This window comes from Campylobacter armoricus, assembly GCF_013372105.1.
GTDB lineage: Bacteria > Campylobacterota > Campylobacteria > Campylobacterales > Campylobacteraceae > Campylobacter_D > Campylobacter_D armoricus.
In genome coordinates, this window is record NZ_CP053825.1 from 460,675 (window position 1) to 518,345 (window position 57,671).

A 57,671-nucleotide genomic window follows, 5' to 3' on the forward strand; every position below is an offset into this window, starting at 1 on the left:
TGCTGCTGAACTTAGTGGAAGGTATAAAAAAGAAAGAAAAGCATTAGCTGCTGTGGCATTAACCACTGATACTTCAGCACTCAGTGCTATAGGAAATGATTATGGTTTTGAATTTGTATTTTCAAGACAGGTTGAGGCATTATTTAATAAAAATGATGTCTTGATCGGAATTTCAACTAGTGGTAAGAGTAAAAATGTTTTAAATGCTTTTGAAAAAGCAAAAGAACTTGGTGGGCTTTGTATAGGACTTAGTGGAAAAAATGGTGGCGATATGAATAAAATTTGTGATATAAATTTAGTAGTTCCATCTAATGATACGGCTAGAATTCAGGAAATGCATATTTTAATTATTCATTGTTTATGTGATTTAATAGATCAAAGATATTGAGCTTGATTATTTATTCAAGCTCAAATAATATTCAATTTGTTCTTTTTGTAAGATTCTAATAAGATTTGTACTACCTGCAACTCCTACTGGAAAACCAGCAGTAAGTGTATATACTCCGTCTTTGCTCATTAGCCCTTTTTCTATTCCAAGTTTTACTGAATTGCTTAAAAGCTTTGTTAAATTTTCATGTTTTTCTATTAATATAGTTGGTTGAACTCCCCATACTATACTCAAAAAGTTTAATGTTTTTTTAGAATGAGTTATAGCTATAATATCCATTTTTGGTCGATATCTTGCAGTTTTAATAGCTGATGCGCCACTACTTGTAAGTGTAAAAATAGCATCTGCATTTAAATTTGTTGCAAGTTGTGTGCTTGATTTGGTTATTATGTCTGTTTCGCTGAAGCATTTAAAATTTTCAAATTTATTATAAGGATAATTTTTTTCAGCTTCTATAATAGTTTGGGTCATTATATCTACAGCATTAGCTGGATCAATCCCTACAGCACTTTCCTCGCTAAGCATTACTGCGTCTGTTCCATCTAATACCGCATTTGCAACATCTGAAATTTCAGCTCTTGTAGCGGTTTTGGATTTTGCTAAAGAAAAAAGCATTTGTGTGGCTGTGATAACTGGCTTGTTAGCTTCATTAGCTTTTTTGATGATTAGCTTTTGTATATTTGGAACTTTATAATATGGAACCTCTATACCCAAATCCCCTCTTGCTACCATGATGCCATCACTGCAGTTTATAATCTCATCTATATTTTCCACAGCATCAAATTTTTCTATTTTTGCAAAAATAGCTATTTTAGCATTGTTTTCATCTAAAATTTTTCTTACTTCATCAATATCATGTGCATTTTGTACAAAAGATATAGCTAGAAAATCAACATCATTTTTAATACCCCAAGTTAAATCATTTTTATCTTTTTGTGTGATAATATCTATATTGATTTTTGTATTTGGGAAGTTAATTCCTTTATTAGAGCTTAGTATCCCATTATTTTCTACTTGGGTTTGAATGAAATTATTTTCAACTTGTATAACTTTTGTTTTAATAGAGCCATCACAAAGATAGATATATTCTCCGACCTTTAACATAGAAAGAATTTCAGGATGATTAATGCAAACCTTGTAATGTTCATTGGAAAGCTTTTCACCATCAAATGTATCCTTGTAAAAGTCTAATCTATCGCCATTTTTTAACTCAAATGGTTCAGGAATTTTTAATGTTCTGATTTTTGGACCGCTAATATCTTGCAAAATACCAACCCTAGCGTTTAATTCTGAGGCAATTTTTCTGATTGTTTCTAAATTTTTACTATGATATTCATGGGTTCCATGGGAAAAATTTAAACGAAATACATTTACTCCATTAATTATCATTTGTCTAATGATTGCTTCATTTTCACTAGCTGGGCCAATGGTTGCGACTATTTTTGTTTTTTTTAGCATTTTTAGTCCTTTTATAGTAATTCTTTGGTAAATAAATCCTCATTAAAACTTGCGCCCAAATACTGGCAAATAAGTTTAGCATCTTTATAACCATTTCCAAGACAGCTTGTAGCTCCAGGGCTAGGGGTCATATTAAATACAATTCCTGGTATTTCGGTTATGCTAGCTTCTCCAAGCATTAGTTCTCCTGATTTTTTATCAAGAACTTGCGGTCTTACTCCACCAAAATTTTTAGCATAGTAAATATCATTTGTTGTTAAACTAGGAACAATTTTTTTTGCATCTTTTACAAATAATCTTTTGTTTATGTATGGAATTTCAAATAAATAATTATAAAGTATGTAATTTCTAATGGTTGGATCTTTAAAAAGATTAAAGCAAATTTTTACTACATTCATATCAAGATTAAGTGTTTTAAAAAATTCAGGTAAAGATTTAAATCCATGATATCGCTCTAGCATAGGAATAACCAAAGCTGTTGGACCAAAACGAGTATTCATATTAGCTAGCAAATCAGGATCACCATGTAGTGCCGCAAAAGGAAGTTTAGGATTTTGAACCATATATACTTTACCATTCAAAATTTTTTCCTTAGCCATATAAAAGCTTCCTGCGACAGGAAAACATGATTTGTCTAGTCCTATTCCCATTTTATGTGCTAAAAATAGCGAATGGGCTCCAGCATTAACTATAATAGATTTTGCACTATATTCTTTAAAATCTCTCGTTTTTATATAAAAAATACCATCTCTTTTTTCTATAAATATTACTTCTTGGTTATATGCAACATAAGTATTTTTTCCTTGTAAACAAGCTTGTTCTATTAAATTTTGACTCATTAAACCAAAATCTACCGTAGTGAAGATTTCCCCTTCTTCTACACCCATAGCCACAATTTCATCTGTTCTATCTGCTGTTTTATTTTCGTTTAGTACTACATTAGGCTCAATTTTTTTTATATCTTTTTTTGTAAAGAATTTGATGTAAGGATATAATTGTTTAAATTCTTCATACCTATTTTTCATATATTCACACTCATTATTTCCAACAGCAAGAGCCATTTTTTGATGCGAATACATAAATTTGTTTTGAGCATTTTGTAAAAGTCCATATTTAACTATCATATCTGCTGTTTTTTTTACTTTTTTTGCTTTTTCTAAGGTGTAGTTTGTTTCTATATCACCACAATGGATAGTTTGAGAATTACTTGTGCTATGACTATTAAGTGTTGCAGCACTACTATATTTTTCCAAAAGAGCTATGTTTTTAATATTTGTATATCTAGCAAGTTCATAAAAAACAGCAGCACCAGATATGCCACCACCAATTACTATAGTATCAAAATGTTTTTGATCCATTATTTTTATTCCTTTTTGCAAAGTATTTAGTTTGTTTAATAATATCAAAATATAATTGCTCTATGTTTAAATAAAGCTTATAATGTGATTAAAGTAGAAAAGGAAAATAATTAAAGTTTAAAATTTTCACAAACAGCTTTTTTCATACCTCTAAAAATCAAAAATTTATCGTAGATTGCATAATCAAAAAAATTAGCAAGAAATTGTCCATCTCCACCTGTAAAATATAATTTTTTATTATAGGCACTATCTTTTATAAGCAAATAAATACTTTTAAATACTCCATAACTTAAAGCGTCTGCTGTTTTTTGTGGAAAAGCATCAAAGCTGATTTGTGTGTTAAATTCACATTTTAATCGAGATGAGATGTTTATAAATGATTTTTTATAGTTTTCAATTCCTGGTAATATAAACCCACCTAGATGAATAGAATTTGATACTATATCTACAGTGATAGCCGATCCTGCATCTACAACTACTCCATCTTCTATAGTATAGCAAGCTGCAATCCTATCAATACCTAAATTTTTATAAATTGTATCAAAATTAAAATAAGGAGCTAGATTTATATATAAAGAATTTTGTCTTAGTTTTTCTTCTAGATTAGGATTGACATTTATATAATATACTTTTTCTGTTGGTTCATATTGTAAAAAATGTTCAATATTCATAGATTGAAATTTTTGATCATTCAAGAAGCTTGCTGTAGTATTACCAATATCACATAATAACATAAACACTTCCTTATTGATCAAAAATGCTTTTAATTAAATTCTAACATTTTATTTTGATAGAAAAATTTACCATTAGCCATAAAGCTTTTTTTATCTACAGCATCATTTAATTTATAAACAATAAAATTTTTCAAATCTGTATTTATTTTTATTAAATAACCTGTTTTTTCAAATACATATAAAGAGTTGTTATATAAAGTGCTTTTTGAAAATAAAGCAAATTGGAATTTTATCTCATCTATTTTTCTAAGATTATAATCATTTTTAATAATTCTACCATCTTTTGTTAGTATAAAAATTTCATTGTCGTTGGCATTAACTTCTTTAATGTTTTCATTAAGATACAATGTTCTATTTGGTGTTACGACAATTACTTTTTCAGCTGTTGATGCTATCATTGTATCATTTTTGATATGAAGGTAGATTATATTATTAAAAAACTCTTCGCTGCTTACTATAATCTCTCTACTTATTTTTAATGTACTTTTATTTACTATGGCTAATTTTCCATTAAGCATAGGATATATAATAATAGTATTTAAAAAATATGGGCTAGCGTAGCGACTATCTTGAGCATAAGCCGTTCCTAGGTTTTGTAAAAGCTTGATTCCTAGATTTTTATTGGCATAAACTAAAGTATTGCTGGCTAAGACTAAGGCTATATCATCACCATCTAAACTAGCACTAATCACACTTTCATTAAATTTATAAGAATATAACTCCTCACCTTTGAGATTAATGATTTTAAAATTTCCATTATCGTCAGCAATTAAAATTTCATCTTGATAGGTATTAATTATATTGTAGTTTTTATCTAATTTGAATTTAACAATGTCTCCAAGATTGTTTATAAAAGCATTATTGTCTAGTTGAGCTACATTATTGTTAAAATTAACAATTTTACCGCTAATATTCTTTGGTGTATTTGAAAGTGAATTTACTTGAGATGGTTGATAATACTCTCTTTTTGTGCCACACGCATTAAATATAAATAATATTACAGCAAATAACAAAAAATGTCTCATTTGATTCCTTGGTAATGTTTTAAACTTGTGATAATTTGCCACAAAGGAGAATTTATAGGAATTTTATTAAATTCAATATCTGCATTTTTAAAATCATTGTTTTTTAAAAAATCAAAACCTTTTAATAAGGTATTATAGTCTTTTAAAAAGTCTGATTTTTGATTATTTTGTGCTAAGATAATTTGCTTTAACAAAGGATCTATGTTGAGATTTGCAGTTCCGTTTAAATCATAACCCGTATGGTTCATTATAAAAATTGCATATAAATTAGCATTGCTTTGCTTTAAGTCTTCAAGTAGTTTATTATCATTGGGGTTTTTTAATAAATTTATAAAAATTTCATTACTTGCTTTTATATTTTTTTCTTGATTGATTGTGTAGATATAATTACCACCAAAATAAGCCACTAAAAGCACCATTATGGCTATAATGTAATATTTGTATTTTTTTATAAAGCGTTCTGATTTTATAAAACTTTCTATCATTTGTTCTTGAGAATTTAATTCTTGCTGTGCAGCTTTTAAATTTTCTTTTAATGCCATAAATTTCCTTTATATAATTAAATAAAAATCATTTAATTTTTATAAAGGCATAATTGTATCATATAATAATAAAAAAATAAATTATTTTATGTTATAATTTTTTTAATAATAAAATTAAAATATTTTTAAATTCAAAAAAGGTGTGTAATGCAAATTGATGATAAATTACTTACTAAACTTGAGAAATTAAGTGCTTTGAAAATAGCTGATGAAAAAAGAAAAGAACTAGAAGAGCAATTAAGTCAAATTGTTAATTTTGTTGAAAAATTAGATGAGCTTAAACTTGATAGTATTGAAGCTATGACAAGTACTACAAATGGCGGTACTCCTTTTAGAAACGATGAAGTTAAAAAATCTGAAGTGATTGATATGGTTAGCAAATATGCTCCAAATTCACAAGATGGTTTTTTTATTGTTCCTAAAATTATAGAGTGATAAATAACATATTTTGGAGTATAAAATAAATGGAAAATTTTTCTTGGTTTGATGTTTTTGTTATAGGATTGACTTTAGTTTTGGGTTTAAAAGGTTTGGTTAGTGGATTATTTAAAGAAATTTTCGGACTTATAGGTATAGTTGGAGGTGTTTTATTTGCCTCAAGATATGCTAAAGAGATATCTGAAATTATCAATAATAATTTTTATCAAATTCAAAATGAAAATCTTGCCATTTTTGCAGGATTTTTAGTTTTGTTGATTATTATTTGGATTGTGTGTATGGTTTTAGGAAATGTATTATCAAAAATGTTTAGTATGAGTGGTCTTGGTTTTATAGATCGCATAGGTGGATTTTTATTTGGTAGTGCTAAAATATTTTTAGTTTTTGCTATTTTAGTAGCTTGTGTAAATAATATTGATTTTTTAAATTCAAGTCTAAAAAAATATGCGGAAAATAGTTTTACTTTAGAAATACTTAGAAAAACTGGTGAGTATATAATGAATACTGACTTTACTCAAAATAGTATAGATAAAATTCAAGGACAAATCAATGATGCTAATTTGAGTTTAAATTCGGAGGAAAATTATGCAAATTGAAAATATAGAGTATGATGTTTTGCTTGAGCGTTTTAAAAAAACATTAAAAGATAATGGTTTAAAATATACAAAACAAAGAGAAATTCTCTTGAAAACTTTATATAATAGTGATGAGCATTATACTCCAGAAAGTTTATATGTAGAGATCAAGCAAAAAAATCCTGATTTAAATGTAGGTATAGCCACGGTTTATAGAACTTTAAATTTATTAGAAGATTCTGGTATGGCTACTTCTATATCTTTTGGTGCTTCTGGAAAAAAATTTGAACTTGCAAACAAACCACATCATGATCATCTAATTTGTAAAAGCTGTGGAGAAATTGTAGAATTTGAAAATTCTATTATTGAACAGCAGCAAATGTTAATAGCAAAAGAATATAATTTTAAATTAACAGGACATTTAATGCAGCTTTATGGTCTATGTCCAAAATGTAGTAAAAATAAAGGTAATATTAATGTTTGATAATATTTTAGAGCAGCAAAAAATTCAAAAAGCACAAGAATTAAAAGAATTAGGGATTAATCCATACCCTCATTTTTTAAAAAAAGAAATGAGTATAGCTGAATATAAAGAGAAATTTGCTTACATTAAAGATAATCAAAACCAAAGAGATGAAAGTGTATATGGGGTTTTGGCAGGAAGATTAAAGCTTCTTAGATTAGCTGGTAAATCAGTGTTTGCTAATATAGAAGATGAGCAAGATAATTTACAAATTTATTTTAATCAAAATATTTTAGGAGAGCAATATTTTACTATTTTAAAAAAATATCTTGAAGTAGGAGATATTGTTTTAGTAAAAGGTTTTCCGTTTATGACTAAAACAGGAGAATTTAGCCTTCATGTAGAACAAATTCAAATAGCAACAAAATCTATAATTCCTTTACCAGAAAAATATCACGGACTAACCGATATTGAGCAAAGATATAGAAAAAGATACCTTGATATGATTATGAATAGTGAAGTAAGAAAAGACTTTATTGTACGCTCTAAAATCGTTTCTTATATACGCTCTTTTTTTGATAATAAGGGATTTTTGGAAGTTGAAACCCCTATGATGCATCCTATTGCAGGTGGAGCAAATGCGAAACCTTTTGTAACCTATCACAATGCTTTAGGTGTAGAAAGATTTTTAAGAATTGCCCCGGAGTTGTATTTAAAGCGTTTGATTGTAGGTGGATTTGAAGCAGTTTATGAGATTAATAGGTGTTTTAGAAATGAAGGGATGGATTTAACGCATAATCCCGAATTTACAACAATTGAATTTTATTGGGCCTACCATAATTATTATGATCTAATGGATTTAACAGAAGAGCTTTTTGCAATGCTCTTGGATAAGCTAAATTTAGATAAAAAACTTGAATTTGATGAAAAAATCATTGACTTTTCTAAACCATTTGAAAGAATTAGCTATAAAGATGCTTTGAAAAAATATGGTGGTTTAGATGATGAGCTTATTAATAACAAAGAGTTGATTTTAAAAAAATTAAAAAAAGATGGTTTTGAAGCTAATGAAAAATTAGAATTAGGTCATTTGCAAGCTGAACTTTTTGATAATTATGTAGAGGATAAACTTATAAATCCTACTTTCGTAATAGATTTTCCTATTTCTATAAGTCCTTTATCTAGAAGAAGTGATAAGGATGCAAGTATTGCTGAAAGATTTGAATTATTCATTGCAGGTAGAGAAATAGCAAATGGTTTTAATGAGTTAAATGATCCACTTGATCAGTATGAGAGATTTTTAAAACAAATTGAAGCAAAAAATGCAGGTGATGAAGAGGCTTGCGAAATGGATGAAGATTTTGTCAATGCATTAGGTTATGCTATGGCACCAACTGCAGGTCAAGGTATAGGAATAGATAGATTAGTAATGCTTTTAATTAATAAAAAATCAATTCGTGATGTAGTGCTTTTTCCAGCAATGAGACCGCTAAAAAATGAGACAAAAGGAGAGTAGATGCTAGAAAATTTTGATAAAGAGATTTTTGATTTAACTCAAAAAGAGTTAGCAAGACAATGTGATGGTCTTGAAATGATTGCAAGTGAAAACTTTACTATTCCAGAGGTTATGGAAGTAATGGGAAGTATTTTAACAAATAAATATGCAGAAGGCTATCCTGGCAAAAGATATTATGGTGGGTGTGAATTTGTAGATGAGATTGAGACAATTGCTATAGAAAGATGCAAAAAACTTTTTAATTGCAATTTTGCAAATGTGCAGCCAAATTCGGGATCTCAAGCCAATCAAGGTGTGTATATGGCTTTGTTAAATCCAGGCGATAAAATCTTAGGTATGGATTTAAGCCATGGAGGACACTTAACCCATGGAGCTAAAGTAAGTTCTTCTGGAAAAGTTTATGAAAGTTTTTTTTATGGAGTGGAGCTTGATGGAAGAATTAATTATGACAAGGTTAGAGAGATTGCAAAAGAAGTTAAACCAAAGCTTATTGTTTGTGGTGCAAGTGCATATCCTAGAGTGATTGATTTTGCTAAATTTAGAGAGATTGCAGATGAAGTTGGTGCTTATTTATTTGCTGATATTGCACATATTGCAGGTTTGGTTGTAGCAGGGGAACACCCTAGTCCTTTCCCTTATGCTCATGTAGTAAGCTCGACTACACATAAAACTTTAAGAGGGCCAAGAGGTGGAATTATCATGTGTAATGATGAAGAAATTGCTAAAAAAATTAATTCAGCAATTTTTCCTGGAATTCAAGGCGGTCCTTTAATGCATGTAATTGCTGCGAAAGCTGTTGGTTTTAAATATAATTTGAGCGAAGAATGGAAAAAATATGCTAAACAAATCATTAAAAATACTGCTATTTTAGCAAAAGTGTTAATAGATAGAAATTATGATTTAGTAAGTGGTGGTACTGATAATCATTTGATTTTGTTGAGTTTTTTAAATAAAGAATTTAGCGGTAAAGATGCGGATTTAGCTTTAGAAAGAGCAGGTATTACAGCAAACAAAAATACCGTTCCAGGTGAAACAAGAAGTCCATTTGTAACAAGTGGTTTGAGACTTGGAACTGCAGCTTTAACGGCAAGAGGTTTTAAAGAAGAACAAATAAGTATTGTTGCAAATTATATTGCAGATATTTTAGATGAAATACAAAATATAAAATTACAAGAAGAAATTAAGGTTAAGCTGAAGGATTTAGCAAGTAATTTTATTATTTATGAAAGGGCTTTGTTTTGATTACAACAATGGATTTAGCTTTAATTAAAATGGTAACAAGCCATTATTATATTAAGCGCGATACTATAGTTAATAAATATGAATATAAAGGTAGAGTTTTTTTTGATAAATTCGAAAAAATAAATGCTCCATTAACTGCTAATATTATTCAAGAGCATATGGAAAAAAAGATTATTGTTGCACATTCTTTGATTAATAGTTTTGATAAAGTGGAAAATATCGTATTTGACTATAATGGTTTTAATGCAGAGCGTTTTTGGCATAGAGCACAACTTGTTTTAAGAGAAGAAGGATTTATTAACTTTACTGCATACAAAACTAGAACTAATAATCATTTGCATTTGTATATTCATAAAGGACATACAACTTTTAATGAGGCTTGCTCTTTGGGTTCGAAATTATCTTTATTATTTTCCCAAAAAATGCCAGTAGAGTGGAAAGTGTTTCCAAGTATGGATATACCAAGAGAATTTAATATTTTAACTTTACCTTATGAGGTGTATCAAAAAGAACGCGGTGCATCTTGGTCTAAACATATGTAAAAAGAAAGGATTAAAAATGGAAGAAAACAAAAAAAATGAATTTGATGATATTATTTTGCAAAAAAATAATAAAAGTGAAAAGCTTAAAAAAATTCTTTTAAGATCTATTATTTTAGTTATAGTATTTTTAGTTGTAATGATAGTTATGAAGCTAATTAATGACCCAAGTGAAGATAAGACATTGCAAATGCCTACTGAACCTCAAAATCAGGCAAGTTATAATGATAACTTCAATTCTTTACCTATTACTGATAGTAATAAAGAAGAAGATGAATTTGAAGCTTTAGCGAGAAAATTAAAAGAAGAAAGTGCTTTGATTGATACTAATGCTACCATAGAAGAAAAAAAAGAAATTCCAACTGCAAACAATAGTGTATTAGATCAAATTTCTACAATAGAACCAAAAGAAGAAATTGTTCAAAATGAAGCAAAACAAGAAGAAAACAAAAAAGAGGAAAAATCTTTAGATAAAGTTACTTCAAAATCTGTAGAAAAGCCTAAAACAAAAACTACTGAAGGACAAAAAAAATCAGAGCAAGCCAATGCAAATGAGTTGTTTGAAAATGTAACAACGATTAATTCACAAACTCAATTACAACCAGGTGCTTATATACAAGTATTTTCACTTAATTCTTTAGACCCTAAATCTAAAGAATTAAATATTCTTAAATCAAACGGGTATGAGTATAAAATTTATAAAACAAGTGTTAATGGTAAAGAACTTACTAAAGTTTTAGTTGGTCCATATAAAGAAAGTGAATTAAAAACAGAATTAGAAAAAGTTCGTTCTAAAATCGCAAAAGGCGCATTTACTTTTAGAATAAAATGAAATTTTTTGCTGTTATAGGTGATCCTATTGTGCATTCTAAATCACCAAGAATGCACAATAATGCTTTGCAAATTCTTCGGCAAAATGCTGTATATGTAAAATATCATTTAAAAGATAAAACAAAACTCAGAGATATTGTAAAATTATTCGATGGCGTTAATATTACAATCCCTTTTAAAGAAGAAGCTTTTAAAATTGCTGATTTTAAAGATGATAGTGTTACATGTATTGGTTCTGCAAATACTTTATTGTATAAACATAATCAAATTTATGCTTACAATACTGATTATATTGGCTTTTTAAAAGCTATAGATGATTTTTATAATGTAAAAAAAGTTTTGATTTTAGGTGCAGGTGGCACAGCTAAAGCCATAGCTTATGCCTTAAAAACAAAAAACATTCAAATATTAATTGCAAATCGTTCTAAAGCTAGGTTAGAATTATTATCTGATTATCAATGTTGTTTGTATGATGATTTAAATCCAAATGAGCATTTTGATTTGATTGTTAATACAACTAGTGCTGGATTAAATAATATGGATTTACCCTGTAGTAAAGATTTATTAAAAAATCTTTTTTTGAATGCTAGTTATGCTTTTGATGTAATTTATGGAAAACAAACTCCTTTTATGAAATTAGCAAAACAATATAATTTACAAATTAAAGATGGTTTGCAAATGCTTTTGTGGCAAGGAGTGTTTGCCTATGAGCTTTTTTTGGATTGTAAAAATACAGAAGAAATTTTTAAAGCTATGGAGTTAGCTTTAAAACTTCCTTAGTGATTAAACCAAGATTTGATTTTATCTAGCAATCCTTCTTGTTCTGTAGTAGATTCTTCCTCAGTTATACCAAAACTTTTTTCTAGCTGTAGCAATAAGTTTTTTTGTTCTTCGTTAAGATTTTTAGGAAATTTAATATCAATTTGAACTATATGTGAGCCAAGTTTTCCATTGTGTATGTTTTTGACACCCTCATTAGGTAATTCAAATTTTTGCTTATCTTTTGCTCCTACTGGAAGTTTGAGATTAGTTTCGCCTCTAATGGTAGATATTTTAATGGTTTTTCCAAGTGCAGCTTGAGTGAAAAATACTGGCACTATAGTATAAATATCATCTTCATGTCTAATAAATTTATCATCATCTTCTACTATTATTTTAATATACAAATCACCTCTTTGAGAATAATTTGGAAGTTCATTGGCTTTGTTTTGTACTCTAAGGCTCATACCACTATCTACACCTTCTGGTATATCAAGTTCGACACTATCTTTAATTTCTTCATAACCATTGCCATTGCATGTTTTACACTTATCTTTTATAATTTGACCACTACCTTTACAATGATCACAAGTTTGTACAAAGGTCATAAAGCCTTGTCTAACACCAACTTGACCTTTCCCATCACAATGAGGACAACTATCTAATTTTTCATTTTCTGAGCCACTTCCTTTGCAGGATTTGCAAAAGCTTTTGTAGGTAAAATCAATTTTTTTCTTGCAGCCAAATACAGCTTCTTTAAAACTAATTTTTGTTGCTATTTTTAAATCATGAGGATATTTATTTCCTTTTTCTTTTTTACGAGTTGAACCCCCAAAACCAAATCCTTCTCCAAAAAAACTTGAAAATATATCACCAAGATCAACATCACCAAATCCCCCAAATCCCCCGCTTTGTCCTTTTAAACCTTCTTTTCCATATCTATCATAAATACTTCTTTTTTCATCATTACCAAGAACTTCATAAGCTTCATTTATAAGTTTAAATTTTTCTTCTGCTTCTTTATCGCCTTGATTTCTATCTGGATGATATTTTAAAGCCATTTTTCTATATGCTTTTTTTATTGTATCTTTGTCTGAATTTTGAGAAATTTCTAATATTTCATAGTAATTTAATTCCACTTTTTTCCTCTCTTAATATTTTTAATAATGCAATTTTAGCAAAAAAATAAATGAGAATAATTAAATTATGTGTTATAATACAATCTTTTGATATATTTAATTTTATAGAAAAGGGGTAAAGATGATTAATGTATTAATGATTGAAGATGATCCAGATTTTGCAGAATTTTTAGCAGAGTATTTAGCCCAATTTAATATTAAAGTTACCAATTATGAAGATCCTTATTTAGGAATGAGTGCTGGTATTAAGAATTATGATTGTTTAATTCTTGATTTAACTTTACCAGGTCTTGATGGTTTGGAAGTATGTCGTGAAATAAGAGAAAAATACAGCATACCTATTATTATTTCTTCGGCAAGAAGTGATTTGAGTGATAAAATTGTAGGACTTCAAATTGGAGCTGATGATTATTTACCAAAACCTTATGATCCTAAAGAAATGCACGCAAGAATTATGAGCCTAATTCGTCGTTCAAAGCGTGTTAATGAAACTCCAGAAAAAATTATCAATTCAGCTTTTAAAATTGATGAAAAAAGACATGAGATAAGTTATAATGATGAAGTTTTAGTATTAACACCTGCAGAATATGAAATTTTAAGCTATATGATAAGACAACATGGTTTTTCAGTAAGTAGAGAGCAACTTGTGTATCATTGTAAAAGCTTAAAAGATAAAGACTCTAAGAGTTTAGATGTAATTATAGGCAGACTTAGAACTAAAATTGGTGATAGTTCAAAAGCACCAAAACATATTTTTTCAGTTAGAGGAATAGGCTATAAATTAATAGGATGAAAGTAACTATCAACCTTAAAATTACTATTCTTTTTGTAACGACATTTTTATTTGTTTGTGCTTTGTTTGTTTTACTTGGAAAAGTTCAAATTGATTCGCACTTAACCAATGAACAAAATAGACAAAAAGAGCTTATTGAGAAAATTATTTATAATCTAGAGAAGAAAGAGGATTTTTCTATACACGATTATCTTCTTTCTCAATCATTTATAATGGTTGAAAATGAGCAAAATAAAAAATATATCACCACAAAGGGTGAAAAAGTTTTTAGTGTTAATTCTATATATGGTAGTTTTTCTTCTATTATCTATCATAATCAAATCTTTTTTTATGTCGAACAAGCAGATGTTAAACAATTATATGAATTGAATGCATCGGCTAGATTAGAGTATTTATTTTTACTTAGTTTCTTTTTTAGCTTGATTTTGATTTTATTTTTGTATTTTTCTGTACTCCGCTCTTTAGTTCCGCTAAAAATTTTAAAGAAAAAAATTAAAAATATTAGTATTGGTAAAATTGAACCTTTATCTGAGTATTCGCAAATTAATGACGAAATTTCAGAAATTTCTTTTGAATTTGATTATGCTATAAATAAAATTCAAGAGCTTATAAAATCTAGACAATTTTTTTTAAGAATGATAATGCATGAACTTAAAACTCCTATAGGTAAAGGGAGAATTGTATGTGAAATGCTTGATGATAAAAAACAAAAAGAGCGTTTGGTGTCTATTTTTGAAAGATTAGAATTGTTGATTGATGAATTTGGAAAAATAGAGAAAGTATTATCAAGAAATTGCCAACTTAATTTGCAAACTTATCATTTAAGTCTAATTTTAGAACAAGCAGAAGATTATCTAATGAGTGATGATTTTTATCAAAAAGTTAAAATAACTTATGAAGAAGATGCTATGATAGTAGCAGATTTGGAATTATTTTCATTAATGGTTAAAAATTTAATTGATAATGCTATTAAGTATTCAGATAATAAAAGTTGTGAAATTATATGTTCTGCTGATTATATTATCGTAAAAAATATAGGCAAGCAATTTAAAAAAACTTTTGATTATTATTTAAAACCTTTTGTAAGAGAGTATAATACTCAAGTAGAAGGAATGGGATTAGGGCTTTATATTATAAATAATATATGTAATCTTCATGGATATAATTTAACTTATAGTTATGAAGATGGTTATCATACTTTTAAAATTATATTTTCAAGATTAAAATAAATTATGAAAGGGATAGAAAAATTTAATGAGCTAGTAAAGGCTTTTTCTTCTCTTCCAACTATAGGAAAAAAAACAGCATTAAGACTTGCCTATCATGTATGCGTAAAAGATCCTTTACTTGGTTCAAAACTTTCATATAATATAGAAGATGCAATTAGAAATATAAAAAAATGCACGCAATGTGGAGCATTGAGCGAAAATGAACTTTGTGAAATTTGTTCAAATGAAGATAGAAATAATTCTATAATTTGCCTAGTGCAAGATCCAAAAGATATACTTGTATTAGAAGAAAGTGGAAGTTTTGATGGTTTTTATTTTGTTCTTGATGATACAAATGAGGAGAATATTATTAAATTAAAAACTATGATTAGCAATAAAAACATAAAAGAAATATTTTTTGCTTTTACGCAAGGAATACATTCAGATGCTATTGTTTTTTTTATAGAAGAAAAACTAAAAGATTTAAATTTAAATTTTTCTCAAATAGCACAAGGTATTCCAAGTGGTGTTAGTCTTGAAAATGTTGATTTTATTTCTTTGCACAAAGCGGTTAATCATAGAACTAAGCTTGATTAATATGTTTTTTTAGTAGTAAAATCCATTCATTTTTATTTATATCATTTAAAATTTCATCAGCAAACTCACAGCCTTTAACCCTATCTTTTGAAAAGAGCAAAATACTAGCATGAGGATTTTTAATTTTATAATTTTCTAGAATAGTTTTTACAAGCTTAATATCATATTTTATAACTTCATAATCTAATAAAATTAGTTTATAATTTTTTTCTAAGCTATTTTTGAAATCATGTAGATATTGAACAGCATTGTTATGTGAAAAATATTGATTGGTGATATTTAAAAATAAATCATTCTCAAAAACACTAGATTTAAAAATTAAAACATTAAAATCTCTTTCCTTGGTAATGCAAAGATGGCTAAAATTTTCTTGTAAAAACGACAACAATGCTTTTATATCTATATGTGTAAATGTATAACATAAGATATTTCCTTTTTCTATGTTATTTTTTGATATGATTAAAGAAAAGTCATCTGGTATATCTTGTATATTATTAAAAATTTCACTATAAATATTAAATTCTAAAAGTATGTTTTGTAATAAGAAATTTTCAAGTTCATCGTTATTGATAATAGCTATTTTAAGATTATTAAAAGCGATATTATTCTCTTTTAAAAATATAAGATCTTTATATTGGGTTTGAAGTTTTTGGATAAAAGAAATATTATTTTCATTTTTTAGATATTTCAAGCTTTTAAGTATGCAGTTTATTTTATTTACTAAAATAAAATTTTGTTTTTCCTTATCTTTTAAAGAGATTTCTAAAACATCTAATTTGTTTTTTAACATTTGTTTTAAATCGCCTAAGTTACAAGATGATGAAAAATTGCAAAGGTTATTAATCTCTTCTAAAATAACTTTATTTTGTTTATTCTTTTTGTTTTTAATGATTATATAGCAAATAGTGATAATCAAAATTAAAAGGCTAATGCTGCTATACATAAAAAATAGGTATTTATCTATAGGTAAGATATAATAATAATTTAAAACACATATAAATAAAGCTAAAATAGTAACTATTAATATCATAAATTTCCCTTAATTAATTTTGCAGTTTTTACATTTGAAAGTAATTTTAATTCTTCAAAATCAGCCTTGAAAATTTTATCAAAACTACCATAATAATCTAGAAATTTTTTAATATAAGCTTGAGAAATTCCAAGTTGTATTAACTTCGAGCTTTGTAAATCTTGCTTTCTTTTTGTATTTTGATGAAAATTAATAGCAAAACGATGCGCTTCATCGCGTAATTTTTGTATAAATTGTAACTTCTTATCTTCAGGCAAAAGTTGGATTTTACCTTCTAATGTATAAAGCTTATCTTTTGCGCTTCCTTTTGCTCTATAAGCTTTTGCATCTATTTTTTCTTTAGATATAGCTAATATATCTACATTTGCACCAGAGCTTTTTATAATATCATTTGCCAGTTTTAGCAAGGTGCTACCACCATCAATCACCCATAAATCAGGTGGTGGATTTTTATCAAAAGATAAAGCTCTTTTAGTAAGAATTTCAAGCATTTGTTCATAGTCATTTTTATGTGTTAAATGGTAATGTCTATAAGAATTTTTATCAAAATTTCCATCTTTAAATACCACAAAAGCACCAACATTTGCAATTCCTTGCATATGAGAATTATCAAAAATTTCTATATGGTTAGGATAATTTTGCAGTTTAAAATACTCTTTAATTTCTTTTAAAATTAAATAGTATTCATTTTTTAAATGTTTTTGTATATTGATTTTTGCATTTTCTAAAGCTAGGTTACATAAATCCTTTTTTTCTCCTAATTTTGGTGTTTTGATATAAAATTTTTTAGAAAATCTTTCACTAAGTAAATCTTGTAAAAGTTCCATATCTTCAAAGTCTTCATATATATAAATATGATTTGAATTTAATGGTGTTTCTTTGGTAAAATTTTCTAAAATGTATTGTTTGTAAATTGCATTTTTATCAAATTCATTTTGATTTTTTAATACTAAAATTTTATGATTTGAACTAATTATTTTTCCATTATTTATAACAAAACGAACCATGGAAAGTATATTTTCTTCACAATATATTGCAAAAACATCAAAATCTTCTAATTTAGCAAGATCAATTTGGATTTTAATGCTTAAATCTTGAATTGTTTTAATCTGATCTCTAGTTTGAGCTGCTTCTTCGTAATTTTCGTTTTTAGCATATTCAAGCATTTTATTTTCTAAATTTTTCACCAAAGACAAAGGATTTAAAAGAGCGTATGTTGCTTTTTGTATGATTTCTTCATAATCTTGCTTAGAAATTTTTTTCTCACAAGGACCCTTGCAGCGTTTTATTTGGTAAAACAAGCAAAGTTCTTTACATGTTTTCTTTTGCCTTATTGGAAAAGTTAGGTATAGAGCATTTATTAGCTCTTTTGCTCCTTTAAAAAAAGGTCCAAAATATTTTATTTTACTTTTTTTTATAATTTTTCTTGTGATTTCAAATCTTGGAAATTCTTCATTTAAATCTAAATAAATATAAGGATATGTTTTATCATCTCTTAACAATATATTATATTTTGGATGGAGTTGTTTTATGAAAGAATTTTCTAAGATTAGTGCATCAGCTTCGCTGTTTGTTGTAATAAATTCTAAATGATGAGTCTCACTAATCATTTTTTGAATTCTTAAGCTATTGTTTGGATTAGGGCAAAGTTTTGGAGTAAAATTGAAATAACTCTTGATTCTATTTTTTAAATTTTTTGCCTTGCCAACATATAAAAGTTTTCCGTGAATATCAAAATATTGATAGACACCCGATGAATTTGGTAGTGTTTTAAGTTCGGCTTCTAGCATTTTTTATAATTTCTCTTAATTCTTCAAATTTGTTATATAAAAAAGGATTTTCTATATCGTTTTTAAATTTTGCCTCCGATAGTTCTATAAAATTTTTATTTTTTTTAGAAACATTTTTTTGTATTATGTAGTTTCTATCACTTAATATCCTTATATTTTTTACTTTGATAAAATTACTCATTGGTTTAGCTAAAACATAGGTTTTTATGAGACTTTTAATCATTTTTTTGGTATTATCATGATTTAGCTCAATGTATCCAATATGGTGTTTGGCTAAAATAATTAAAGTATCATTTTTAATGAAGAGTTTGCTTATCATTTGTTGATGGTTTTTGGGAAAATAACTTAAAAACTCTTTATAATAAAAAAGTGCTTTTAAAGGTTTATAATGGCTAAAATTAGAAAGTTCGTTGATAATATGATTACTTGTTTTAATTTTCATCTTTTTCATTTGCTTATTTTATCACTTTTTTTATTAATATTTTTAAATGCGTGTGGCTATAAAGATACACCTTTTTACGAGATAAAAGATAACAATGGTAGTGTTGTCGAAGTTAAGAAATTTCAATCTTTGGAGAATGAAATATGATAAAAATATTTTTATCGCTTTGTTTGGGAGTTAATTTTTTATTAGCACAAAATCATGAATTAAATTTGGCTTTTAGTGGTTTAGGTGTTGGAATTTTAATAATTTTTATATTAGGTTATTATTTCATAGCTGCAGAAGAAAAATATCATATTAATAAAACAAAACCAGCATTATTTATAGGAACTTTTTCTTTTATAATAATTGGTATATATATGGTAATAAATGATTTAGATACACAAATACTCGAAGAAAGTGTAAATCATCTTATTTTAGAAATTGCACAAATTGTATTTTTCTTAGTAGCTGCAATGACTTTTATAGAAGCTTTAATAGAAAGATCGGTATTTGAAACATTGAAATATAAATTAGTCAGCAAAGGCTATACTTATAGAAAATTATTTTGGCTTACTGGATTTTTAGCTTTTTTTATTTCTCCTATAGCAGATAATCTTACTACGGCTTTGATTTTATCAACCGTGCTTTTAACTATAGATAAGAACAATAAAGAATTTTTAATCCCTGGTGCAATTAATATAGTAGTAGCAGCAAATGCAGGTGGAGCTTGGTCCCCATTTGGAGATATAACTACATTAATGGTATGGACGGCTAAAAAAGCTACTTTTTTTGAATTTTTCGCTCTTTTTCCCGCATCTTTTATAGGTTGGTTATTTACTGCTTATTTATTATCTTGTTATGTCCCTAATGTACAGCCAAATTTTCATCAAGATAATTTAGAAAAAGTTGAAATTAAACCAGGAGGCAAGGCTTTTATTGTTTTAGGTTTTTTAACTATAGCATTGGCAGTGTTTATACATAGTATTTGTGATTTACCTGCTATGTGGGGTATGATTTTTGGCCTTTCTTTGCTTAGTTTATATATATATATATTCAATAGAAAACAAGGCAAAAAAGACTTGAATGTCTTTTATTATATGACGCGTATAGAAATGGATACTTTGTTGTTTTTCTTTGGAATTTTATCTGCTGTTGGTGCTTTGCATTTTGTTGGATGGCTTGCTTATGCTTCAGAGCTTTATACCAAATTTGGTGCCACAAGTATCAATATAGGTGTAGGATTTTTATCAGCTATTGTAGATAATGTTCCAGTTATGAGTGCAGTATTAAAAGCAAATCCTAGCATGGATGATACACAATGGCTCTTAGTAACCCTTACAGCAGGAATTGGTGGATCTTTAATCAGCTTTGGTTCTGCGGCTGGTGTAGGTGTTATGGGTAAGATGAAAGGAATTTACACTTTCAACGCACATTTAAAATACGCTTGGACAATTTTAGTAGGTTATATAGTATCTATTTTAATTTGGTATGTACAATTTCAATTATTAAAACTATAAAGGAGTTAGATGAAAAAAGCAGATATTTTAGTTTTGGATTTTGGTTCTCAATACACACAATTAATCGCTAGAAGGTTAAGAGAACAAGGTGTATATGCAGAAATTTTACCTTTTAATGTAAGTTTAGATGATATTAAAGCTAAAGAGCCTAAAGGTATTATTTTAAGTGGTGGACCAGCTAGTGTATATGCAAATGATGCATATTTTTGTGATAAAGATGTTTTTGGGCTTGGTATTCCTATTTTAGGAATTTGTTATGGTATGCAACTTATGGCGCATCATTTTGGAGCAAATGTTGCCCCAGCAGGGCATAAAGAGTATGGCAAAGCAACAATAGATATTCAAAATGATAGTGATTTGTTTAAAAATTTACCAAAAAAACAAATAGTATGGATGAGTCATTCTGATAAAGTAGAAAATTTACCACAAGGTTTTGAGGTTCTAGCAACTAGTGAAAATAGTCCATTTTGTGTGTTTGGAGATGAAAAGCGTAAATTTTTTGCTTTACAATTTCATCCAGAAGTTCAACATAGTGAGTTTGGAAAAAGTATCTTGAAAAATTTTGCTAAATATGCGTGTAATTGTGATAGCGTATGGAATATGGGATCTTTTGCAAAAATACAAGCACAAAAAATCAAAGAGGAAGTGAAAAATGATAAAGTGCTATGTGCGGTAAGTGGTGGTGTTGATAGTAGTGTAGTAGCTGCTTTACTTGCAAGTGCAATAAAAGATCAAGTGGTGGTAGTTTTTGTTGATAATGGACTTTTAAGAAGTGGTGAGAAAGAACAAGTTGAGTATATGTTTAAGCATACCTTAGGAATCGATTTAATCAGTATTGATGCAAGAAAAATCTTTTTAAGCCGTTTAGCGGGTATAAAAGATCCTGAACAAAAAAGAAAAATTATAGGAAATACCTTTATAGAAGTATTTGAAGAAGAAGCAAAAAAACACAAAGATGTAAAATATCTTGCACAAGGAACTTTATACACAGATATTATTGAAAGTTCAGTTATTGGAGCTAGTAAAACTATAAAATCTCATCATAATGTAGGCGGTTTGCCTGAAAAGATGAATTTAAAACTCATTGAACCATTAAAAGAAATTTTTAAAGACGAGGTAAGAGCTTTGGGGATTGAATTAGGGCTTAGTAAAGATGTAGTATATCGCCATCCTTTCCCAGGACCAGGTCTTGCTATACGCATTATGGGTGAAGTTAATGAACCTAGTTTGGAGCTTTTGAGAAAAGCAGATGTGATTTTGATTGAAGAATTGAAAAGTAGTGGTTGGTATGATAAAACATGGCAGGCATTTTGTGTGCTTTTAAATGTTAAAAGTGTTGGAGTAATGGGTGATAATAGAACCTATGATAATGCAGTTTGTGTGCGTGTGGTAAATGCAAGTGATGGTATGACAGCCACTTTTTCTCATTTACCTTATGAGCTATTGGAAAATATTTCTCGTCGTATTATTAATGAAGTTGATGGTATTAATCGTGTGGTATATGATATTTCTAGTAAACCACCAGCAACTATTGAATGGGAATGATTATTTAGTGCAAAAATATACAAAAGCAGGTGGAAAATTTTGCCAAATAATAGGCGAAATTTCTACCTTGCTAAAAGTAGCAAAAAGCTTTTTTTTAAAAGTTTTTCCTTTTAGAGTGGGTAAAATATATGCAAAGGTCGCAAAACAACCATCTTTCTCTAGCGAACTATGAATAGAATTTAGTAAAATATTTTGTTCTTTTTCTTTTAACATTGCCCAAGGGATTCCTGATATTATTAAGTCTGCTTTGCCTATAGAGCGTTTTTCTAGCATACTTGATAAAAATTCAGCCGATTGTATTTCTATATCAATATTTTTTATATTCTGTTTTAGCTTTTTAGCCATTTGAGGATTAATTTCTATAGCAAAAAAATTAGCATTATGATTTTTTTGTTTAAGTATATATCGGGTAAAACTTCCAGTGCCAGGTCCTATTTCGACAATGTTTTTAGCATTATAAACATGGGAAGTTATAAGTTTGCTAAGTTTTTTTGAACTAGCGCAAAAAGCACCTATTTGTTTTGGATTTTTGAAATATTGATATAAAAACATTGTAATCCTATATAATTTAAGAAATTATTTATAAAATTATTGCAATTTTATAAAAACAAAGTTACAATAATGGTCTAATTTTTCTTTAAATTGAGGATTTGGATATGCACGGAAAAATAATGGTTTATGTAGATGCTACTGGTAGAGGAACAGTAATTAATCTTGCAAAAACTTTTTTTGAGTTTAACAAACATGCATGGCATGATAAAAGAAGTATGCCAACTGTTGGTATGTTTGTTGAATTTAGATCTGATGGTAAGCATATAACAGATTTACGCCCTTCAAAATTTCAAGAATTTGGAGAAAATGATTTTATTAAAGAAAGAGACTTTTGGAAAACAGATAGTGATGATGAATTAGAAGATTTGAGATTAGCAAGACGCGATGCTTATGTGCAAGAACTTTATAGAGAAACAAATTATGATGAGCTTGATAGAATTACTTTAAACTTAACAATACCACAAGCTATTCAAAGATATTTTTACAATGAAACTTTATCTATAAATGCTGTAAAAGATATAAACACTGATGAAGTTCCTTATATTATTGATTTCTTTGCTATGAAACGCTTTTTGTATAAAGCTTTAGATACTTTGCTTTTTTCTGATAATACTATCAATCAAGCAGATTTTTCTGCCATGAAAAATATCATTGTGCATTTGGAAATGGCTTTTAAAGATATGAAAGATAAACAAAAGCATATAGATATGAATCGTTTATATGATGAGGTATTTTTATCTCATCAGTGTCATTATCAAGCGCTTTTAGCATCTTTGGATAATCGTAAAAATAGAAAATTAGCATTAGAGCGTCAAATGAGTACTCTAATAAGTGATATTAAATCAAAACAAGCAAGATTGGAAGTTGAATCAGGAAAAAAACATCAAGAGTTAGAAGAACTGATAAATACAAAAAAACAAAAGTTATTGGAGATTAAAAACGAATTAGAATATTTTGCAAAGAGTATAGAAAAACTTGAAAATTTAAAAAAATCATTTTATGAAAAAAACTTTACAATTTTTGCAAATAGTTTTAATATGGCTAGAGAGAAGTTATTTGAAAAAATAAAACAAGGATTGAATGTTTGTGCAACTAAACTAGATATAGAAATTTGGAAAAAATCATTAAAATCCACTAGTATTAAAAATTCTTATTTTAAAACAGCAAGTGAAATTTCTTTTTGTACTTTATCTTTTGCTGAGCTTTATTTAAATAGACTTAATTTGCATTCATTAAATCCTAATGATCAACTTTTGCTTTCTTATGTGAAAAAGGTTAAAAAAGAATGTGAAAAAAATTTTTTAGTGGTAACCTCTAATCCAGAATTATATATTAATATGAAAATTCAAATTTTTACAATGAATCCATATTATGTTGTTAAACATGCACCTAAAAAAGTAAATTATCAAGGATTGATGAAAAATACTGAATTTGATGTGGTATATGTTGATGAAAAAACTATTTGGGCGCCTGTTGCTGATGTGATTTTAGAAGGGAAATACTTTTTAAAGAAAGATTCTAAAACAAAATTTAAAATTTTATAAAAGGCTTTTTAAACCTTATATTTATTTTTTTTAGATATAATTTTTATGCCTAAATGGTTCGATAATGGTATTAAAGAGGATCCAACACATTAATTATAAGCTGTGATGTGTGATTTACCGTGTTCTGTGACTTCGTTTGAGTTTTAAAAAACGAGAAGCTGCAGCCTTTAAAAATTACCTAATGGCAAACTTTGACTTTTTGAGGGTCAGACACTTATACTCCGGCCATTTGGGTGTTGTAAAGCTTTAAGGAAATAAATGAAAATTTTAATTTTAGGAAGTGGTGCAAGAGAATACTCAATCGCTTTAGCTCTCCAAAATACGAATGAAAATATAGAATTTTATTTTGCTCCAGGTAATGGTGCAACTGCTACAATAGGAACTAACCTTAATATGAAAGATCCAAAAGTAATCACAGCTTATGCAAAAGCCTCTGAAATAGATCTTTGCATAGTAGGGAGTGAAAACTTTTTAGCAGAGGGCATAGTAGATCTTTTTAAAGAAAATAATATTGCTATTTTTGGGCCTACTAAAGCTGCTGCTATGCTTGAAGCTTCAAAATCTTATATGAAGAGTTTTTTAAAAAAATACAAAATAAAAACAGCTAAATTTTTAAATACAACTGATTATGAAAAAGCTAAAAAATTTATTATGAGTTTAACTCCTCCTATAGTTGTAAAGGCAGATGGTTTGTGTGCTGGAAAAGGTGTGATTATAGCACAAACTTATGAAGAAGCTTTAGAGGCTACTAAAAATATGCTTAGCGGTGAAAGCTTCGGAGAAGCTGGAAAAATAGTAGTTATAGAAGAATATCTTGATGGGTTTGAATTAAGCATATTTGCAGTATGTGATGGCAAAGATTTTATTTTACTTCCTGCTGCACAAGATCATAAAAGATTATTAGATGGTGATAAAGGGCCAAATACTGGAGGAATGGGAGCTTATGCTCCAAGTATTTTAGCTAGTAATGGTTTATTAGAACAGGTAAAAAAAGATATTATAGCACCAACTCTTAGAGGTATGCAACAAGAAGATAGTGAATTTGTAGGTGTTTTGTTTATAGGGTTAATGGTGGTAAATAATAAACCTTATGTATTAGAATATAATGTTAGATTTGGTGATCCTGAATGTGAAGTTTTAATGCCATTGATTGATAATCCTTTGGATTTATTTTTGGCTTGTGTCAATAAAAATCTTGCTAATACAAAAATCCATATTAAAAATGAATTTGCAGTAGGTGTGGTTTGTGCAAGTAAAAATTATCCTTATAAAGATTCTCCTAAAGCATTAATTGACATAGGAGAAATTCCGCAAAATTCTCATATCTCTTACGCTGGGGTAAGTTTAGAAAATAACAAGCTATATGCTAGCGGTGGTCGTGTATTAGTTTGTGTAGGAACTGGAAAAAGCATCGAAGAAGCACAAAAAAATGCTTATATGCTTTGTGAAAATGTTCATTTTAAAGGAAAACAATATAGAAAAGACATCGCTTTTCAGGTTCTTAAATGAACAATCAAGAATTGTTTGATAAGCTAGAAAAAGAAGAGATAAAACTAGCAAGTTTTAGAAAAAGACTTTTAGCTTATGTTATCGATAGTTTTATAATACTATGTATAGTGAGTATTATATTATTTGATAAATTTACTTCTATGCAAACTTATGATGAAATTCATAATCTCTTAGTGCGTTTTGCTGGCGGGATTTTGATTTTGCAATTTAGTTATCATATGATATTTACTTATTTATATGGCGCTACACTGGGAAAAATAGTATTTAAAATTATGGTTATAGATCAAAATATTTTGGATAAACCAAATTTTTCACAGAGTGCTTTAAGAGCAGGCGTGAGGCAAATAAGTGATATGTTTTATGGTTTAGGTTTTGCTTGGGCTTTGAGCAATATAGTTTTAAAAACTTGGCACGATTATGCTGCTAAAACCGTGGTGATTGATCTTGCGTAAGATATTTTTATCATTAGCTTGTATTGGAAGCTTGTATGCTTCAAAGGTTGATATTTATGCTTTAGATGTGATTAAAAACAAAAATATAATAAATGCCAAAAATAATGTTGTTGTTATATCGGATTTATATTTAATTACAGCAAGTGAAGCCAAATTCAATGAAACAACCAAAGATTTGGAGCTTTTTGGTGATGTGAATATTTTAAGAGGACAAAAAGAAAGAACACATTCTTCTTATACTAAAATTAATCTTAAAGATAATTCTACAAGTTTTAAAAATTTATTCTTTTCAAATAACGATCTTGAAGTGTGGATGCAGTGTCATCAGGCTAATTTAGATGATAAATTTATCATTACAGAAAAGTCTATTGTATCAAGTTGCAATGTGGAAAATCCAGATTGGGAAATTCGTTTTAATGAAGGAAAATTAAATAAAGAAAGTAATTTTTTACATCTTTATAATGCAAGATTGTATGTCAAAAATACACCGATAATGTATCTGCCTTATTTTGGTTTTAGTGTTGATACCAAAAGGAAGAGCGGATTGTTAATCCCAGAGATTGTTTTAAAACAAAGTGAGGGTTTGTATTACAATCAACCTATTTATTATGTTATTGATGATAATGCAGATATTCAATTTGAACCTCAAATTAGAACTAAAAGGGGTTATGGTTTATACTCTACATTAAGATTTATTGATTCTCCAAATTCTCAAGGTGAGATTAGTGGAGGTATTTTTGGTGAAAAATCAAGCTACAAAAGAGATGAAAATTTAAAAAACAAAGAACACTATGGTATTGAAATAAAATACTCAAGTGAAGCTCTTTTTAAAAGCCTTTTGAGTGATGAATTTCAAGAGGGGCTTTGGGTAGATGCTACTTACTTAAACGATGTAGATTATATGAATTTAAGTTCAAGAGCTAATACAGAAGCTTCGTTAGTAACTTCAAAGATTAATTATTTTTTATCAGATAATGATAATTATTATGGAGCCTATGCAAAATATTACATAGATACTTCCAAAATAAGCAATAAAGATACCATGCAAGAGTATCCGTCTTTTCAATATCATAGGTATTTAAACGGGTTTTTTGATAATTATATACAATATAGTTTAGATACTTCATTTCATAGATATTATAGACACACAGGTATTTATGCTAAGACACTAGATTTTGATTTACCTATAATGTATCACACTAGCTTTTTGAATGATTTTTTAAATTTTACATTTACAGAAAGAATTTATGCAAATTTTGTGGATTATTCCAATACTAATATAAAAAATCAAGAACATTTATTTAGAAATTCACATAATTTTTCACTATATACAGATCTTTCTAAACCTTATGATAATTTTTATCATACTATTTATTTAGGAACTAATTATTTTTTACCAGGCGCAAAATCGGGTAAAATAACTGAAAATTTTGTTGAAATTAAAAATGAGCCTGAGCAGCTGAATTTTTCAATGTTTCAGTATTTTTATAGTGCTTTGGGTAGAAAAAAACTATATCATAGTTTAACGGCAAAATATTATATTAAAGATGGAAATTTTGGTGGTTTTGATAATACTATAGAATATTTTTATAATGATATTATTAGTTTTAGAAATGAAGCTGAATATTCTGGTATTGATAGTCGTTTTGATAAGATTTTTAGTGAAGCTTTATTTGATTATGGGGAATGGAAAGTAAGTTTAAATCATGCATATAGAATATATGAAGATGAAAAATATAACTTTTTGGGAACTAAAGCCCAATATGATATAAATGCTAATTATCAAATTTTTGGTGGTTTGTGGTTTGATCTTGGTAAAGATCCACAAAAATGGGAAGTAGGTTATACTTATCAAAGAAAATGCTGGAATTATTCTTTAATGTATAGAAAAGATGTTTCACCTAAATTAACTAGTGGTGGTATTAGCGCTAAAGATCAAAGCGGGGTGTATTTTATGTTTAATTTTTATCCGCTAGGTGGCGTTGCTTATGATTTTTCATTGGAAGAAAGTGAAAAGGCTATATAAATGATATATTTTGAAGATGAAAAAGATGCACTAGAAAGATTATGTGAGCAATTACCAATTAACAGGTTGAAAGATTATATTATCATTACACCTTCGTTAAAATCAATTGTTTTTGTAGATATGTTTGCAAAAAGATTGGAATTGTCTTATGATTTTTTATTTACAGAGCAAATAAAAGCTCCAAATAATGATGAATGTCAGATTGCTATGATTAGTGAAACCAAAGAATTGGTTTATAACGAAGCTTTGGTTAAAGCTTTTGATATAAGTTTGGATTATATCTATGGAGAAGCAAATAGAACATATGAAGAAAAAATTTTAAAAAATGTTTATCGCTATAGAAAAGGTAATCTTTTAAAAGATTTAAAAGGCAAAAATATTTTAATACTTCATGAAGGTTGTGAAAGTGGTATAACTGCTTCTTCTTGTATTAAAAGTTTGTTAAAAGAAGAGGTTAATAGTATTATATATGCTACAGCTTTAATGCCTACTGATGTGTATGATTATATTAGTGCTTTTGTAGATGAGGTTTATTGTGCTGAAAAAATCGATCATTTTGTAGATATTGAGTTTTATTTTAAAAATAAAACTATTCTACAAACTCATGAAATTTTAGAAATTTTAGAAGAAAGTCAATACTATCTTCCTTTAAAAAAGTAAATTTACATCTAAGCAACTTTATATTGCTTAGATGTAAATTTATAGACAAATAAAAAACAGGCTTTTTAAGTTTTAGCTATAAAATTTAAAAAGCTTATTTTGTTTTTGTCTATAAACAAAATACAAGGAAAAATTATGCGACATGAGATAAATATTAACAATCATCTTGAAATTTTTGATACAGATAAGGTTGCTAAACAAGCAGCTGGTGCGGTTTTAATGCAGGAAAAAAATGCTGTTGTTTTAGCCACTGTGGCTAGAGAAGATAAAATGGTAGAGGAAGATTTTTTACCACTTACGGTTCAATATATAGAAAAAGCCTATGCAGCTGGAAAAATTCCAGGTGGCTATGTTAAAAGAGAAACTAAACCTGGTGATAATGAAACTTTAAGTGCTAGAATCATAGATAGAAGTTTAAGACCGCTTTTTCCAAAAGGCTACGCTTATCCTACACAAATTGTAGTTATGGTGCTTTCAGCAGATCCTGAAGTAGATTTACAAGTGATGAGTTTAAATGCAGCAAGTGTTGCTTTGTATTTGAGTGATATTCCTATCAAGGCACCAGTTTGTGGTGTGAGAATAGGGCGTATTAATAATGAGTTTATTTTAAATCCTAGTAATAGTGAATTAAAAAATAGCTCGCTAGATCTGTATGTAGCAGGCGTTAAAGATGAGCTTTTGATGATAGAAATGAGAGCTTTGGCCAATAAACAAAATAATATCCATCATATAAATGAATTAAGCGAAGATGATACCTTAAAGGCTTTGGAATTTGCAAGTAATGCGATATTAAGAGGTTCGAATGAATACGAAAAAGCATTTGCAGCTTATAGAAAAAATTCTAATCTTGAATTTAAAACAGAGTCAGATAATGCTGAAATAATTGAATATATAAAAAATTCTTATATGGCAAAACTTAAAATTGCTATAAATCAAATGGCAAAAAGTGAAAGAGCTAGTGAAATTTTACAAATCGCAAGAGAAATAGAAAAAGAAACCACAGCTATTCAAAATGAATGGTCTTTTGAGAATATAGAAAAAGCTTTACTTGAGTGTAAAAGAGAGTTAATTAGAAGTCAGATTATCAACGAAAATAAAAGGGCTGATGGTAGAGGCTTGAAAGATGTTAGAAAAATTGACATTGAGACCAATATCCTACCAAATGCACATGGCTCTTGTCTTTTTACTAGAGGACAAACTCAAGCTTTGGTTGTTGCTACTTTGGGTGGAGATAGTGATGCTCAAATGTCAGATTTGCTAACAGAAAAAAATCCAATATGTGAAAAATTTATGGTAAATTACAATTTTCCAGGTTTTTCTGTAGGGGAGGCTAGCCCTATTAAAGCTCCAGGTAGAAGGGAATTAGGGCATGGAAATTTAGCAAAAAGAGCTTTGCATCCTAGCGTGGATGGTGAGTATGCTCACACCATACGCTTAGTTTCTGAAATTTTAGAAAGTAATGGTTCAAGTTCTATGGCTACTGTGTGTGGTGGTGCATTAGCACTAAGAGCTGCTGGGGTTCCTAGTGAAAAATTAATAGCAGGTGTGGCAATGGGGCTTATTTTTGAGAATGAAAAATATGCTATTTTAACTGATATTATGGGACTTGAAGATCATGATGGGGATATGGATTTTAAAGTTGCTGGAAGTTTAGAAGGAATTACAGCTTTGCAAATGGATATTAAACTTGGTGGTATAGAACAACATATCTTAAAACAAGCATTATATCAAGCTAAAGAAGCAAGAGAATATATTCTATCTTTAATGGAAGAGGCAAATAATAAGATTATTGTTAATACTTCCATTTTACCAAAGATTGAGGTATTTTATATTGATGCTAACAAAATTCCTGATATTATAGGTCAAGGTGGCAAGACTATAAAAGAAATTATAGAAAAATTTGAGGTTAATATAGACTTAGATAGAGAAAAAGGTGAAGTAAAAATATCTGGTTTAAATCAAGACTTAATTAGTCAAAGTAAAGAATATATCTTAAATTTAATACAATCAAAACCAACAAAAACAAAACGCGATAAAAAAGAAATGCCTAAATTTGAAATAGGTGAAGAATTTGTAGGGAAAGTTCAAAAAGTTATGGATTTTGGAGTATTTGTTGAGCTTAAAGAGGGTGTAGATGGTTTATTACATAATTCTAAAATAAAAGAAAAGTTAGAATTAGGCAGTGAGGTAAAAGTTAAAGTTTTAGAAATAAAAAATGGAAAAGTTTCGTTAGATTTAGCATAAGAAATTAAGCATATTAAAAAATATGCTTAATTTTAATTTTAAACCTTGACAAAAATATATTCTTTTGGCATAATTTCATTTTTTTGGTTGTCTCGTTAGCTCAGCCGGTAGAGCATCTCCCTTTTAAGGAGGGGGCCGTTGGTTCGAATCCAACACGGGACACCACAGAAATCTTTACATATGGTCGCTTAGCTCAGTTGGTAGAGCGCCACCCTTACAAGGTGGATGTCATAAGTTCGAGTCTTATAGCGACCACCATTCTTTATGTTTATATAGTGCGGCGGTAGTTCAGCTGGTTAGAATATCGGCCTGTCACGCCGGAGGTCGCGGGTTCGAGCCCCGTCCGCCGCGCCATTGTCTCGTTAGCTCAGCCGGTAGAGCATCTCCCTTTTAAGGAGGGGGCCGTTGGTTCGAATCCAACACGGGACACCACAGAAATCTTTACATATGGTCGCTTAGCTCAGTTGGTAGAGCGCCACCCTTACAAGGTGGATGTCATAAGTTCGAGTCTTATAGCGACCACCATTCTTTATGTTTATATAGTGCGGCGGTAGTTCAGCTGGTTAGAATATCGGCCTGTCACGCCGGAGGTCGCGGGTTCGAGCCCCGTCCGCCGCGCCATTGTCTCGTTAGCTCAGCCGGTAGAGCATCTCCCTTTTAAGGAGGGGGCCGTTGGTTCGAATCCAACACGGGACACCACTAATTGACCCTTTCGTCTAGTGGCTCAGGACATCACTCTCTCTGTGTGGTAACAGAGGTTCAAATCCTCTAGGGGTCGCCATAAAGCATTTTGTTGTTCTTGTATTAATTTTGTTATATGGTTTATTTTTATCTTGAAAATATTTAAAATTTATTATATAATCTCATCGTTTTTTTATGTTTTACGCTATATTTATTGCTTTAGTTAAATTGTTGTAAAAAAAGGATTTTTTATGATTAAATGGGCAAATGAGTATAGTGTTCATAATAAAATTATAGACGATCAGCACAAAGCTTTATTTGAGATTGCAAAAAAAGCTTATCTTATAGCTGAAAACCACGCGAGTATAAGTGAAATAAAATCTGTCTTGAGTGAGCTTTTTGATTATATAAAAACGCATTTTAAAGACGAAGAAGCTTATATGGAAAAAATTGCTTATCCAGATTTAGCACACCACAAAAAAATTCATCAAGAAATCACTAACTCTTTAATCACTTTGGTAAAAAATATCAAAACAATAAATGGATTTAAAGAACAACTAAATGTTATTACTGAAAAATGGCTTTTGGAGCATATTTTAAAAGAAGATATGAAATATTATAAATACGAAAAACAAAAATTAAAAGAAAAACAAGGATATAGTTTTGAAGAAGATACTTTAACCATAGAGACAAGTACTAACCCCCCCCCTCCTAAATATGTCATTTATATTTGTGGTTGCATAAATGAAAAGCATAAAATCCCACATAGTTTGCATCTTCAGATTTTAAATGGTGCAAAATATAATTGTAAAATATGTAAAAAAATCATCCGACCACAATAAGAGTTTTAAATGGAAGCTTTTCCTGTTTGGAGTGATAAATATAGTGTAAAAAATGCTGAAATAGATTTACAGCATAAGACTCTTTTTATTTTGGCTGAAAAAACTGCTAAACTTTTAAATAGGCATATATATAAAGCAGAAATAAAAGAATTATTGGGTGAATTTTTTGATTATATGAAAACTCACTTTAAAGACGAAGAAGCTTATATGCATTCTATTAACTATCCTTATATTATAGAACATAAAGCTATGCATAAAAAGATTATTAAAGATATGAGTGCATTATTAGGCGATTGTTCTAGTACAAATGATTTAAAAGAAAAACTTTATAAAATAGTATCTGTTTGGCTTTTAGAACATATAGTAGAGCATGATATGAGAATTAATAAATTTAAACAAAGTCAAGAAAAACAGATTGTAGAAGAAAAAGAAAAAGAAGAGACATTCGAATATATATGCGGTTGCAAAGATATGATACATAAACTTGATTATGGTTTACATATAAAAATTAAATATTTAAATATAGCATATAAATGTAAAAAATGTTTTAAAGAATTAACTTTTAATCATATAGAAGAAAAAACAGACTGAAAAAACTTCAGTCTATTGACTTCTCTCCTTAAATATCCATAATTTGTTTATCAAATTTATAATAAAATTATTTTTAATTTATTAAGCTTAAATTTATAAACATAATATTAACATTCTAAGTATATTTATAAATTATTAGTAGTTACATTACTAATTTACTTAAAAAAGCAATAAAAGCAATAAAAAACAAAAAAAACATTAACAAATTTATAAAAGGATTTTTTATGTGTAAAACTAACTTACACCCTATGGGGGGGGGGAATGGTAATTTTTGTTTTAACCTACATTCTTTAAGTAATAACTCTTTTAAGTCTTTTAAAAACTCTAAAATTTTAAAACTTTCTTTACTAACCATTCTTTCACTAAGCTCTTTGCAAGCAGCCACACAAGCAAATTATGATAATGCTTTAAAAGCTTATGTAATTAAAAAGCATAGTTTTAATGATGAAAGTGTATATGATAGTATTAATAATACTTATAAATACTTAAATGGTATAAACTTTTATGGTCAAATGGCTACTAATAAAAATCTTTCTAATATCACTTTAATTTATGATAATCCCAAATCTAAAGCTATGAATTATAGTGATATGAAATTAAAACAAGAAATCCTTACTCCAAGTATTAAAGAAGATATCTTTGTAGTAAATGGCTTTCATGGGGCATATTCAATAAATGAAACCATTAATCAAGTAAGCTATATACCTTTTTTAGCTTCTGCTTATGTATTTAATGCTAAAGCAAACAATAACACCTTAACCTTAAAAGCAGGAGAGCTTTCTTCAGTATATTATTTAAAACCTAGCAATAAAGAAGTAATGAATCCTAAAGCTACAGGTTTAGATAATAAATATAATTTTTTAATCACTCCAGCTATAGCAAGAAAAGGTGAAGCTAGCAATAATACTTTAAATTTTTTAAAAGATGCTTATGTGAATATGGGTGTTGAAAACACCTATACCTTACCTTTAAATGGAGCTCCTTATGTAGTGGGTGCTTTTGGTATAGATGCAAATACTAATAATAATAGTGTTATTTTAAATAAGGGAGTAAAGATAGACTTTCATACTACCCCTTATAGACAAAGCTTAATGGGTAAGAGTGTATTTGATGAAAGAATGACTCATATATTAGGTGCTATTACTTATAATGGGAATGCTAAAAGAAATAAACTTATTATAGATGGAGCTTCTTTAGTAGTTCATGGACCAAGTGGAGCATATTCAACTTCAGCTGCTACACATTTGGGTGGAGCCTTTGTAGATGTTAATAATAATCAAAACTATGAAGTTAGTGAAAACTCTATTTTAATCAATGATTTAAAACTTGATTTAAGAGTAGATACTAAAAATACCCCATTAGCTTATAATGCTATATTAAATGGAGAAATCTATGGTGGTAAAATCATACAAGGTAGTGCTAATAAAAACACTATAGAGATTAAAGACTTACAAACCTTATTAGCTTTAAATACTAATATAGAAGTAAAAGCACTCCTAGACTTTTATGCAGGATTTGCAAATAATGGTTATGCTAATGATAATACTATTAATGTTCATCTTAAAAAGCCTTTTGAGATTAATGCTAATTATACAGGTAAGAATGAATTTAATCTTTATGGAGCTTATGCTAGTAAGGGTGCTAATAGAAATAGTGTGAATATAAAAGGGGATTTAACCCAAGAAAGTGTAGTAGAAAACTATCAAGATCAAATCCAAATTACAGCTGCTAAAGTATCAAGTGGTAAAGCAGATAATAATAAAATTAATCTAAGCTCATCTAATGTATCTATACCTTTATATATTTATGGGGTTAGTAAAACTACTTTAGATGATAAAGATTATTATGCTAAAACAGCAAGTAATAATTCAATCAATCTAAAAGAAGTAAAATCAGGTAAAAACCTAACCACTATTATAGAAGCTGATAATTTAGAAAAAAATACTATCAATTATGATTTAGTGCAATCTTTATCTAATGCTTCTAATATAGATAAAGGCTCTAAAATCATTTTAAGAGCTAATGAAAATGCTAATGAAAATACTTTAAATATTAAAGATTATTCAAGTGCAGCTCATGATAATATATATATTATTAGAGCTTATAACGAAAGTGCTAATAATAATATGTCTTTTATAAACCTTGCTTTAGGAACAGCTTCTGATACAAGAGAAGGAACAGCTGTTATTAGTGCAGGTATTGCTAAAAACACTCATGATAATTATACTCATATAGCTAATTTAAATATAGATGAGTATAAAAACAATGATGCTATTTTTATAGGTGCTTCAGCTATTTATCATCAAGATGATAAAAGCTATGATAATACTTTATATTTAAGTGGTAATACTAATATATTTAATAATACTTATATAGATGTATTAGCAGGAAGCTTTATACATACTCAAGATGATAATAATAAATTTTACTCAAAAGCTCTTACTCATAAAAGTGGCACTAATAATCATCTTTATTTAAATACTAATATAAAAGCTAAATTAGTTAATTACTTTGATCATTATAGCTTTATATTAAAAGATAATACTAAAAATTATCTAAATACTAAAGAAGCTATTCATCTAAGTGAAAAAACTTCTATTAATGTTTATACCAGCAATACTTTAAAAAATAAAAGCTTTATTCTAATGCAAAGTGAAAAAGGCTTTGTAGATGAAAACAATAAACACTTAAATCAAAAAGATTTACAAAGCTTATTAGACATTATCACTAAAAACCATCAAAGCTTACATAAAAACATTAAAACAAAAGTTCAAAAGGCTAAATACACTCTAAGTGTAAGTAAAGATGCAAAAAGCATAGTAGTGAATTTAAATTAAACAACAAAGATAAAAACTAGAAAGGATTAATTATGAAAAAGTTAGCAAATCATATCATACTTTCAGGTGTAACTGTATCAATGCTTTTTTCTCCACTAATGGCTCTACCTAGTGGAGGTAAATTTACTCATGGAACAACAGGAACTATAAACAAACCAAACAACAATACTTTAAATATACATGGTAATGGAACAAACTCTGTTATTCAATGGGGGGGGGGATTTAGTATAGGTAAAGGTGAAAGTGTAAATTTTAATGGAAACAATAAAAACTACCTAAACATTGCTCATGGAACAAGTAAATCTACTATAGATGGATTATTAAATGCAAATGGTAATAATGTATTTTTAATCAATCCTAATGGAGTAATCATTACTAAAAATGGAACTATCAATGCTAATCGCTTTGTAGCTTCTACTTCATCGATGAGTAATGAAGATATGAATAAATTTGCAAAGTTAAGCTTTAATGATGGCTTAAGCTTTTCACCAGTATTTAAACCACAAAAAGCTGGTAATGTAGTCAATATGGGTAATATTAATGCAGATAGTCTTTTATTTCAAGGAAATAAAATACTTTTAGATGCTGATACTAATTGGGATAAAGAACATAATGGCGTTAAATTTGGAATAATCAAAGCAAGAAACATAACTTTAGAAGGTGATGAAGTTCATGTTAATGTTGCTAGTATAGATGGAAGCGTAGAAAATCCTGAATTTTATTTAGAAAAAATAAAAGTTATAGGAAAAGGACAAGCTTATTTAGATGCTACTGGATATTACTATAATACGAGTTCTGGAAGATCGTTAAGTCTTTTGAGAATTGATAATAGTAATAATAAATCTTTTAAAGTGCACAATTATATCGGTATAAGTTCTGTACGAGATTGGTGGCATTTTGCTAAAGGGTGGAATGAAGATAAAGCAGGATTTAGAACTAGTGCTAGTGAATATAGACTAACTAAGGATATAGATTTTGGTGGTAATTGTAATAGTCGTGGCGAATGCACCGGTCAAAACTATGCTAATTATTGGATAGACTTAAATGGTGATGGGCAAAAACAAGATAATGAATACACTAGCATGATAATTGGTTATGGTGATGAAAATTATTTTAATAAAAAATTTGATGGACAAGGTTTTACCTTAAGTAGTATGTATATTGACACAACAGCATTGGAAAACAAGCCTCAATATGTAGGTATTTTTGGAAAAATTTATGGTGATTTTAGTGTGCATAATTTAAATGTAGACTATAATCAAGGCTATATTAAAACAAATAATGCACAATATGTTGGAGGGCTTGTTGGTGCTGCAATAAGAAAAGAGCATAGTAATAGTTTTTCAGAATTTAAAAATATAAATATAAAAAATATTAGCTTTATTGATGCTAAAAGTAATTCTGATTTGTATGTTGGTGGCTTTACTGGTATATTAAATAATGCTAGAGTAGATAATATAGAGCTTTATGGGATAAAAACCATAGTCGCTACAGGGGTTGGAGGAGTTAATCTTGTAAGAGCTGGCGGTTTTGTTGGTAGGTTAGAATATGTAAATCGAGATAATCCTATAGAAATTGCATATGATACTATAAAAATTAAAGATATAGATTCCATCAAATCGACTTTTGATTGTGATAGGTATTGTGGAGAAGCTTATGCTGGCGGTTTTGCTGGGGATATTCTTGTAAATGATTCTTATTTTAAAATGAAAAATATCACACTAGAAGATATAGGTAATATTGAAGCAAATACAAAAGGATATCTATCTACAGCTGGTGGTTTTTTTGGAAATGGAGAATTTAATATTTTTAATTTCGATGATCAGTACAACATGGATAATGTTCTTATTGAAAATATAACCATGAAGAATATTGGAAATATTAAATCTATAGCTTCAAATCAAGCATATAGTGGAGGATTTTTTGGAGATTATCGAAATTCTTATGACTTTAAAACATCTTTTGAGAATATTTTTATTTATTTTAAACCAGATTCTAGTATTGTAGCAAATGGTAGTGTTGCAGTAAAAGATATTTTTGGTAATAAAATAAACAGTAAAAATCAAAATATTTTCATATATCATAAAAATTTAGATGGCACCAATAACAATGGAGTAACAGAAAGAAAATATACCAATGATGAACTAATGAGTGAATTTAATGAAAAAATTCAAAGCATAAAAACTCCAAATATTGAAAAACCTAGTGAAATTTTTAAGCCAGATTTATCAGACATAGGAAATATACAAAATGAAAAAGTTGAGTTTCAAAAAGAATGGTACAATAAAGAAGTAGTTCAAGCTATATTAGATGATATCTTAAATGGAAAATATAGAGTAAGTATCAATAAATTTGGTGAGATTGTATTTTATGTGAGTACTGTAGATGGAGTTGAGATTACGCTAGATTCTATTAAGCAAAGTTTGGATTTTCTTGATACACTCAAAGATAAAAATTCAGGATTTGAATCAAGTGAAAAATTAAAAGATATTTATGCAAAATACAACAAAGCTTTAAAAATAAAAGATGAGTATGTGGCAGCTCAAGAACATCTTTTTAAAGATGGTAAAAATTCTTTTTATGAAACTTATGCAAAATATCAAAAAGAATTAGAAATTTATAATTCTTATGTTAAAGAAATAGAAGCAGGTAAAAGAAAAATAAACGATCCTGAATATCTAGCTAGTTTTGATAAAATCAACTCTTTAGCAACAATATTGAAAAATCAAAGAGATGTAGTAAATAATATAGCAACTAAGCTTAATGATGAAAATATAGCAAAAAATGAATATGGTTATACTAATTTTAAATTTTTGGGTGATTTTGCATTAGATTTTGTACATAACCCGCAAAGCCCTGATGTGGATAATCCAAACAAACCTGAACTTCCTGAAACTGATATGAATTTTGAACAAACAGCCTCACTTAATCTAATAGGTGATGAAGCTTTAGAAGAAGAAGATGAAAAGCAAGAAGTAGAAGAAGCTTCTATGAAACAAAGATCAAGAACTTGCATAGTAAGTGATAATTATAAAACTATGAATCCTTGTGTGGTAGGGGAATGTAGTCTAATAAACATATAAAACAAACACTAGGATTTATCCTAGTGTTTATAATAAATATAAGCATAATTGTGTTTATCAACTAATAATAAAAACAATAATTTTAATTTAAAGAATATAAAATTAAGGAAAACCATGAAAAAACTTTTACTTAGCACCATAGCAATTAGCTCTTTAATCTATGCTAATGAAGGAAGTATTAGCATAGCTAAAAATGATATAGAAAAAGTTATAGAATTATCCCCTGATAGAAACCTCCCTCAAAATAAAGCCATCAAAGAAAATCTAAAAACCAAACAAGACTATATAAAAGGGCAAGAAGCTAAAAAAGACTTTGAAGAAAAAAAAGAAGAATTAAAAGAAAAGCTAAAACAAGAAGATGAAGCTAATGAAGAAACTAATAACCAAAGCACTAATACTACTAATAAAAACTCAACTAACCAAAGCACTAAAACAAACAATAATAAAACTAACACCAACTCTAGTATAAAAGATAAAACAAATAATAATTCTAACTCAACTAATAATAGCTTTAATACCAATCATAATTCTAACAACAACCCAACTAGCCAAACTAATACCAATACTACTACTAATAAAATAGCTATAACCAAATATAAGTTTGTTCTTACTAATAAAGATACTAGCTTTGAAAAGCTAGGTATTAAAGAAGAAGATTTACAAAACTTAGTAAGTGAATTTAGTGCTAGAAAATTTAGCCTACAAGATTTACAAGATATATCTAATATCATTGCTTATTATTTCCAAGTAAATGGTTATCCTGCAGCAACAGCTTATGTTCCTCAACAAGAATTTGATGAAGAAAGTATTCAAATAAATATTTCTTTAGGAGTATTAGGCAAATATATTATTAAAAATAAAACTACTATCAAAGATCATTTTTTAGAAAGTAAGCTAAATCAAAGAATCAAAGGTAAAATCATTTCTACTAAACTCATAGAAGATAGTGTATATAAAGTCAATGAAATGTATGGAGTTCAAACCCTAGCAGGCTTACAAGCAGGAGAGAATGTAGGAGAAACTGATATAGTTATAGAAGTAGAACCTGATAGCAAGGCTAATGTATTATTATATGCTGATAATTATGGTATTAAGAGTGCAGGAGAATATAGAGCTGGTATTAGTATGGGATTTAATTCTATACTTAATATGGGAGATTATTATAATTTTTACTTACAAACTAGTGATGAAAGACAAATCAATTATGGAGCAAGTTATACTTTCTTTATAGGAAATTTAAAAGTTACTCCAAGCATATCTCAAGGTTCATATTCTTTAGGTGGAGAATATGAAGGTTTAGGTTTTAGTGGTACTTCTAGGAATTTTGGTATAGACTTTTCTTATCCTGTATGGATAAATACAAATTCATCTTTATATTTTACTTCTAGTATTTATCATAAAATACTTAGTGATGTAACCTTAGATCTTTTAACCTTTGATAAAAGCTCTAATGTAGGAAGTGTAGGTTTAGAAGGTTTATTTAGAGGATTTGAAAACAATACCTTAAGCTATAGTGCTAAGATAAGTGTAGGTAAGGTTAATGATGATGGAACTACTATATTTGGAGATACTTCTAAAAGTGATTCTAAAGGCTTTGGTTGGTTTAGAAAACTTAATGCTAGTGTGAATAATTATTATAGTTTTAATGAATACATTACCCATACGATTAATATAAACTATCAAAAGGTATTAGGAAATTTTGAACTTGATTCTTCTGAGAGTTCATCTTTAGGTGGAGCTTATGGAGTAAGAGCTTATGATAATGGAGATGGTGATGGAGATAATACTATCATAGCTAACTTTGGTGTAAGAATAAATATACCAAATACGAATTTTTACTTTACTCCTTTTTATGATGTAGGTTATGCTTGGTATGAAAAAGATTCAGGTAATAGAAGAGATGATGAACATTTCTTAGATGCGCTAGGTTTGCAAATACTTTATAATAAAGCTAATGAGTATTATATAAAACTTGATGGAGCAAGAGCATTACATAAATACAAACACGATGATGAACATAGAATGAAATTATATTTAAGTGGTGGGGTGTATTTTTAACCCTTTGTTTTAATCATCACTTAAAATATATTTTTTAGATAAATTAAATACCAAGGAAAATCTCAGGTTTTAACTTAAGCATTAAGCTATAAGCAGCTAAACTAGCTTGCTCTCTTGTGTAGTTTCTATTACCTTGTATATGAATACATTCTTGTAAAAAGGTTCCATCTTTATACATAGCTCCTATATAGATGGTGCCTGCTTTTGTGTTTTTATCATCATCTTCTCCTGCTACACCACTAATTGCTAAAGCAAAATCACAATTTGTGGTTTTAAATGTTCCTTTTAGCATAAAATAAATACAACGATCAGAATATTCGCTTACACTTTCTAAGGTATCATTACTCACTCCAAGCCAAGAGTTTTTTAAGCGAAATGTTATCTTACTCTATCTTACTCTATCTTACTCTATCTTACTCTATCTTACTCTATCTTACTCTATCTTACTTCCGACCCCCTCCCTTTTTTTAAACTTATCATAATATCTATTTTTATTAATTATATTTTTATATCTATCATTTAACCATATTCTTTTTCTTAATTATCACTTATTATCCCTTTTTTGCCATTTCTTTTTCTTTCCTACTCTTATAATTTATCAATCTATCATATTGATTACATTTTCTTTTTTATTTTTCCCACTCACACTAACAACAAAAATTAATACTAAAAAGTAAAACAAATATCATAACTTTGTTTTTATCATTATTATTAATCATTACTTTAACTTAGTTCATTTATTATCGATAAAGCTAATTTTAGAAAATTAGCTCATTTATATTCTTTGTTTATATATTAATTTAGTATTCTTACTTTGAATTAAAACCACCTTCTAATTTAGTAAAAAATCTATTAGGACAAGAATTAAAAGACAAATTAAAACTATTGTTAATGGAGATGGTATAGTGGAATTAAATTTATACTATAGAGTACAACTTAGTGATGATAATAAACATATTAATGTTGAATTATTAGATTATTGATTAATATTAATATATGTATATATTATAAGGATTAATAAAACTTATCAATCCTTATCAATCCTTATCAATCCTTATTTTGCTTTATCAATTATCAACCATAACTTTTACGCTACAATACTTACAATGAAATATATACTATTTTATTTATATTTATTTATATCTTAGTGAGAATACAAGAAATAAATCCAAAAATTTTCCTAATTTTATTAATAAAACTTTAAGCTTATATTGATATAATTTCATTTCCTTTTTTAAAAAAAGGTAAGTAAAAATTAAGATATTTCAATCTCTAATTTTTAAATTGTTCTTTAAATTATTAATATTGTTAATCAAATCTTATAGTCAATCTTTGAAATCTAAATAAGTGATCGATTGAGCCAGAGATTTACTTTAAATAATGTAAATCTATCAATTAAATAATTAAAGATTATTTTTATTAATCTTTAAAATACTTTTTCTTTGAAGAAAAAGATTAAACTATCTATATTTTTATGGAGAGTTTGATCCTGGCTCAGAGTGAACGCTGGCGGCGTGCCTAATACATGCAAGTCGAACGATGAAGCAACTAGCTTGCTAGTTGTGGATTAGTGGCGCACGGGTGAGTAAGGTATAGTTAATCTGCCCTACACAAGAGGACAACAGTTGGAAACGACTGCTAATACTCTATACTCCTGCTTAACACAAGTTGAGTAGGGAAAGTTTTTCGGTGTAGGATGAGACTATATAGTATCAGCTAGTTGGTGAGGTAATGGCTCACCAAGGCTATGACGCTTAACTGGTCTGAGAGGATGATCAGTCACACTGGAACTGAGACACGGTCCAGACTCCTACGGGAGGCAGCAGTAGGGAATATTGCGCAATGGGGGAAACCCTGACGCAGCAACGCCGCGTGGAGGATGACACTTTTCGGAGCGTAAACTCCTTTTCTTAGGGAAGAATTCTGACGGTACCTAAGGAATAAGCACCGGCTAACTCCGTGCCAGCAGCCGCGGTAATACGGAGGGTGCAAGCGTTACTCGGAATCACTGGGCGTAAAGGGCGCGTAGGCGGATTATCAAGTCTCTTGTGAAATCTAATGGCTTAACCATTAAACTGCTTGGGAAACTGGTAATCTAGAGTGAGGGAGAGGCAGATGGAATTGGTGGTGTAGGGGTAAAATCCGTAGATATCACCAAGAATACCCATTGCGAAGGCGATCTGCTGGAACTTAACTGACGCTAAGGCGCGAAAGCGTGGGGAGCAAACAGGATTAGATACCCTGGTAGTCCACGCCCTAAACGATGTATGCTAGTTGTTGGGGTGCTAGTCATCTCAGTAATGCAGCTAACGCATTAAGCATACCGCCTGGGGAGTACGGTCGCAAGATTAAAACTCAAAGGAATAGACGGGGACCCGCACAAGCGGTGGAGCATGTGGTTTAATTCGAAGATACGCGAAGAACCTTACCTGGGCTTGATATCCTAAGAACCTTATAGAGATATGAGGGTGCTAGCTTGCTAGAACTTAGAGACAGGTGCTGCACGGCTGTCGTCAGCTCGTGTCGTGAGATGTTGGGTTAAGTCCCGCAACGAGCGCAACCCACGTATTTAGTTGCTAACACTTCGGGTGAGCACTCTAAATAGACTGCCTTCGTAAGGAGGAGGAAGGTGTGGACGACGTCAAGTCATCATGGCCCTTATGCCCAGGGCGACACACGTGCTACAATGGCATATACAATGAGACGCAATACCGCGAGGTGGAGCAAATCTATAAAATATGTCCCAGTTCGGATTGTTCTCTGCAACTCGAGAGCATGAAGCCGGAATCGCTAGTAATCGTAGATCAGCCATGCTACGGTGAATACGTTCCCGGGTCTTGTACTCACCGCCCGTCACACCATGGGAGTTGATTTCACTCGAAGTGGAAATACTAAACTGGTTATCCCCCACAGTGGAATCAGCGACTGGGGTGAAGTCGTAACAAGGTAACCGTAGGAGAACCTGCGGTTGGATCACCTCCTTTCTAGAGTACAAAGTAATAAGTCTCACAACTATTACTTCAATATATAAACTCAATTGATTCTTGTTTAGATTTCAAAGATTGATGAAAAGCTAATTTTGGGGAATTAGCTCAGCTGGGAGAGCGCCTGCTTTGCACGCAGGAGGTCAGCGGTTCGATCCCGCTATTCTCCACCATTTATTAAGGGCCTATAGCTCAGCTGGTTAGAGTGCACCCCTGATAAGGGTGAGGTCACAAGTTCAAGTCTTGTTAGGCCCACCATAAAAAAGATTTGTTTATCGATCTTAAATTAAAGTTTTAAAACTTAAAGTAAGTATATAAATACAACATAAAATATAATACTTCTTATATTTTTAAATTATTTAAACTCTTTATATATACTTTCTTTAGGTTTTAAGACCTAAGCTAAATAAATAATAAAATATTTTATATTAGATTAGTTATTTAATGTTATTTGAATTATCATTGTTAAGAGTCACAAGCAAGTTTTAATAAAAACAATTTTACAGGACTTGTTAAAGGATAAAACCTAGCTATCTTTTCTTTAGCTTTTAGTTAAAGAGAAGTTTTAAACTCACAGCTTAGTTAGACTAATTTTTATTTAGTTTTATTAAGTGTTTAAATGCTTTCCGTCTTGAGATAGTAAAGTCTTATCATAAAAACTTTAACAAGGAAGTGATGCGTTTTAGAATAAAAGGTAAAAAAGGTAAGCTACTAAGAGCGAATGGTGGATGCCTTGACTGGTAAAGGCGATGAAGGACGTACTAGACTGCGATAAGCTACGGGGAGCTGTCAAGAAGCTTTGATCCGTAGATTTCCGAATGGGGCAACCCAATGTATAGAGATATACATTACCATAATGGAGCGAACGTAGGGAATTGAAACATCTTAGTACCTACAGGAAAAGAAATCAATAGAGATTGCGTCAGTAGCGGCGAGCGAAAGCGTAAGAGGGCAAACCCAGTGCTTGCACTGGGGGTTGTAGGACTGCAATGTGCAATAAGTGAGGTTAGCAGAACATTCTGGAAAGTATAGCCATAGAGGGTGATAGTCCCGTATGCGAAAACCAAACTTTAGCTAGCAGTATCCTGAGTAGGGCGAAACACGTGGAATTTTGTCTGAAGCTGGGTCGACCACGATCCAACCCTAAATACTAATACCAGATCGATAGTGCACAAGTACCGTGAGGGAAAGGTGAAAAGAACTGAGGTGATCAGAGTGAAATAGAACCTGAAACCATTTGCTTACAATCATTCAGAGCACTATGTAGCAATACAGTGTGATGGACTGCCTTTTGCATAATGAGCCTGCGAGTTGTGGTGTCTGGCAAGGTTAAGCACACGCGAAGCCGTAGCGAAAGCGAGTCTGAATAGGGCGATTAAGTCAGATGCTGCAGACCCGAAACGAAGTGATCTATCCATGAGCAAGTTGAAGCTAGTGTAAGAACTAGTGGAGGACTGAACCCGCTAGCGTTGAAAAGCTATGGGATGACTTGTGGATAGGGGTGAAAGGCCAATCAAACTTCGTGATAGCTGGTTCTCTCCGAAATATATTTAGGTATAGCGTTGTGTCGTAACTAAAGGGGGTAGAGCACTGAATGGGCTAGGGCATACACCAATGTACCAAACCCTATCAAACTCCGAATACCTTTAGTGTAATCACAGCAGTCAGGCGGCGAGTGATAAAATCCGTCGTCAAGAGGGAAACAACCCAGACTATCAGCTAAGGTCCCCAAGTCTTACTTAAGTGGAAAACGATGTGAAGTTACTTAAACAACCAGGAGGTTGGCTTAGAAGCAGCCATCCTTTAAAGAAAGCGTAATAGCTCACTGGTCTAGTGATTTTGCGCGGAAAATATAACGGGGCTAAAGTAAGCACCGAAGCTATAGACTTAGTTTTACTAAGTGGTAGGAGAGCGTTCTATTTGCGTCGAAGGTATACCGGTAAGGAGTGCTGGAGCGAATAGAAGTGAGCATGCAGGCATGAGTAGCGATAATTAATGTGAGAATCATTAACGCCGTAAACCCAAGGTTTCCTACGCGATGCTCGTCATCGTAGGGTTAGTCGGGTCCTAAGCCGAGTCCGAAAGGGGTAGGTGATGGCAAATTGGTTAATATTCCAATACCAACATTAGTGTGCGATGGAAGGACGCTTAGGGCTAAGCAAGCTAGCGGATGGAAGTGCTAGTCTAAGGATGTAGGAGCTTATATAGGCAAATCCGTATAAGAATACTCCGAGATCTTAAAGGCTCTTCAAAGTCTTCGGACAGCGAGGAGAATTGCTGATGCCGTCGAGCCAAGAAAAGTTTCTAAGTTTAGCTAATGTTGCCCGTACCGTAAACCGACACAGGTGGGTGGGATGAGTATTCTAAGGCGCGTGGAAGAACTCTCTTTAAGGAACTCTGCAAAATAGCACCGTATCTTCGGTATAAGGTGTGGTTCGCTTTGTATTAGAATTTACTTCGAAAGCAAAGAAACTTACAACAAAGAGTCCCTCCCGACTGTTTACCAAAAACACAGCACTCTGCTAACTCGTAAGAGGATGTATAGGGTGTGACGCCTGCCCGGTGCTCGAAGGTTAATTGATGGGGTTAGCATTAGCGAAGCTCTTGATCGAAGCCCGAGTAAACGGCGGCCGTAACTATAACGGTCCTAAGGTAGCGAAATTCCTTGTCGGTTAAATACCGACCTGCATGAATGGCGTAACGAGATGGGAGCTGTCTCAAAGAGGGATCCAGTGAAATTGTAGTGGAGGTGAAAATTCCTCCTACCCGCGGCAAGACGGAAAGACCCCGTGGACCTTTACTACAGCTTGACACTGCTATTTGGATAAGAATGTGCAGGATAGGTGGGAGGCTTTGAGTATATGACGCCAGTTGTATATGAGCCGTTGTTGAGATACCACTCTTTCTTATTTGGGTAGCTAACCAGCTTGAGTTATCCTCAAGTGGGACAATGTCTGGTGGGTAGTTTGACTGGGGCGGTCGCCTCCCAAATAATAACGGAGGCTTACAAAGGTTGGCTCAGAACGGTTGGAAATCGTTCGTAGAGTATAAAGGTATAAGCCAGCTTAACTGCAAGACATACAAGTCAAGCAGAGACGAAAGTCGGTCTTAGTGATCCGGTGGTTCTGTGTGGAAGGGCCATCGCTCAAAGGATAAAAGGTACCCCGGGGATAACAGGCTGATCTCCCCCAAGAGCTCACATCGACGGGGAGGTTTGGCACCTCGATGTCGGCTCATCGCATCCTGGGGCTGGAGCAGGTCCCAAGGGTATGGCTGTTCGCCATTTAAAGCGGTACGCGAGCTGGGTTCAGAACGTCGTGAGACAGTTCGGTCCCTATCTGCCGTGGGCGTAAGAAGATTGAAGAGATTTGACCCTAGTACGAGAGGACCGGGTTGAACAAACCACTGGTGTAGCTGTTGTTCTGCCAAGAGCATCGCAGCGTAGCTAAGTTTGGAACGGATAAACGCTGAAAGCATCTAAGCGTGAAGCCAACTCTAAGATGAATCTTCTCTAAGCTCTCTAGAAGACTACTAGTTTGATAGGCTGGGTGTGTAATGGATGAAAGTCCTTTAGCTGACCAGTACTAATAGAGCGTTTGGCTTATCTTTTTTAAGCATCACTTCCTTGTTAAGGTTTTTACTTAAAGCTTTAGAATTTATATTCAGTTATTAAACAATAGCTTAGCTTTGATAATAATCTTTCAAGTAAAGTTTATATTAGAACTTGCTCTTAACATTGTTTTTTAAGTATTCTAAAGTAAAACAATAAAGTATTTAGCTTAAGATAAATAAAATATCTAAATACAAGACTAAAGAAAACTAAAATAAAAATAGTTTTATTTGATTATTTTTTATTTTACTATGTTTTTATACTTTTAATGGAATATTTAAATAACAATGTCCGTGATTATACAGATGTGGAGACGCCTTGTCCCATCCCGAACCAAGAAGCTAAGCACATCGTGGGTGATGATACTACGCCTTACTGGCAGGGGGAAAGTAGCTCATTGCGGACTTGTTAGTTTCTTATTATTCTTACTACTTTTAATTATAATTCATATATATTTTTATTTAAATTAATCTTTGTTTTTATATTTTTTAGTTTAATGTTTTATATACTTTTTTGTTTTTAATTAGATTGTTTTATTTTATTATCTTGATTGGTATTTTTATCATTCTTTTTTAGTTGTGCTTTGTTTAATCTTTAATAATAACTAATTATTTAGTTTGTTTTTAGTTTTAGTTAAGTAATAGGTTTTTAATATATAATTTAGAGGATTTGGTTGGATTGTTATAGTTATTTTTTTGTTGGGTTATATATTTGAATTTAGCTATATAGTAGTGCAAGTTGTGTAATTTGTTTGATTGAAATAAACTTGGTTTTAGTTTAAATTTTTTAATGTTTGATTAGGTTTGTATGTTTTTTAGTTGTTGTTTGTAAATTGGTTTCATTTGTTAAGTTGGTTTGACTTTTTAAAGTTTATTTGGATTTATGATTAAGATTAATTTGCTTGTATAAATAAGATTAGTATGAAAAAATTATAAAAAACATAGTAGGTAAAATATGGAGAAATTTATTAAAAAAATTGCTTAAAGAAAGTGTGAAATTTGAACAAGATATAAATAATGGCTTGAGCGATATAAATATATTTAAAGCTTTGGGTGTTGGAGGAGGTTTTTAGGTTTTTAATTGTATGCTAGGTGTATTTAGTGGTTGTTTGAGTTAGGGATTTCTTATTGTGTTGTGTTTATCTTAGGTTTTTTGAATTCTCATATGGTTTTATTTGGTTTAGTAATTATAGTATTTGTTGTTTTTGATTAATTACTTAATTATAGTGTTTATTATGATTTTTATGGATTTAAATTAAATATTGCTTATTTTTTAAATCTTGAGGTGTATTTTAATAAGTTTATTTTTAGTGGTTGGGGTAGATTGTTTTATTGTGGAGTTTTTATTCTGTGGTGTGGTTTAAGTGAGTTTAATCTTAATTTATTTTAGATTATAGATTATATTGCTTTAGGTTGTGCTTAGGTGAATTTATTATTGTTGTACGAGTGAAGGTTTAAATTGTAAAGAGTGTTGTATTTGGATATATGGTTGAGTTATAGTTAAAAATTTAAGTTATTTATAAATATGAAAATATTAAAAAATAGTTGTTTTATTTGAAAATGGTGAAATGGTGAGTGTGATAGGTGTTTGTTGGAATAAGTTAGATGGAGTTTTTGATATTTTTAAAAACATAATATAATACCAAAATGATTTTAGATAAATTGATAAATTTTTTAAAAGATAGTAATGTATTTTTAAGTGGTAGTGCTGGTGTAGGCAAAACATTTTTAACTATGGAGCTTATAAAATCTTATAGAAAACAAGGTAAAGTTGTAGTAGTATTAGGTTCTAGTGCTCTTAGTGCTTTTAATATAGGTGGAGCAACTTTGCATAGTTTTTTTGCTTTTAAAAGATGTCAAAATTATGATGAATTGTATTATGAAGATAGAAAACAAAAGGATAAATTAGAAAAGATTAAACGCATTTTAGAACAATGTGATTTATTAATTATAGATGAGATTTCTATGGTAAGTGCTTCTTTGATGGAGATGGTTTATTATAGATTAACAAGAAGTAATTTTAATGGTAAGGTTTTATTAGTAGGTGATTTTTTTCAACTCCCACCGGTGGTAAATTATAAAGAAAAGCAATTTCAAAATACTTTGTTTCAAAATACTTTATATGCTTTTTCATCACAAGCTTGGAAAGATTTAAAATTTATAAATTTACAACTTAATATCACAAAAAGAACTTTAGATAAGCAATTTTATGAATATTTATTCTTCATTAGAACAGGAAGAATTAATCAAGAGATATTGATATTTTTTAAAAAAATGCTAATAGATTCAAAAAATTTACTTAATTATATGGATGAATATATTTTATTATGTGCTACAAATAGAAAAACTAACTTTATTAATGAAGAAAAACTAAGTCTTTTAAAAAATAAAGAAATGATTTTTAAATCAAAATCAGAAAAACTAGATCAGTTTTTAGATGATAATAATTTACGACAATGGATTAAGGGTTTAAATTCTTTAGAAGAATTAAAATTAAAAATAGGAGCAAAGATTATTTTTTGCGTAAATAATAAAGAAGAAAATTATTATAATGGAGAACAAGGTATAGTTTTAGATTTTATAAAAGATGAAAATCAAGAAATTATTCTAATAGAAAAAAGTAATGGCGAAAGAATTAAATTAAAAGCTTATGAGTTTGCTCTTGAGGAATATGAATTAGGTAATGATGAGAAGATAGAAGTAAAAATAAAAGCCAAGTTTATACAATTTCCTATAAAATTAGCTTACGCTATAACAATTCACAAATCTCAAGGAATGAGTATAGATAAACTAATATGTGATATTGATGGAATTTTTGAAAAAGGACAATTATATGTATGCCTTTCTCGAGCTATTAATCCTTGTAATTTAAAAATTGTATATAATTATAAAATTCCTTTTGAGGATTATTTTTTAAGAATTTTAAAAGTAGATAAAGAAGTGAAGCAATTTTATTTAGAAGAAAAATTTATAGATTTAGAGAGCAAAGAGGAAAATATATGAAATGGATAATAGTTTTCAGTTTATTGGTTTTAAATACTTATGCAAATTCTTTAAGTATAGAAAATTTTAGAACAGATTTATATTCAAAGACAGGGAGCAATACTTTAAAAAAAATTGAAATTACTCTAGATTTTGAAGGTGAAAATTTAGAGCAAAAGAAAATTATAGATGCTTTAAATACCATCATATCAAGTTATTTTTTTGAAGATTTATTTACAGAAGTTGGAAAAAATAATTTTAAAGAAACTTTGCTTAAATTTAGCAATAAAAAATACAAAACCCAAATTAAAAATATATATATTTTAAAGTTAAATTCGGTTGCAAAATTTGACTTAGATGAATTAAAGCGCTTTGTTAAAGATTTAGAGATAAAAGAGAAGCCAAAAGAAAATATTAACATAGAAGAAAATAAAACAACTACTCAAATTCAAGAAAATCAAGACCAGAATATAAGTCAAAAAAAGGATTTAAACATTGCGCAGTTTAAAGATATCAATTCAAGCTATACACAGGATGCAAATGTTAGCAAAGAGGCAATGGATATGATTTTAAAAACTATGGAAGATACACAAAAACAAATGTTAGCTCCTAGCAAGGAACAAGATTTGTTTAACGAATTACCTTTTTAATTATTGAATAATATCATAATGGCTTGGAATTTTTGGAATAAAAATTTCACTATTGATTTTTTGATTAAATTGTTGATTATAAAAATAAATTACGATAAAATTTTCTAATTCATCTTTGTATGAGATATTTTCTAGTTGATTATTCTTAATTTTGATATTATATGTAGTATTTTCGTATTTGGCCTCATATAATTCTTGTGATATTTTTTTAGCTTGTTTGAAAATTTTTTGAAGGTTTGGTAAATTTTGTAATTGTGTGTAGATGGCTTGTTCTAACTCAGGTTCTATTATGACAACTTCTTTATTATTGATATAAATTTGTTTTTTATTTGGTTTAGTGTAATTCCAAAATGCTTTGTTTTGAGTAATAATAAAATCACCTTTGTATATCAAGGAAGAATTTTTATTGCTTATTTTTTGTTCAAAATTACTGCTAAAATTTTCAAAGTTTAAATCCAAAGCAAAAATATTCAAGTTAAAAAAAATAAAAAAAATAAAATATTTCATTAAGTATCCTTATATTGTAATTTTTGAAATTATAATAAAATTAATCAAACAAAACTTTTTATATAGTTCTAATCAAAATAAAGATATAATCTAGTGTATATTTTTATAAATAAAGGTAAAAAAATGTTTTCTAATATATTTAAAGCAATATTTGGCACAAAAAATGATAGAGAAGTAAAAAAATATCTAAAAAGAGTTGCGCAAATTAATGCTTTAGAGCCAAAATATCAAAATCTTAGTGATGAAGAATTAAAGCAAATATTTATAGAACTTAAAACACAAATACAAAAAGAAGAAAAAACTTTAGATCAAATTTTAAATGATGTTTTTGCAATAGTTAGAGAAGTAGGAAAAAGAACATTAAATATGCGTCATTTTGATGTTCAATTGATAGGTGGTATGGTTTTACACGAGGGTAAAATAGCTGAAATGAAAACTGGTGAAGGTAAGACTTTGGTAGCAACTTTACCTGTTGTATTAAATGCTATGAGTGGTAAAGGTGTGCATGTAGTAACTGTAAATGATTATTTAGCAAAAAGAGATGCAGAACAAATGAGTGCTATTTACAATTTTTTAGGTTTTAGTGTAGGCGTGATACTTTCAGAGCAAAATAGTGATGAGGCCCATAAAAAGGCTTATGAATGTGATATAACCTATGGAACAAATAATGAGTTTGGTTTTGATTATTTACGCGATAATATGAAATTTTCAAGATTTGAAAAAGTGCAAAGAGAGCATAATTTTGTTATTGTAGATGAAGTTGATAGTATATTAATTGATGAAGCTAGAACTCCACTTATTATAAGTGGGCCTACAAATAGAACTTTAGATGGTTATATTAAAGCAAATGAAGTAGCCAAACAAATGCAAAGAGGTGAAGCTGCACTACCTCCACAAACCCCAAGTGGTGATTTTGTAGTAGATGAAAAAAATAGAACTATCATGATTACAGAAGTTGGAATCTCAAAGGCTGAAAAATTATTTGGTGTAGAGAATTTATATAGTCTTGAGAATGCAATTTTAGCTCATCAGCTTGATCAAGCTTTAAAAGCACATAATTTATTTGAAAAAGATGTGCATTATGTATTAAGAGATAAAGAAGTGGTGATAGTGGATGAATTTACAGGTAGATTAAGCGAAGGAAGACGCTTTAGTGATGGCTTACATCAGGCATTAGAAGCAAAAGAAGGAGTAAAAATTCAAGAAGAAAGTCAAACTTTAGCAGATATTACCTTTCAAAATTATTTTAGAATGTATAAAAAATTAGCAGGTATGACAGGTACTGCACAAACAGAAGCTACTGAATTTTCCCAAATTTATAGCTTAGATGTTGTTTCCATTCCTACAAATATACCTATTGCAAGATTAGATAAAGATGATTTGATTTATAAAACACAAAATGAAAAATTTAAAGCTGTTATTGAAGAAATAAAAAAAGCTAATGCAAAAGGACAACCTGTTTTGGTTGGAACTGCAAGTATTGAAAGAAGTGAAGTTTTTCATAATATGTTGATAAAAGAACGCATTCCTCATCATGTGCTTAATGCTAAAAATCATGAGCAAGAGGCCTTGATTATCCAAGATGCGGGTAAAAAAGGAGCAGTGACTATAGCTACAAATATGGCAGGTCGAGGTGTAGATATAAAAATAGATGATGAAGTAAGAGCATTAGGAGGACTTTATATCATAGGAACAGAGCGTCATGAAAGTAGAAGGATAGATAATCAACTTCGTGGTCGTGCTGGACGACAGGGTGATCCTGGGGTGAGTAGATTTTACTTAAGCTTAGAAGATAATCTTTTAAGAATTTTCGGTGGTGATCGTATAAAAAATATTATGGAGAGATTGGGTATAGAAGAAGGTGAGCATATAGAAAGTCGTATTGTAACAAGAGCGGTTGAAAACGCACAAAAAAAAGTTGAAAGTTTGCATTTTGAAAGTAGAAAGCATTTGCTTGAGTATGATGATGTAGCAAATGAACAAAGAAAGACTATTTATAATTATAGAAATGAATTATTAGACGAAGAATTTGATTTGCAAGATAAAATTATAAAAAATATTGCTGAATACAGCAACCACTTAATTAGTGAAATTTATTTAAATGCAGAACTTGAAGATAATGTGAAACATTTTGATAGTTTAAAACATAAGATAAATTATGAATGTAATGTGGAATTAAATGAAGCTGATTTTAAAGATTTAGGAACTATTGAAATAGAAAATAAACTTAGTGAAATTTTAGAGCAAAGTTATAAAGACAAAATGAGTATTATTGAAGATAAAGAAGCAAGGAGGATTGAAAGAATTTTATATCTTCAAATTTTAGATAATCTATGGAGAGAGCATTTATACCAAATGGATATTTTAAAAACTGGTATTGGATTGAGAAGTTATAATCAAAAAGATCCTTTAGTTGAGTATAAAAAAGAAAGTTACAATCTTTTTATGGAATTAGTGGAAAGAATTAAATTTGATAGCTTGAAATTACTATTTAATGTGGTATTTACTCAAAAAGAAGCACAGAATTTTGAAGAAAAATCACAAGAACAAAATGAGCAATTTTTAGCTAATACTACAGAAAGTGGTGTTAATGAAAATGGAGAAGCTCAAATTAACAAAGTGCCTAGAAATTCTCCTTGTCCATGTGGTAGTGGTAAAAAATACAAAGATTGTCACGGAAAAAGTGGTCCTAAAAAAGGCATTTTGGCGTAAGGTTTAAAATGAATTTAGTTATAGTTGAAGATGATATAAATATGAGGAAATCGCTAGAGATTGCCTTGGGGGAATATGAAGAATTTACTATAAAATCTTACAAATCAGCAACTGAAGCGTTAAAAAAACTAAATGATGAAGTTGATTTAATCATTACAGATATTAATATGCCAGGTATGGATGGGATTGAATTTGTGCAAGCTTGTGAAAATAAATATGACTTTATTATTATAACGGGCAATGCTACTTTAAATAGAGCTATTGAAGCTGTAAGGCTTGGTGTAAAAGATTTTTTAGTTAAGCCATTTGATATCAATACTTTGGTAACCGCAATTAAGCGTGCAAAAATAATTCAAGAAAAAACTTCTAAAAAGTCAATAACAAAAAAAATAAAAAAAGAAAAAAATAATGATGAATTTTATGGTTCTTCAAAAGCCTTAGAAAATTGTTTAAATTTAGCTACTAAAGCAGCTAAAACTGATGCTAGTGTAATGCTTTTTGGAGAAAGTGGGGTTGGGAAGGAAGTTTTTGCTAATTTTATTCATAAAAATTCAAAAAGAGCAAATAAAGCAATTGTTGCTATTAATATGGCAGCAATCCCTGCAAATTTGATAGAGAGTGAACTTTTTGGTTTTGAAAAAGGTGCTTTTACAGATGCTAATACAACCAAAATAGGACTTTTTGAATTAGCTAATGAAGGAACTTTATTTTTAGATGAAATAGGCGAGATGCCTTATGAAATTCAAGCAAAATTATTAAGAGTATTACAAGAAAAAGAAATCACAAGACTTGGGGGTACTAAAAGCATTAAGATTGATGTGAGGATTGTTAGTGCTACTAATGCTAATATAGAAAAAAAGATTTTAAATAATGAATTTAGACAAGATTTATATTATAGACTCAATACTATACCTATCAATATTCCTGCTTTGAGAGAGCGTAAAGAAGAAATTTTGCAAATAGCTCAAAAGGTTTTATTTGATACTTGTAAAGAATATGATTTTAAAGAAAAAAAATTAAGTCAAGAAGCTAAAGATGCTTTATTGTGTTATGACTTTCCAGGAAATATTAGAGAATTAATTTCTATTATACAAAGAGCATGTATTTTAAGTGAAAGTGATGAAATTAGCACCCAAGATTTGTTTTTAGAAAGTAGAAAAAGCAAAAGTATAAAAAACCTAGAAAAAGAATTGATTTTAGAAGCTTTAAGAACTTCTCAGGATATAAATGAAGCAGCTAAACTTATAGGTATGAGTGAAAAAAATTTCACCGATAAAATGAAAAAATACAATATTACTTAAAAAGGAAAATAAATGAAAAAAATAGCTATAGTGGGAGCAACTGGTGCAGTAGGGGAAGAGCTTTTGAATGTTTTAGATGAACTTGATTTTCCAGTTGAGAGTATTTTACCATTAGCAAGTGCAAAAAGTGCTGGCAATGAAGTAGAATTTAGAGGAAAAACTTATAAAGTCAGAGAATTAACGCCAAATGTTTTTAAAGAAAATCCAGTCGATATAGCATTTTTTAGTGCAGGTGGAAATATAAGTGCTGAATATGCAAAATATGCAGTGGAATGTGGAGCTGTAGTGATTGATAATACTAGCCATTTTAGAATGAATGAAAATGTACCTTTGGTAGTTCCTGAATGTAATAGTGAAGATATTAAAGATTGGGAAAAAACAGGTATTATTGCTAATCCAAATTGTTCTACTATACAAATGGTGCATGTATTAAAGCCACTTGATGATGTGTTTAATTTAAAACGAGTAGATGTAAGTACTTATCAAGCTGCAAGTGGTGCCGGAAAAGAAGGAATGGAAGAGTTGGTTCAAGGTATGCAAAGTTTTTTTGCTTTTAAATTAGATGAATTTGAAGCAAAAACTTTTCCTTATACTCTAGCTTTAAATTTAATTCCGCAAATTGATGTTTTTAATGAAAATGGCTACACTAAAGAAGAGCTTAAAATGGTGTATGAAACACAAAAAATATTACATAAAAAACTTGAAATTTCAGCAACTTGTGTAAGGGTTCCTGTTCTTAGAAGTCATAGTGAAGCTATTACTATGCATTTTGAAAAAGAAGTTGATGTGGGTAAAGTTAGAGAAATCTTATCTAAAGCACCTAGTGTGATTGTTGTTGATGATATAGAAAATAAAAAATATCCTATGCCACTTTTTACGAGTGATACAAATGAAACTTATGTAGGAAGAATAAGACGCGATATTAATCATAAAAATATTTTGCATTTGTGGTGCGTGGCTGATCAAATTCGTGTTGGAGCGGCAACTAATGCTGTGCGTATTGCTCAAAAATGGTTAGAATTGGTATAAAAAAAGGGGATTAATGTTGGAGAGATTTTTTGAAAATTTATTAGTTAAAAGTCGCATTGTAACTATTTTGCCTGTAATTTTTGGACTCATTGGTGCTTTTGTATTATTTTTCATAGCTAGTTATGATGTTTTAAAAGTTTTAAAATATGTATTTGATTATTTTGTTGTTCATAATAGCACTATTGATTTGCACGAAGATGTTGTTGGTTTAATTATAGGGGCTGTGGATTTATATTTAATGGCTTTAGTTTTGTTTATTTTTTCATTTGGTATTTATGAGCTTTTTATTAGTGAGATAGAAGAATTTAAACAAACAAAACAATCAAAAGTCTTAGAAGTACATAGTTTAGATCAGTTAAAAGATAAACTTGCCAAAGTAATCATTATGGTTTTAGTTGTTAATTTTTTTCAAAGAATTTTACAAATGCAATTTAATACTGTTATAGATATGGCTTATCTTGCTGGGTCTATTTTAGCTCTTTGTGTTGGTTTATATTTTTTACATAAAAGCGATCATTGATAAAAGGAAAGAAATGATTTTCATAGATGCATGTTTTAAAAAGCAAACTTCATATACTCCAGTTTGGATGATGCGTCAAGCTGGAAGATATTTACCTGAATATATGGAAGTTAGAGCAAGTGCTGGAGATTTTTTATCGCTTTGTAAAGATTATAAAAAAGCAAGCGAAGTAACTTTGCAGCCTATAGATATTTTAGGTGTTGATGCTGCTATTATATTTTCAGATATTTTAGTCGTTCCTTTGGAGATGGGGATGGACTTGAAATTCGAAAAGGGTGAAGGACCTATATTTACAAACCCTATTAACACAAAAAAGGACTTAGAAAAGTTAGATATACAAAAGGCTGTAAAAAATCTTTCTTATGTGTATGATGCATTATCACTTAC

The 57,671-nt window shown here is 29.3% G+C and carries 43 protein-coding genes, 10 tRNA genes, 3 rRNA genes and 1 pseudogene (2 of these 57 only partly in view); 45 read left to right on the forward strand and 12 right to left on the reverse strand.

Annotation, left to right across the window (positions count from 1 at the left end; genetic code table 11):
• Positions 1-388, forward strand: the 3' portion of a protein-coding gene (gmhA, locus tag CARM_RS02405) for a D-sedoheptulose 7-phosphate isomerase (RefSeq protein ID WP_139426670.1). The gene continues 173 nt to the left of window position 1, outside the view; 388 of the gene's 561 nt are visible here — the last part of the coding sequence; its start codon lies off the left edge, out of view; the stop codon is at positions 386-388.
• Positions 389-394: 6 nt separating this feature from the next.
• On the opposite strand, the gene pyk is transcribed toward gmhA, so the two are convergent.
• From pyk to CARM_RS02430, 5 genes are all read right to left on the reverse strand, one after another.
• Entirely contained in the window at positions 395-1,846 is a 1,452-nt protein-coding gene (pyk, locus tag CARM_RS02410) for a pyruvate kinase (RefSeq protein WP_139426672.1), read from the reverse strand.
• A gap of 11 nt (positions 1,847-1,857) precedes the next feature.
• Positions 1,858-3,204 carry an FAD-dependent oxidoreductase gene (locus CARM_RS02415; RefSeq protein WP_139426674.1) on the reverse strand — a complete coding sequence of 449 codons (1,347 nt, stop codon included), beginning with the start codon at positions 3,202-3,204 and terminating at the stop codon, positions 1,858-1,860.
• A gap of 110 nt (positions 3,205-3,314) precedes the next feature.
• Entirely contained in the window at positions 3,315-3,938 is a 624-nt protein-coding gene (locus CARM_RS02420) for a type III pantothenate kinase (protein ID WP_139426676.1), read from the reverse strand.
• 29 nt (positions 3,939-3,967) lie between these two features.
• A complete protein-coding gene (locus tag CARM_RS02425) occupies positions 3,968-4,963 on the reverse strand; it encodes a hypothetical protein (RefSeq protein ID WP_139426678.1) in 996 nt (331 codons plus the stop codon).
• Entirely contained in the window at positions 4,960-5,505 is a 546-nt protein-coding gene (locus CARM_RS02430; protein ID WP_139426680.1) for a hypothetical protein, read from the reverse strand. The genes CARM_RS02425 and CARM_RS02430 overlap by 4 nt, the downstream gene beginning before the upstream one ends.
• Positions 5,506-5,652: 147 nt before the next feature.
• Between CARM_RS02430 and gatC the strand changes: the two genes are divergently transcribed.
• From gatC to CARM_RS02470, 8 genes are read left to right on the forward strand one after another with little or no spacing between them, the layout of a single operon-like run.
• Complete coding sequence (gene gatC / locus CARM_RS02435; RefSeq protein ID WP_139426682.1) at positions 5,653-5,940, forward strand: Asp-tRNA(Asn)/Glu-tRNA(Gln) amidotransferase subunit GatC; 288 nt, start codon at positions 5,653-5,655, stop codon at positions 5,938-5,940.
• A 29-nt stretch (positions 5,941-5,969) separates the two neighbouring features.
• The gene (locus CARM_RS02440; protein WP_139426684.1) at positions 5,970-6,539 is read left to right on the forward strand and encodes a CvpA family protein; all 570 of its coding nucleotides are present in this window, start codon (positions 5,970-5,972) and stop codon (positions 6,537-6,539) included.
• Positions 6,529-7,002, forward strand: coding sequence for a Fur family transcriptional regulator (locus tag CARM_RS02445; RefSeq protein ID WP_139426686.1), 474 nt, complete (start codon positions 6,529-6,531; stop codon positions 7,000-7,002). Before CARM_RS02440 ends, CARM_RS02445 begins: the two co-directional genes overlap by 11 nt.
• A complete protein-coding gene (lysS, locus tag CARM_RS02450; protein ID WP_139426688.1) occupies positions 6,995-8,497 on the forward strand; it encodes a lysine--tRNA ligase in 1,503 nt (500 codons plus the stop codon). The genes CARM_RS02445 and lysS overlap by 8 nt, the downstream gene beginning before the upstream one ends.
• The gene (locus CARM_RS02455) at positions 8,498-9,739 is read left to right on the forward strand and encodes a serine hydroxymethyltransferase (protein ID WP_139426690.1); all 1,242 of its coding nucleotides are present in this window, start codon (positions 8,498-8,500) and stop codon (positions 9,737-9,739) included.
• Positions 9,736-10,281 carry a DUF1882 domain-containing protein gene (locus tag CARM_RS02460; protein WP_139426692.1) on the forward strand — a complete coding sequence of 182 codons (546 nt, stop codon included), beginning with the start codon at positions 9,736-9,738 and terminating at the stop codon, positions 10,279-10,281. Before CARM_RS02455 ends, CARM_RS02460 begins: the two co-directional genes overlap by 4 nt.
• Positions 10,282-10,297: 16 nt before the next feature.
• Positions 10,298-11,110 (forward strand): SPOR domain-containing protein, encoded by an 813-nt coding sequence (locus CARM_RS02465; RefSeq protein WP_161593812.1) that lies wholly within the window; start codon positions 10,298-10,300, stop codon positions 11,108-11,110.
• Positions 11,107-11,889, forward strand: coding sequence for a shikimate dehydrogenase (locus CARM_RS02470; protein ID WP_139426696.1), 783 nt, complete (start codon positions 11,107-11,109; stop codon positions 11,887-11,889). The genes CARM_RS02465 and CARM_RS02470 overlap by 4 nt, the downstream gene beginning before the upstream one ends.
• On the opposite strand, the gene dnaJ is transcribed toward CARM_RS02470, so the two are convergent.
• Positions 11,886-13,007, reverse strand: coding sequence for a molecular chaperone DnaJ (gene dnaJ, locus CARM_RS02475; protein WP_139426698.1), 1,122 nt, complete (start codon positions 13,005-13,007; stop codon positions 11,886-11,888). The two genes, CARM_RS02470 and dnaJ, sit on opposite strands and share 4 nt — an antisense overlap.
• A 121-nt stretch (positions 13,008-13,128) precedes the next feature.
• On the opposite strand from dnaJ, the gene CARM_RS02480 reads away from it, so the two are divergent.
• The 3 genes from CARM_RS02480 to recR are packed head-to-tail and all read left to right on the forward strand — an operon-like array spanning position 13,129 to position 15,605.
• Positions 13,129-13,800: a response regulator transcription factor gene (locus tag CARM_RS02480; RefSeq protein WP_039617824.1), complete on the forward strand. Its 672-nt coding sequence runs from the start codon at positions 13,129-13,131 to the stop codon at positions 13,798-13,800.
• Complete coding sequence (locus tag CARM_RS02485) at positions 13,797-15,029, forward strand: ArsS family sensor histidine kinase (protein ID WP_139426700.1); 1,233 nt, start codon at positions 13,797-13,799, stop codon at positions 15,027-15,029. The genes CARM_RS02480 and CARM_RS02485 overlap by 4 nt, the downstream gene beginning before the upstream one ends.
• Positions 15,030-15,605 carry a recombination mediator RecR gene (gene recR / locus CARM_RS02490; protein WP_236103558.1) on the forward strand — a complete coding sequence of 192 codons (576 nt, stop codon included), beginning with the start codon at positions 15,030-15,032 and terminating at the stop codon, positions 15,603-15,605.
• On the opposite strand, the gene CARM_RS02495 is transcribed toward recR, so the two are convergent.
• From CARM_RS02495 to CARM_RS02505, 3 genes are read right to left on the reverse strand one after another with little or no spacing between them, the layout of a single operon-like run.
• On the reverse strand, positions 15,592-16,635 hold the full coding sequence (locus CARM_RS02495; RefSeq protein WP_139426704.1) for a hypothetical protein: 1,044 nt from the start codon (positions 16,633-16,635) through the stop codon (positions 15,592-15,594). The genes recR and CARM_RS02495 overlap by 14 nt on opposite strands.
• Entirely contained in the window at positions 16,632-18,425 is a 1,794-nt protein-coding gene (gene uvrC, locus CARM_RS02500; protein WP_139426706.1) for an excinuclease ABC subunit UvrC, read from the reverse strand. Before uvrC ends, CARM_RS02495 begins: the two co-directional genes overlap by 4 nt.
• The gene (locus CARM_RS02505) at positions 18,406-18,876 is read right to left on the reverse strand and encodes a hypothetical protein (RefSeq protein WP_167507488.1); all 471 of its coding nucleotides are present in this window, start codon (positions 18,874-18,876) and stop codon (positions 18,406-18,408) included. The genes uvrC and CARM_RS02505 overlap by 20 nt, the downstream gene beginning before the upstream one ends.
• Before the next feature lie 134 nt (positions 18,877-19,010).
• On the opposite strand from CARM_RS02505, the gene nhaD reads away from it, so the two are divergent.
• Positions 19,011-20,366, forward strand: a complete 1,356-nt coding sequence (gene nhaD, locus CARM_RS02510) for a sodium:proton antiporter NhaD (RefSeq protein WP_139426710.1) — start codon at positions 19,011-19,013, stop codon at positions 20,364-20,366.
• A gap of 9 nt (positions 20,367-20,375) precedes the next feature.
• Positions 20,376-21,911, forward strand: a complete 1,536-nt coding sequence (gene guaA / locus CARM_RS02515) for a glutamine-hydrolyzing GMP synthase (protein ID WP_139426712.1) — start codon at positions 20,376-20,378, stop codon at positions 21,909-21,911.
• Here the strand turns inward: guaA and CARM_RS02520 are convergent, their stop codons facing one another.
• Positions 21,912-22,463, reverse strand: coding sequence for a class I SAM-dependent methyltransferase (locus tag CARM_RS02520; RefSeq protein ID WP_139426714.1), 552 nt, complete (start codon positions 22,461-22,463; stop codon positions 21,912-21,914).
• Positions 22,464-22,567: 104 nt separating this feature from the next.
• On the opposite strand from CARM_RS02520, the gene CARM_RS02525 reads away from it, so the two are divergent.
• The 19 genes from CARM_RS02525 to CARM_RS02615 all read left to right on the forward strand — a co-directional run bounded on the left by CARM_RS02525 (position 22,568) and on the right by CARM_RS02615 (position 40,990).
• Positions 22,568-24,007: a hypothetical protein gene (locus CARM_RS02525; protein ID WP_139426715.1), complete on the forward strand. Its 1,440-nt coding sequence runs from the start codon at positions 22,568-22,570 to the stop codon at positions 24,005-24,007.
• 258 nt (positions 24,008-24,265) lie between these two features.
• Complete coding sequence (gene purD, locus CARM_RS02530) at positions 24,266-25,516, forward strand: phosphoribosylamine--glycine ligase (RefSeq protein ID WP_139426717.1); 1,251 nt, start codon at positions 24,266-24,268, stop codon at positions 25,514-25,516.
• A complete protein-coding gene (locus tag CARM_RS02535; RefSeq protein ID WP_139426719.1) occupies positions 25,513-25,968 on the forward strand; it encodes an RDD family protein in 456 nt (151 codons plus the stop codon). The genes purD and CARM_RS02535 overlap by 4 nt, the downstream gene beginning before the upstream one ends.
• Positions 25,958-27,994 (forward strand): LPS-assembly protein LptD, encoded by a 2,037-nt coding sequence (locus CARM_RS02540; protein ID WP_412842207.1) that lies wholly within the window; start codon positions 25,958-25,960, stop codon positions 27,992-27,994. Before CARM_RS02535 ends, CARM_RS02540 begins: the two co-directional genes overlap by 11 nt.
• Positions 27,995-28,654 (forward strand): phosphoribosyltransferase, encoded by a 660-nt coding sequence (locus tag CARM_RS02545; protein ID WP_139426723.1) that lies wholly within the window; start codon positions 27,995-27,997, stop codon positions 28,652-28,654. It abuts the gene before it with no gap.
• A 135-nt stretch (positions 28,655-28,789) separates the two neighbouring features.
• Positions 28,790-30,898 (forward strand): polyribonucleotide nucleotidyltransferase, encoded by a 2,109-nt coding sequence (locus tag CARM_RS02550; protein WP_139426725.1) that lies wholly within the window; start codon positions 28,790-28,792, stop codon positions 30,896-30,898.
• An 89-nt stretch (positions 30,899-30,987) separates the two neighbouring features.
• Positions 30,988-31,063: transfer RNA gene (locus tag CARM_RS02555), tRNA-Lys, on the forward strand.
• A 17-nt stretch (positions 31,064-31,080) separates the two neighbouring features.
• Positions 31,081-31,156 (forward strand) — tRNA-Val (locus tag CARM_RS02560).
• Between the two features lie 19 nt (positions 31,157-31,175).
• Positions 31,176-31,252: transfer RNA gene (locus CARM_RS02565), tRNA-Asp, on the forward strand.
• Between the two features lie 2 nt (positions 31,253-31,254).
• Positions 31,255-31,330 (forward strand) — tRNA-Lys (locus tag CARM_RS02570).
• A gap of 17 nt (positions 31,331-31,347) precedes the next feature.
• Positions 31,348-31,423: transfer RNA gene (locus CARM_RS02575), tRNA-Val, on the forward strand.
• 19 nt (positions 31,424-31,442) lie between these two features.
• Positions 31,443-31,519, forward strand: a tRNA-Asp gene (locus CARM_RS02580).
• Between the two features lie 2 nt (positions 31,520-31,521).
• A tRNA-Lys gene (locus CARM_RS02585) sits at positions 31,522-31,597 on the forward strand.
• Between the two features lie 6 nt (positions 31,598-31,603).
• Positions 31,604-31,679, forward strand: a tRNA-Glu gene (locus CARM_RS02590).
• A 151-nt stretch (positions 31,680-31,830) separates the two neighbouring features.
• Entirely contained in the window at positions 31,831-32,421 is a 591-nt protein-coding gene (locus CARM_RS02595; protein WP_139426727.1) for a bacteriohemerythrin, read from the forward strand.
• A 9-nt stretch (positions 32,422-32,430) separates the two neighbouring features.
• Positions 32,431-33,012, forward strand: coding sequence for a bacteriohemerythrin (locus CARM_RS02600; protein ID WP_139426729.1), 582 nt, complete (start codon positions 32,431-32,433; stop codon positions 33,010-33,012).
• A 224-nt stretch (positions 33,013-33,236) separates the two neighbouring features.
• Positions 33,237-35,849 (forward strand): hypothetical protein, encoded by a 2,613-nt coding sequence (locus CARM_RS02605; protein ID WP_139427341.1) that lies wholly within the window; start codon positions 33,237-33,239, stop codon positions 35,847-35,849.
• Between the two features lie 32 nt (positions 35,850-35,881).
• Positions 35,882-38,932, forward strand: a complete 3,051-nt coding sequence (locus CARM_RS02610) for a two-partner secretion domain-containing protein (RefSeq protein ID WP_176300989.1) — start codon at positions 35,882-35,884, stop codon at positions 38,930-38,932.
• Between the two features lie 114 nt (positions 38,933-39,046).
• On the forward strand, positions 39,047-40,990 hold the full coding sequence (locus CARM_RS02615; RefSeq protein ID WP_139427343.1) for a ShlB/FhaC/HecB family hemolysin secretion/activation protein: 1,944 nt from the start codon (positions 39,047-39,049) through the stop codon (positions 40,988-40,990).
• A 43-nt stretch (positions 40,991-41,033) separates the two neighbouring features.
• Here CARM_RS02615 and CARM_RS02620 read toward each other — a convergent pair.
• A pseudogene (locus tag CARM_RS02620) lies at positions 41,034-41,363 on the reverse strand (CinA family protein); the annotation flags it as partial.
• Between the two features lie 1,098 nt (positions 41,364-42,461).
• Between CARM_RS02620 and CARM_RS02625 the strand changes: the two are divergent.
• The 7 genes from CARM_RS02625 (at position 42,462) to CARM_RS02655 (ending at position 51,215) form a co-directional block, all read left to right on the forward strand.
• A 16S ribosomal RNA gene (locus CARM_RS02625) occupies positions 42,462-43,974 on the forward strand.
• Positions 43,975-44,071: 97 nt separating this feature from the next.
• A tRNA-Ala gene (locus CARM_RS02630) sits at positions 44,072-44,147 on the forward strand.
• An 8-nt stretch (positions 44,148-44,155) separates the two neighbouring features.
• Positions 44,156-44,232, forward strand: a tRNA-Ile gene (locus CARM_RS02635).
• Positions 44,233-44,675: 443 nt separating this feature from the next.
• Positions 44,676-47,583, forward strand: a 23S ribosomal RNA gene (locus CARM_RS02640).
• Between the two features lie 290 nt (positions 47,584-47,873).
• Positions 47,874-47,990: ribosomal RNA gene (gene rrf, locus CARM_RS02645) — 5S ribosomal RNA — on the forward strand.
• The 16S, 23S and 5S rRNA genes sit together here with 2 tRNA genes alongside, the layout of an rRNA operon.
• 1,243 nt (positions 47,991-49,233) lie before the next feature.
• Positions 49,234-50,586 carry an ATP-dependent DNA helicase gene (locus CARM_RS02650; protein WP_167507500.1) on the forward strand — a complete coding sequence of 451 codons (1,353 nt, stop codon included), beginning with the start codon at positions 49,234-49,236 and terminating at the stop codon, positions 50,584-50,586.
• Positions 50,583-51,215 carry a flagellar basal body-associated FliL family protein gene (locus tag CARM_RS02655; protein ID WP_139424675.1) on the forward strand — a complete coding sequence of 211 codons (633 nt, stop codon included), beginning with the start codon at positions 50,583-50,585 and terminating at the stop codon, positions 51,213-51,215. The genes CARM_RS02650 and CARM_RS02655 overlap by 4 nt, the downstream gene beginning before the upstream one ends.
• On the opposite strand, the gene lolA is transcribed toward CARM_RS02655, so the two are convergent.
• Positions 51,216-51,722 (reverse strand): LolA-like outer membrane lipoprotein chaperone, encoded by a 507-nt coding sequence (lolA, locus tag CARM_RS02660; RefSeq protein WP_139424677.1) that lies wholly within the window; start codon positions 51,720-51,722, stop codon positions 51,216-51,218.
• Between the two features lie 123 nt (positions 51,723-51,845).
• Here lolA and secA point away from each other — a divergent pair, with 123 nt between their 5' ends.
• The 5 genes in view from secA to hemE are tightly spaced (at most 13 nt apart) and all read left to right on the forward strand, a layout consistent with a single transcriptional unit that may run on beyond the window.
• Complete coding sequence (gene secA, locus CARM_RS02665; protein WP_139424679.1) at positions 51,846-54,434, forward strand: preprotein translocase subunit SecA; 2,589 nt, start codon at positions 51,846-51,848, stop codon at positions 54,432-54,434.
• 8 nt (positions 54,435-54,442) lie between these two features.
• Entirely contained in the window at positions 54,443-55,735 is a 1,293-nt protein-coding gene (locus CARM_RS02670) for a sigma-54-dependent transcriptional regulator (RefSeq protein WP_139424680.1), read from the forward strand.
• Between the two features lie 12 nt (positions 55,736-55,747).
• Positions 55,748-56,764, forward strand: coding sequence for an aspartate-semialdehyde dehydrogenase (locus CARM_RS02675; RefSeq protein ID WP_139424682.1), 1,017 nt, complete (start codon positions 55,748-55,750; stop codon positions 56,762-56,764).
• 13 nt (positions 56,765-56,777) lie between these two features.
• Positions 56,778-57,284 (forward strand): YqhA family protein, encoded by a 507-nt coding sequence (locus tag CARM_RS02680; protein ID WP_139424684.1) that lies wholly within the window; start codon positions 56,778-56,780, stop codon positions 57,282-57,284.
• A 13-nt stretch (positions 57,285-57,297) separates the two neighbouring features.
• Positions 57,298-57,671: the beginning of a uroporphyrinogen decarboxylase gene (gene hemE / locus CARM_RS02685; protein WP_139424686.1), read on the forward strand. The gene runs 649 nt beyond the window's last position; only the first 374 of its 1,023 coding nucleotides appear in the window; the start codon lies at positions 57,298-57,300; its stop codon lies off the right edge, out of view.

Bases quoted from the DNA above. Each gene is read 5' to 3' on its own strand.
- CARM_RS02445 (WP_139426686.1), top strand. From the start codon at position 6,529: ATGCAAATTGAAAATATAGAGTATGATGTTTTGCTTGAGCGTTTTAAA.
- CARM_RS02455 (WP_139426690.1), top strand. From the start codon at position 8,498: ATGCTAGAAAATTTTGATAAAGAGATTTTTGATTTAACTCAAAAAGAG.
- CARM_RS02440 (WP_139426684.1), top strand. From the start codon at position 5,970: ATGGAAAATTTTTCTTGGTTTGATGTTTTTGTTATAGGATTGACTTTA.
- uvrC (WP_139426706.1), bottom strand. From the start codon at position 18,425: ATGCTAGAAGCCGAACTTAAAACACTACCAAATTCATCGGGTGTCTAT.
- CARM_RS02505 (WP_167507488.1), bottom strand. From the start codon at position 18,876: ATGAAAAAGATGAAAATTAAAACAAGTAATCATATTATCAACGAACTT.
- CARM_RS02415 (WP_139426674.1), bottom strand. From the start codon at position 3,204: ATGGATCAAAAACATTTTGATACTATAGTAATTGGTGGTGGCATATCT.
- CARM_RS02485 (WP_139426700.1), top strand. From the start codon at position 13,797: ATGAAAGTAACTATCAACCTTAAAATTACTATTCTTTTTGTAACGACA.
- purD (WP_139426717.1), top strand. From the start codon at position 24,266: ATGAAAATTTTAATTTTAGGAAGTGGTGCAAGAGAATACTCAATCGCT.
- CARM_RS02520 (WP_139426714.1), bottom strand. From the start codon at position 22,463: ATGTTTTTATATCAATATTTCAAAAATCCAAAACAAATAGGTGCTTTT.
- CARM_RS02545 (WP_139426723.1), top strand. From the start codon at position 27,995: ATGATATATTTTGAAGATGAAAAAGATGCACTAGAAAGATTATGTGAG.
- CARM_RS02670 (WP_139424680.1), top strand. From the start codon at position 54,443: ATGAATTTAGTTATAGTTGAAGATGATATAAATATGAGGAAATCGCTA.
- CARM_RS02550 (WP_139426725.1), top strand. From the start codon at position 28,790: ATGCGACATGAGATAAATATTAACAATCATCTTGAAATTTTTGATACA.
- CARM_RS02480 (WP_039617824.1), top strand. From the start codon at position 13,129: ATGATTAATGTATTAATGATTGAAGATGATCCAGATTTTGCAGAATTT.
- lolA (WP_139424677.1), bottom strand. From the start codon at position 51,722: ATGAAATATTTTATTTTTTTTATTTTTTTTAACTTGAATATTTTTGCT.
- CARM_RS02470 (WP_139426696.1), top strand. From the start codon at position 11,107: ATGAAATTTTTTGCTGTTATAGGTGATCCTATTGTGCATTCTAAATCA.
- CARM_RS02595 (WP_139426727.1), top strand. From the start codon at position 31,831: ATGATTAAATGGGCAAATGAGTATAGTGTTCATAATAAAATTATAGAC.
- CARM_RS02600 (WP_139426729.1), top strand. From the start codon at position 32,431: ATGGAAGCTTTTCCTGTTTGGAGTGATAAATATAGTGTAAAAAATGCT.
- guaA (WP_139426712.1), top strand. From the start codon at position 20,376: ATGAAAAAAGCAGATATTTTAGTTTTGGATTTTGGTTCTCAATACACA.
- CARM_RS02525 (WP_139426715.1), top strand. From the start codon at position 22,568: ATGCACGGAAAAATAATGGTTTATGTAGATGCTACTGGTAGAGGAACA.
- CARM_RS02615 (WP_139427343.1), top strand. From the start codon at position 39,047: ATGAAAAAACTTTTACTTAGCACCATAGCAATTAGCTCTTTAATCTAT.
- CARM_RS02610 (WP_176300989.1), top strand. From the start codon at position 35,882: ATGAAAAAGTTAGCAAATCATATCATACTTTCAGGTGTAACTGTATCA.
- CARM_RS02675 (WP_139424682.1), top strand. From the start codon at position 55,748: ATGAAAAAAATAGCTATAGTGGGAGCAACTGGTGCAGTAGGGGAAGAG.
- gatC (WP_139426682.1), top strand. From the start codon at position 5,653: ATGCAAATTGATGATAAATTACTTACTAAACTTGAGAAATTAAGTGCT.
- pyk (WP_139426672.1), bottom strand. From the start codon at position 1,846: ATGCTAAAAAAAACAAAAATAGTCGCAACCATTGGCCCAGCTAGTGAA.
- CARM_RS02680 (WP_139424684.1), top strand. From the start codon at position 56,778: ATGTTGGAGAGATTTTTTGAAAATTTATTAGTTAAAAGTCGCATTGTA.
- nhaD (WP_139426710.1), top strand. From the start codon at position 19,011: ATGATAAAAATATTTTTATCGCTTTGTTTGGGAGTTAATTTTTTATTA.
- CARM_RS02535 (WP_139426719.1), top strand. From the start codon at position 25,513: ATGAACAATCAAGAATTGTTTGATAAGCTAGAAAAAGAAGAGATAAAA.
- secA (WP_139424679.1), top strand. From the start codon at position 51,846: ATGTTTTCTAATATATTTAAAGCAATATTTGGCACAAAAAATGATAGA.
- CARM_RS02605 (WP_139427341.1), top strand. From the start codon at position 33,237: ATGTGTAAAACTAACTTACACCCTATGGGGGGGGGGAATGGTAATTTT.
- CARM_RS02655 (WP_139424675.1), top strand. From the start codon at position 50,583: ATGAAATGGATAATAGTTTTCAGTTTATTGGTTTTAAATACTTATGCA.
- CARM_RS02495 (WP_139426704.1), bottom strand. From the start codon at position 16,635: ATGATATTAATAGTTACTATTTTAGCTTTATTTATATGTGTTTTAAAT.
- CARM_RS02430 (WP_139426680.1), bottom strand. From the start codon at position 5,505: ATGGCATTAAAAGAAAATTTAAAAGCTGCACAGCAAGAATTAAATTCT.
- CARM_RS02465 (WP_161593812.1), top strand. From the start codon at position 10,298: ATGGAAGAAAACAAAAAAAATGAATTTGATGATATTATTTTGCAAAAA.
- lysS (WP_139426688.1), top strand. From the start codon at position 6,995: ATGTTTGATAATATTTTAGAGCAGCAAAAAATTCAAAAAGCACAAGAA.
- CARM_RS02420 (WP_139426676.1), bottom strand. From the start codon at position 3,938: ATGTTATTATGTGATATTGGTAATACTACAGCAAGCTTCTTGAATGAT.
- CARM_RS02425 (WP_139426678.1), bottom strand. From the start codon at position 4,963: ATGAGACATTTTTTGTTATTTGCTGTAATATTATTTATATTTAATGCG.